The 57671-nt window shown below is 46.6% G+C and carries 49 protein-coding genes and 13 tRNA genes (2 of these 62 cut by a window edge); 43 read left to right on the forward strand and 19 right to left on the reverse strand.

Annotation, left to right across the window (positions count from 1 at the left end; genetic code table 11):
• Both BSZ04_RS09240 and BSZ04_RS09245 read left to right on the forward strand, forming a co-directional pair.
• Positions 1 to 335, forward strand: the 3' portion of a protein-coding gene (locus tag BSZ04_RS09240; protein ID WP_010444056.1) for a TetR/AcrR family transcriptional regulator. The gene continues 301 nt to the left of window position 1, outside the view; 335 of the gene's 636 nt are visible here — the last part of the coding sequence; the start codon falls outside the window, past its left edge; the stop codon is at positions 333 to 335.
• A 185-nt stretch (positions 336 to 520) separates the two neighbouring features.
• Positions 521 to 1477: an acetyltransferase gene (locus tag BSZ04_RS09245; protein WP_088880273.1), complete on the forward strand. Its 957-nt coding sequence runs from the start codon at positions 521 to 523 to the stop codon at positions 1475 to 1477.
• 88 nt (positions 1478 to 1565) lie between these two features.
• On the opposite strand, the gene BSZ04_RS09250 is transcribed toward BSZ04_RS09245, so the two are convergent.
• The 5 genes from BSZ04_RS09250 to BSZ04_RS09270 all read right to left on the reverse strand — a co-directional run bounded on the left by BSZ04_RS09250 (position 1566) and on the right by BSZ04_RS09270 (position 5986).
• On the reverse strand, positions 1566 to 2696 hold the full coding sequence (locus BSZ04_RS09250; protein WP_088880274.1) for a murein hydrolase activator EnvC family protein: 1131 nt from the start codon (positions 2694 to 2696) through the stop codon (positions 1566 to 1568).
• A gap of 47 nt (positions 2697 to 2743) precedes the next feature.
• A complete protein-coding gene (gene cysE, locus BSZ04_RS09255) occupies positions 2744 to 3565 on the reverse strand; it encodes a serine O-acetyltransferase (RefSeq protein WP_038884095.1) in 822 nt (273 codons plus the stop codon).
• Between the two features lie 92 nt (positions 3566 to 3657).
• Positions 3658 to 4695 carry an NAD(P)H-dependent glycerol-3-phosphate dehydrogenase gene (gene gpsA / locus BSZ04_RS09260; protein WP_010444049.1) on the reverse strand — a complete coding sequence of 346 codons (1038 nt, stop codon included), beginning with the start codon at positions 4693 to 4695 and terminating at the stop codon, positions 3658 to 3660.
• Positions 4696 to 4899: 204 nt separating this feature from the next.
• Positions 4900 to 5370 carry a protein-export chaperone SecB gene (gene secB, locus BSZ04_RS09265; protein WP_010444047.1) on the reverse strand — a complete coding sequence of 157 codons (471 nt, stop codon included), beginning with the start codon at positions 5368 to 5370 and terminating at the stop codon, positions 4900 to 4902.
• Positions 5371 to 5551: 181 nt separating this feature from the next.
• Positions 5552 to 5986 (reverse strand): rhodanese-like domain-containing protein, encoded by a 435-nt coding sequence (locus tag BSZ04_RS09270; RefSeq protein WP_010444044.1) that lies wholly within the window; start codon positions 5984 to 5986, stop codon positions 5552 to 5554.
• Positions 5987 to 6472: 486 nt separating this feature from the next.
• Here BSZ04_RS09270 and gpmM point away from each other — a divergent pair, with 486 nt between their 5' ends.
• Positions 6473 to 8005: a 2,3-bisphosphoglycerate-independent phosphoglycerate mutase gene (gpmM, locus tag BSZ04_RS09275; protein ID WP_088880275.1), complete on the forward strand. Its 1533-nt coding sequence runs from the start codon at positions 6473 to 6475 to the stop codon at positions 8003 to 8005.
• A 97-nt stretch (positions 8006 to 8102) separates the two neighbouring features.
• Here the strand turns inward: gpmM and BSZ04_RS09280 are convergent, their stop codons facing one another.
• The 5 genes from BSZ04_RS09280 to rsgA all read right to left on the reverse strand — a co-directional run bounded on the left by BSZ04_RS09280 (position 8103) and on the right by rsgA (position 14904).
• Entirely contained in the window at positions 8103 to 8990 is an 888-nt protein-coding gene (locus BSZ04_RS09280) for a DMT family transporter (protein ID WP_088880276.1), read from the reverse strand.
• A 120-nt stretch (positions 8991 to 9110) separates the two neighbouring features.
• On the reverse strand, positions 9111 to 10991 hold the full coding sequence (locus BSZ04_RS09285) for a methyl-accepting chemotaxis protein (protein ID WP_038884091.1): 1881 nt from the start codon (positions 10989 to 10991) through the stop codon (positions 9111 to 9113).
• Between the two features lie 284 nt (positions 10992 to 11275).
• Positions 11276 to 12691 (reverse strand): SLC13 family permease, encoded by a 1416-nt coding sequence (locus BSZ04_RS09290; RefSeq protein ID WP_010444034.1) that lies wholly within the window; start codon positions 12689 to 12691, stop codon positions 11276 to 11278.
• A gap of 174 nt (positions 12692 to 12865) precedes the next feature.
• On the reverse strand, positions 12866 to 13723 hold the full coding sequence (gene asd / locus BSZ04_RS09295) for an archaetidylserine decarboxylase (RefSeq protein ID WP_010444031.1): 858 nt from the start codon (positions 13721 to 13723) through the stop codon (positions 12866 to 12868).
• Positions 13724 to 13839: 116 nt separating this feature from the next.
• Positions 13840 to 14904: a small ribosomal subunit biogenesis GTPase RsgA gene (gene rsgA / locus BSZ04_RS09300; protein ID WP_038884089.1), complete on the reverse strand. Its 1065-nt coding sequence runs from the start codon at positions 14902 to 14904 to the stop codon at positions 13840 to 13842.
• A 129-nt stretch (positions 14905 to 15033) separates the two neighbouring features.
• Between rsgA and orn the strand changes: the two genes are divergently transcribed.
• From orn to BSZ04_RS09370, 14 genes are all read left to right on the forward strand, one after another.
• A complete protein-coding gene (gene orn / locus BSZ04_RS09305) occupies positions 15034 to 15579 on the forward strand; it encodes an oligoribonuclease (protein ID WP_038884088.1) in 546 nt (181 codons plus the stop codon).
• A 156-nt stretch (positions 15580 to 15735) separates the two neighbouring features.
• Positions 15736 to 15811, forward strand: a tRNA-Gly gene (locus tag BSZ04_RS09310).
• A gap of 54 nt (positions 15812 to 15865) precedes the next feature.
• A tRNA-Met gene (locus tag BSZ04_RS09315) sits at positions 15866 to 15942 on the forward strand.
• An 18-nt stretch (positions 15943 to 15960) separates the two neighbouring features.
• Positions 15961 to 16036 (forward strand) — tRNA-Gly (locus BSZ04_RS09320).
• Positions 16037 to 16075: 39 nt separating this feature from the next.
• A tRNA-Met gene (locus tag BSZ04_RS09325) sits at positions 16076 to 16152 on the forward strand.
• A 2-nt stretch (positions 16153 to 16154) separates the two neighbouring features.
• Positions 16155 to 16230, forward strand: a tRNA-Gly gene (locus tag BSZ04_RS09330).
• Between the two features lie 42 nt (positions 16231 to 16272).
• A tRNA-Met gene (locus BSZ04_RS09335) sits at positions 16273 to 16349 on the forward strand.
• 18 nt (positions 16350 to 16367) lie between these two features.
• Positions 16368 to 16443 (forward strand) — tRNA-Gly (locus tag BSZ04_RS09340).
• 42 nt (positions 16444 to 16485) lie between these two features.
• A tRNA-Met gene (locus BSZ04_RS09345) sits at positions 16486 to 16562 on the forward strand.
• A gap of 2 nt (positions 16563 to 16564) precedes the next feature.
• Positions 16565 to 16640, forward strand: a tRNA-Gly gene (locus BSZ04_RS09350).
• A gap of 35 nt (positions 16641 to 16675) precedes the next feature.
• Positions 16676 to 16751, forward strand: a tRNA-Gly gene (locus BSZ04_RS09355).
• A gap of 35 nt (positions 16752 to 16786) precedes the next feature.
• A tRNA-Gly gene (locus BSZ04_RS09360) sits at positions 16787 to 16862 on the forward strand.
• A gap of 35 nt (positions 16863 to 16897) precedes the next feature.
• Positions 16898 to 16973 (forward strand) — tRNA-Gly (locus tag BSZ04_RS09365).
• Between the two features lie 34 nt (positions 16974 to 17007).
• Positions 17008 to 17084 (forward strand) — tRNA-Met (locus BSZ04_RS09370).
• Positions 17085 to 17688: 604 nt separating this feature from the next.
• Here BSZ04_RS09370 and queG read toward each other — a convergent pair.
• Positions 17689 to 18816: a tRNA epoxyqueuosine(34) reductase QueG gene (gene queG / locus BSZ04_RS09375; RefSeq protein WP_029560884.1), complete on the reverse strand. Its 1128-nt coding sequence runs from the start codon at positions 18814 to 18816 to the stop codon at positions 17689 to 17691.
• Between the two features lie 295 nt (positions 18817 to 19111).
• Here queG and tsaE point away from each other — a divergent pair, with 295 nt between their 5' ends.
• The 8 genes from tsaE to hflC all read left to right on the forward strand — a co-directional run bounded on the left by tsaE (position 19112) and on the right by hflC (position 28306).
• Positions 19112 to 19576 (forward strand): tRNA (adenosine(37)-N6)-threonylcarbamoyltransferase complex ATPase subunit type 1 TsaE, encoded by a 465-nt coding sequence (gene tsaE / locus BSZ04_RS09380; protein WP_010444015.1) that lies wholly within the window; start codon positions 19112 to 19114, stop codon positions 19574 to 19576.
• Positions 19570 to 21297, forward strand: coding sequence for a LysM peptidoglycan-binding domain-containing protein (locus BSZ04_RS09385; RefSeq protein WP_045389457.1), 1728 nt, complete (start codon positions 19570 to 19572; stop codon positions 21295 to 21297). The genes tsaE and BSZ04_RS09385 overlap by 7 nt, the downstream gene beginning before the upstream one ends.
• 18 nt (positions 21298 to 21315) lie before the next feature.
• On the forward strand, positions 21316 to 23361 hold the full coding sequence (gene mutL, locus BSZ04_RS09390; RefSeq protein ID WP_088880277.1) for a DNA mismatch repair endonuclease MutL: 2046 nt from the start codon (positions 21316 to 21318) through the stop codon (positions 23359 to 23361).
• Complete coding sequence (gene miaA / locus BSZ04_RS09395) at positions 23358 to 24290, forward strand: tRNA (adenosine(37)-N6)-dimethylallyltransferase MiaA (RefSeq protein WP_010444012.1); 933 nt, start codon at positions 23358 to 23360, stop codon at positions 24288 to 24290. The genes mutL and miaA overlap by 4 nt, the downstream gene beginning before the upstream one ends.
• A 193-nt stretch (positions 24291 to 24483) precedes the next feature.
• The gene (gene hfq, locus BSZ04_RS09400; protein ID WP_005438329.1) at positions 24484 to 24747 is read left to right on the forward strand and encodes an RNA chaperone Hfq; all 264 of its coding nucleotides are present in this window, start codon (positions 24484 to 24486) and stop codon (positions 24745 to 24747) included.
• Between the two features lie 38 nt (positions 24748 to 24785).
• Complete coding sequence (gene hflX / locus BSZ04_RS09405; protein ID WP_010444006.1) at positions 24786 to 26075, forward strand: ribosome rescue GTPase HflX; 1290 nt, start codon at positions 24786 to 24788, stop codon at positions 26073 to 26075.
• Between the two features lie 45 nt (positions 26076 to 26120).
• The gene (gene hflK / locus BSZ04_RS09410; protein WP_010444004.1) at positions 26121 to 27323 is read left to right on the forward strand and encodes an FtsH protease activity modulator HflK; all 1203 of its coding nucleotides are present in this window, start codon (positions 26121 to 26123) and stop codon (positions 27321 to 27323) included.
• A gap of 2 nt (positions 27324 to 27325) precedes the next feature.
• Positions 27326 to 28306 carry a protease modulator HflC gene (gene hflC / locus BSZ04_RS09415; protein WP_071236479.1) on the forward strand — a complete coding sequence of 327 codons (981 nt, stop codon included), beginning with the start codon at positions 27326 to 27328 and terminating at the stop codon, positions 28304 to 28306.
• Between the two features lie 88 nt (positions 28307 to 28394).
• Here hflC and BSZ04_RS09420 read toward each other — a convergent pair whose 3' ends face one another.
• Positions 28395 to 28580, reverse strand: a complete 186-nt coding sequence (locus BSZ04_RS09420) for a DUF2065 domain-containing protein (protein ID WP_010444000.1) — start codon at positions 28578 to 28580, stop codon at positions 28395 to 28397.
• A gap of 173 nt (positions 28581 to 28753) precedes the next feature.
• On the opposite strand from BSZ04_RS09420, the gene BSZ04_RS09425 reads away from it, so the two are divergent.
• Together BSZ04_RS09425 and motX are read left to right on the forward strand one after the other, a co-directional pair.
• Complete coding sequence (locus tag BSZ04_RS09425) at positions 28754 to 30070, forward strand: adenylosuccinate synthase (RefSeq protein ID WP_010443999.1); 1317 nt, start codon at positions 28754 to 28756, stop codon at positions 30068 to 30070.
• 231 nt (positions 30071 to 30301) lie between these two features.
• Entirely contained in the window at positions 30302 to 30937 is a 636-nt protein-coding gene (gene motX, locus BSZ04_RS09430; RefSeq protein ID WP_038884079.1) for a flagellar protein MotX, read from the forward strand.
• A 105-nt stretch (positions 30938 to 31042) separates the two neighbouring features.
• Here motX and hmpA read toward each other — a convergent pair whose 3' ends face one another.
• The gene (gene hmpA, locus BSZ04_RS09435) at positions 31043 to 32227 is read right to left on the reverse strand and encodes an NO-inducible flavohemoprotein (RefSeq protein ID WP_038884078.1); all 1185 of its coding nucleotides are present in this window, start codon (positions 32225 to 32227) and stop codon (positions 31043 to 31045) included.
• A gap of 111 nt (positions 32228 to 32338) precedes the next feature.
• Between hmpA and nsrR the strand changes: the two genes are divergently transcribed.
• The 11 genes from nsrR (at position 32339) to BSZ04_RS09495 (ending at position 47492) form a co-directional block, all read left to right on the forward strand.
• Entirely contained in the window at positions 32339 to 32764 is a 426-nt protein-coding gene (gene nsrR / locus BSZ04_RS09440; RefSeq protein WP_088880278.1) for a nitric oxide-sensing transcriptional repressor NsrR, read from the forward strand.
• A gap of 117 nt (positions 32765 to 32881) precedes the next feature.
• The gene (gene rnr / locus BSZ04_RS09445; RefSeq protein WP_088880279.1) at positions 32882 to 35368 is read left to right on the forward strand and encodes a ribonuclease R; all 2487 of its coding nucleotides are present in this window, start codon (positions 32882 to 32884) and stop codon (positions 35366 to 35368) included.
• Between the two features lie 76 nt (positions 35369 to 35444).
• Positions 35445 to 36188 carry a 23S rRNA (guanosine(2251)-2'-O)-methyltransferase RlmB gene (gene rlmB, locus BSZ04_RS09450; RefSeq protein ID WP_010443989.1) on the forward strand — a complete coding sequence of 248 codons (744 nt, stop codon included), beginning with the start codon at positions 35445 to 35447 and terminating at the stop codon, positions 36186 to 36188.
• Positions 36189 to 36313: 125 nt separating this feature from the next.
• Positions 36314 to 37000 (forward strand): phosphoglycolate phosphatase, encoded by a 687-nt coding sequence (locus BSZ04_RS09455; RefSeq protein ID WP_088880280.1) that lies wholly within the window; start codon positions 36314 to 36316, stop codon positions 36998 to 37000.
• Between the two features lie 115 nt (positions 37001 to 37115).
• Positions 37116 to 38153 carry a tryptophan--tRNA ligase gene (trpS, locus tag BSZ04_RS09460; RefSeq protein WP_088880281.1) on the forward strand — a complete coding sequence of 346 codons (1038 nt, stop codon included), beginning with the start codon at positions 37116 to 37118 and terminating at the stop codon, positions 38151 to 38153.
• A gap of 373 nt (positions 38154 to 38526) precedes the next feature.
• The gene (locus BSZ04_RS09465) at positions 38527 to 41472 is read left to right on the forward strand and encodes an ExeM/NucH family extracellular endonuclease (RefSeq protein WP_088880282.1); all 2946 of its coding nucleotides are present in this window, start codon (positions 38527 to 38529) and stop codon (positions 41470 to 41472) included.
• Between the two features lie 189 nt (positions 41473 to 41661).
• Positions 41662 to 42240, forward strand: a complete 579-nt coding sequence (locus tag BSZ04_RS09470; protein ID WP_088880283.1) for an aminodeoxychorismate/anthranilate synthase component II — start codon at positions 41662 to 41664, stop codon at positions 42238 to 42240.
• A 370-nt stretch (positions 42241 to 42610) separates the two neighbouring features.
• Positions 42611 to 43822: an aspartate aminotransferase family protein gene (locus tag BSZ04_RS09480; RefSeq protein ID WP_088880285.1), complete on the forward strand. Its 1212-nt coding sequence runs from the start codon at positions 42611 to 42613 to the stop codon at positions 43820 to 43822.
• A 108-nt stretch (positions 43823 to 43930) separates the two neighbouring features.
• The gene (gene astA / locus BSZ04_RS09485) at positions 43931 to 44950 is read left to right on the forward strand and encodes an arginine N-succinyltransferase (RefSeq protein WP_010443978.1); all 1020 of its coding nucleotides are present in this window, start codon (positions 43931 to 43933) and stop codon (positions 44948 to 44950) included.
• 28 nt (positions 44951 to 44978) lie between these two features.
• Positions 44979 to 46436 carry a succinylglutamate-semialdehyde dehydrogenase gene (gene astD / locus BSZ04_RS09490; RefSeq protein ID WP_010443977.1) on the forward strand — a complete coding sequence of 486 codons (1458 nt, stop codon included), beginning with the start codon at positions 44979 to 44981 and terminating at the stop codon, positions 46434 to 46436.
• 264 nt (positions 46437 to 46700) lie between these two features.
• Positions 46701 to 47492, forward strand: a complete 792-nt coding sequence (locus BSZ04_RS09495) for a DUF1338 domain-containing protein (protein WP_088880286.1) — start codon at positions 46701 to 46703, stop codon at positions 47490 to 47492.
• A 182-nt stretch (positions 47493 to 47674) separates the two neighbouring features.
• On the opposite strand, the gene crp is transcribed toward BSZ04_RS09495, so the two are convergent.
• The 6 genes from crp to BSZ04_RS09525 form a co-directional block, all read right to left on the reverse strand.
• Positions 47675 to 48307 carry a cAMP-activated global transcriptional regulator CRP gene (gene crp, locus BSZ04_RS09500; protein WP_005381432.1) on the reverse strand — a complete coding sequence of 211 codons (633 nt, stop codon included), beginning with the start codon at positions 48305 to 48307 and terminating at the stop codon, positions 47675 to 47677.
• Between the two features lie 239 nt (positions 48308 to 48546).
• On the reverse strand, positions 48547 to 49416 hold the full coding sequence (locus tag BSZ04_RS09505) for a phosphoribulokinase (RefSeq protein WP_088880287.1): 870 nt from the start codon (positions 49414 to 49416) through the stop codon (positions 48547 to 48549).
• 127 nt (positions 49417 to 49543) lie between these two features.
• Positions 49544 to 49753 (reverse strand): YheU family protein, encoded by a 210-nt coding sequence (locus tag BSZ04_RS09510; RefSeq protein WP_010443970.1) that lies wholly within the window; start codon positions 49751 to 49753, stop codon positions 49544 to 49546.
• A gap of 62 nt (positions 49754 to 49815) precedes the next feature.
• Complete coding sequence (locus BSZ04_RS09515) at positions 49816 to 50823, reverse strand: hydrolase (RefSeq protein ID WP_010443968.1); 1008 nt, start codon at positions 50821 to 50823, stop codon at positions 49816 to 49818.
• Positions 50824 to 51037: 214 nt separating this feature from the next.
• On the reverse strand, positions 51038 to 51517 hold the full coding sequence (locus BSZ04_RS09520) for a TIGR02444 family protein (protein ID WP_010443967.1): 480 nt from the start codon (positions 51515 to 51517) through the stop codon (positions 51038 to 51040).
• Positions 51514 to 53433, reverse strand: coding sequence for an ABC transporter ATP-binding protein (locus BSZ04_RS09525; protein WP_088880288.1), 1920 nt, complete (start codon positions 53431 to 53433; stop codon positions 51514 to 51516). Before BSZ04_RS09525 ends, BSZ04_RS09520 begins: the two co-directional genes overlap by 4 nt.
• A gap of 177 nt (positions 53434 to 53610) precedes the next feature.
• Here BSZ04_RS09525 and kefG point away from each other — a divergent pair, with 177 nt between their 5' ends.
• The 5 genes from kefG to BSZ04_RS09555 form a co-directional block, all read left to right on the forward strand.
• Positions 53611 to 54198 (forward strand): glutathione-regulated potassium-efflux system ancillary protein KefG, encoded by a 588-nt coding sequence (gene kefG / locus BSZ04_RS09530; protein WP_088880289.1) that lies wholly within the window; start codon positions 53611 to 53613, stop codon positions 54196 to 54198.
• Positions 54182 to 55978, forward strand: coding sequence for a glutathione-regulated potassium-efflux system protein KefB (kefB, locus tag BSZ04_RS09535; protein WP_010443961.1), 1797 nt, complete (start codon positions 54182 to 54184; stop codon positions 55976 to 55978). The genes kefG and kefB overlap by 17 nt, the downstream gene beginning before the upstream one ends.
• Before the next feature lie 35 nt (positions 55979 to 56013).
• The gene (locus BSZ04_RS09540) at positions 56014 to 56214 is read left to right on the forward strand and encodes a YheV family putative zinc ribbon protein (RefSeq protein ID WP_010443959.1); all 201 of its coding nucleotides are present in this window, start codon (positions 56014 to 56016) and stop codon (positions 56212 to 56214) included.
• Between the two features lie 88 nt (positions 56215 to 56302).
• The gene (gene slyD, locus BSZ04_RS09545; RefSeq protein WP_005432768.1) at positions 56303 to 56878 is read left to right on the forward strand and encodes a peptidylprolyl isomerase; all 576 of its coding nucleotides are present in this window, start codon (positions 56303 to 56305) and stop codon (positions 56876 to 56878) included.
• Between the two features lie 130 nt (positions 56879 to 57008).
• Positions 57009 to 57671, forward strand: partial view of an isoaspartyl peptidase/L-asparaginase family protein gene (locus tag BSZ04_RS09555; protein ID WP_088880290.1) — the 5' portion only. It continues 279 nt past the right edge of the window; only the first 663 of its 942 coding nucleotides appear in the window; its start codon is at positions 57009 to 57011; its stop codon lies off the right edge, out of view.

The raw sequence follows: 57671 nt of genomic DNA on the forward strand, positions 1-57671 counted from the left end.
AAATTCTGTCTCGAGATGAGCAGTTACATGATGAATACATGGATGTTCAAGAGAAGCTGCAAGCAAACCTGATTGCGATCATGCAAGAGTTTGTGGCGTTAAAGCTGCTGAATGTTGACCAAGAACAGTTGAAGTCACTGGTATGCACGCTGCACCTTATTGCGTGTAGTTGGTTAGCTTACCAATCGGCAATGTCTCCAAAGACCGAAATCACCGAGCAAATGGTAAAACAGGGCATGCTGCAAATGCTTAACGTGGTTAAGCCTGTGGCGACCGAGCAGGGCATGGAACAACTACTGCTGCTTGAAGAAGCGGTGAGCCGACTGCACAGTTAATACTATTTTCCCTCCTTATTAAATCTAGAAAATGAGAGTATGGTTCTACGCTTAAAGTTTAGAGCGCAGCTCTCATTTTCAGCTCCCTCCTCGAGTTGACTTGCTGTGCTCATTTCGCACAATAGGATTCATGCACGCCCAAACCATCCGTTGGGTATGACTCTCGATACAGGAATTATCGACCAATGAACTACGACATTTTTAATGGCGATGCTGACGGCATCATCGCATTACTGCAACTGCGTTTAGCCGACCCAATCGATGCTGAGTTGGTGACGGGCGTTAAGCGCGACATCAAGCTGGTGGAAAAAGTGGAAGTGCAAGCGGGCGATGAGCTAACAGTGTTGGACATTTCAATGGAAAAGAACATGGCTGGTCTAGAGCAAGCTTTGGCTCAAGGCGCACACGTGTTTTATGCAGATCACCACAAAGCGGGAGAGATACCTCAGCATGGTAATTTGGATGCGCACATCGATCTTGATGCCAATATTTGTACTGCTTTGATAGTTGACCAATTATTAGGTGGTCGCTTCCATTTATGGGCAATCACCGCCGCTTATGGCGATAACTTGATTGCTAGAGCCGATGCGCTGGCAGATAAAGTTGGACTCAGTGCAGAGCAAAAGGCGCAGTTAAAAGAGCTGGGTACATTGATTAACTACAACGGCTACGGCTCTAAAGTTGATGACCTCCACTTTCATCCTGCCGATTTGTACCAAGCGTTGAAGCAATACGTGTCACCATTCGATGTGATTGCAGATAAAGCCTCACCTTACTACAAATTGCAATCGGCTTATCAGCAAGATATGGACGCGGCATTAGCGATTCCAGCAACTCATGAAAGCGCTAAGCTCAAGCTGTTTGAATTGCCAAACAACGCGGCATCACGCCGAATCAGTGGCGTTTATGGCAACTGGCTTGCAAACCAAAACCCAGACTCTGCGCATGCGGTATTAACTGAAAATACTGATGGCACTTACACGGTTTCTCTTCGCGCACCGTTGAATAACAAGCAAGGTGCCGTGGCTGTGTGTGGGCAGTTCCCAACTGGTGGCGGCCGAGAAGCTGCAGCGGGTATCAATGCGTTAAGTAAAGATGATGTCAGTGCCTTTATCGACGCAGTAGAGACTCATTACGCCTAGCGTTTTTCTAAATGTGAATACAACAAAGGAGCCGATTGGCTCCTTTGTATTTAATTATCGGTTTATAAACTGCAATGACAAACGGTAGTTATAAACGTTTTAACCAAGATTTTGGATTTTGCGCTTCGCTGTTCCGGCGGATTTCGAAGTAGAGTGAAGCTCTGTCTTGACCACCGGTATCCCCCGCGAGAGCTATCACTTCGCCAGCAGTAACCTTGTCGCCCTCTTTCTTAGTCAGAGCTTGGTTGTAGCCATATAGCGTCATGTCACCCTTGCCGTGGTCGAGAAGTACCACTAGACCGTAACCGCGTAGGTATTCGGCAAATACCACGGTACCTGAATAGACCGCTTTCACTTGCTGGCCGTAGCTGGCAGATAACACCATGCCTTTCCAGTTTACTTGACCTGTTTGCTTGGTACCGAAGCTATGCAAAACACGTCCTTTGAGAGGCCACGGTAGCTTGCCTCTTTGCTTAGCAATACCATCCATCGGGACGGCGTTGCGTTTGGCAGCCTTTGCTATTTCTGCTTTCAATCGGGTTTCGTTGCGTTGCAGTTCAGCCAAGTAACGCTTGTCGTCTTTGATGTTCTTTTGAATGTTCCCCAACGTTTTTTTTCGGTTGGATTGTGTTGAGGCTAATGACGCACGCTTTTGAGATTGTTGTTTCAACAAGTTCTCAATTTGCGTTTTTTCAAGCTCAAGCTGATTTCTATTGTGTGCCAACTCTTCTGTAATTTTGCTTATCGCATCAATGACTTCTGAACGAGCTTTAGCAAGGTGTTGGAAATACTGACTAATGCGGTCTTCTTCAATGCCTTCATTTAAAAGGTGACCATTAGCTTTAGCTCGTTCAGTGACATAGTAGGTTTGAATCAGCTGTTTGAGTTGTTCCTCTTGGGCTTGGCGTTGCGCTTCTTGCAGAGAAATCTTCTCTTCCAATTTATTGATATTTTGATCTGCTTTTGCGAGTTCCGATTTCGTTTGTTTAATATCTCGCTCAAGCTTTGATATACCAAGCTCTTGATCTTTTAACGACTTTTGTAAGTCATTCAGTTTTTTTTCTTGGGAGGTAAGTGACTGTTGTTGACGATTAATTTCGCTTTTTACGCCCTTTAACTCTTGCTGGCTCGCTGCAAAAGTTGAGCTGGAGAATGTGGCAGATAATGCGCAAGCTAAAATAACCGCAGAGCGGGTGACAACAGAATTACGTTCTTTCACTTGATTACAACCTACCACACTAACATTAAGAAAAAGTCGAGAGGTGTTTAAATACCGTCTCCATGAATAAAGCTCTGCGATTTGCCATTAAAGCCCTGATCCATGTCTAATGAAGGTTTGTCCGTTTTTGGACGACCGACAATTTTTGCGGGAACGCCTGCTACTGTTGTATGCGGTGGTACGGGTTGCAGCACGACAGAGCAAGAGCCGATTTTTGCGCCTTCGCCAACTTCAATGTTGCCAAGAATTTTTGCTCCAGCGCCGATCATTACGCCTTCGCGAATCTTCGGGTGACGGTCACCGCATTCTTTACCGGTACCACCTAGGGTGACATCTTGCAGAATAGATACGTCGTTTTCGACAACGGCCGTTTCACCAATCACAATGCCGGTCGCATGGTCTAGCATGATACCACTACCAATGCGCGCTGCAGGGTGAATATCCACCTGACATGCTACAGAAATCTGGTTTTGTAGATAAGTCGCAAGAGCGTGACGACCTTGCTTCCACAGCCAGTTTGCCACTCGGTAACCTTGTAGAGCGTGGTAGCCCTTTAGGTATAGTAATGGCATTGAGTACATTGAAACAGCTGGGTCGCGATTAACCGTGGCACAAATGTCACAAGCGGCACCATCGGTGATGGTAGGGTCTGCAGCAAATGCTTCTTCCACTACTTCCCGAACAGCCATGGCTGGCATAGACGCGGTGTTTAACTTGTTGGCTAAGATATAACTTAACGCCGCACACAAACTATCATGTTTGATGATGGTTGCGTGGTAGAAACTGGCCAGCATTGGCTCTTGTTCTGACATCTCACGGGCTTCAGATACGATCTTATTCCAAACTTTTTGTTTTTCGCAGTGCTTCATTCTCAATATCCTGAGTGGTTCTTCCTTGTCCCGACAGTGTTATTACGACTTTATTATCCTTCCTCTCCTGAGGAAAAAGGGGAGCTAGAGTGCTACTTTCCCTCTGATTTTTTGTCACGCGCAAGTAAATCTTGTGCTGCCAGGTGTGCATCTTTTCCTTGATACAATACTTGATAAATTTGGTCAACAATTGGCATCTCAACGCCCATACGTTGGGAAAGCATCCACACCTCTTTGGTGTTTCGGTAGCCTTCAACTACCTGACCGATTTCTTCCTGAGCGGTGTCGACATCCTTGCCTTGTCCCAATGCTAAACCAAAGCGACGGTTACGTGATTGGTTATCTGTACAAGTTAAGACTAGATCGCCCAGTCCTGCCATCCCCATAAAGGTTTCTGGTTGAGCGCCAAGCGCTGCGCCAAGGCGGCTCATTTCTGCTAAGCCTCGGGTGATCAATGCAGTACGAGCGTTGGCACCAAAGCCAATACCGTCGGACATGCCTGCACCAATCGCGATAACGTTTTTCACCGCGCCACCAAGTTGCATGCCGATAAAGTCGTTGTTTGCGTACACGCGGAAAGTTTTACTACAGTGGATTTTCTCTTGTAGGTCGGCAACAAAGCCAGCGTCGGGAGAAGCCACTGAGATAGCGGTTGGCATACCCATTGCGAGTTCTTTTGCAAAGGTAGGTCCCGATAAAACGGCTAGAGAGTAGTTTTCACCAATCACATCAAATGCGACTTCTTTTAGAAGGCGGCCGGTTTCTGGTTCTAGGCCTTTCGTTGCCCAACAAATACGAGAGTCTTCACGTAGGAATGGTTTAAGGCTGTTTAGCACAATTCCAAATACATGGCTTGGAACAACAACGAGTAGATCACGGCTTGCTTGAACCGCTTTCTCTAGATCGGATTCAACAATCAAGCTTTCAGGAAAGTCGATACCTGGTAAGAATTCATGGTTAGCGCGATCTGCCTCAAGACGAGCCATATGCTCTTGCTCATGACCCCAAAGGATCACATTTGCACCGTTACGAGCGAGAGAAATCGCTAGAGATGTTCCGTAAGAGCCAGCGCCAATCACTGTCATCGCAATGTCTTTACCGTAGGCATTGTTCGTATTTGCTTGTGTCATGCTACCGCCTGATCGTTGTTTTTTCTGAATGATAATACCAAATCAAGTAATTACCACCTGTAAATGGCGCCGATTCGCACCTAATTACAAGGCAGAAACAAAAAATGCACAATGCATCTTTCTGATGGACGCTTTGTGCATTTTGATTTCGCTTTTTACATTGTCCCACACCACGTTGCCGTCGTGCGTCAAGAACGGTTTAAATTACGCTTGAGCTTCGCCTTCGCCTTGCTGAGCTTGCTGCTGTAGGTAGTTCATGAATAGCGCATCGAAGTTAACTGGCGCTAGGTTCAGTTGAGGGAACGTACCTTTTACAACTAGGCTTGAGATAGTTTCACGAGCGTATGGGAATAGGATGTTAGGGCAGAATGCGCCTAGGCAATGAGCTAGTTGACCTGCTTCCATCTTGTCCGCAGTGAAGATACCACCTTGTTGAACTTCACATAGGAATGCTGTTTCTTCTTCGTTCTTCACTGTTACTGTTAGACGTAGGATTACTTCGTAAACGCCTTCACCTAGCTCACGGCTTTGAGTGTCTAGATCCAGTTTAACGTCTGGGTTCCACTCTTTTTGGAAGATAACTGGAGAGTTAGGTGCTTCGAAAGATACATCTTTTAGGAAGATACGTTGAATTGCGAAGTTTTGTTGTGCTTCTTGTGGTGCTGCTTCAGCCATTTTTAAATCCTTAAATAATCGTTTGTTGGGCCTAGATACCTCTAAACCCTTAAATATGTCTTGAGACTAACTGAGCAAATCTAATATGACTAGATGAAGCGCGTATTACGTGCAAGGCATCACAACTTAGTGCTTCAACTGCTTTCTATTTACTCAGTTTATACCTGTCAGGGCTTGAAGGTTATTTCTTACCACGTACTAGAGGTAGGTTTGCTTCACTCCACGCAATCAGGCCATTTTTCAGTAGGCTTACATTTTCAAAGCCAGCTTTCGCTAGTAGGTTTGCGCTTTCTTGAGCGGTTTGACCCGTTTTGCATACCACAATGATTGGGTCTGATTTACGGTTTTCAAGGCTACCGAAGTTACCAGCTTTGATGTCTGATGGTAAAATGTGAAGTGCGTCGGTGATATGACCCTGTTTGAACTCATCTTTAGAGCGGATATCCACTACTACACCGTTTTCACGGTTCATTAGGTGAGTCAGTTGGTTTACGTTCACTTCTTTATATGCAGCCGTCGCTGATTTCACGATGTTCATGATAAATGCGACAAGAAGGCCTACCCAAACCAAAGATAGAATCATGTTCTGTTGGAAAAAATCAATGTACTCTTGCATGTCTTGAGCTCTTGCACTGTTGGCGGAAAAATAAAGCAGGAGTATAGCGGGGATAGTCGTCTTAGGCGAGAGGGTTAAAATTTTCTAACGAATAATTGAGATCTAATCGCTTCCGGTGAGCTCTTCCAAACTTGTCATTCATGCAATCTTATTATCACTTCCTCCTATCAATTCAATCGGCGTAATTGACTTCACTTCTGGTCGAAAAGGCGCACAATGGGTCACAACAAAAAGTTTTTCACCAAAGTATTTCGGTGGTGGTACAAAGCGTCTTGAAAGTGACTATGCTTGTGGAACACGTTTGCTGACTAGGTCGGATTGCTTGCTAACTTGTAAGATAGCAACAATAAATCGCAAACATTATTTGATCTTAACCTACAGTTTTGGTTAAAAAGTGTAGTAAAATTACGCTAGTTTTGTTTCAAGGTTAGATGGAGCAACGAAGCTCTACACCGAAAGTTACTTAAATTTGATGAGGTCATCACTATGTCTGCTAAGAAGCCATTGGCTCTAGTTATCCTTGACGGTTACGGTTACCGTGAAGACACAGCAAGTAACGCAATTGCAAATGCTAAAACACCAGTAATGGATGCACTGATTGCGAACAACCCTAACACTCTAATCTCTGCTTCAGGTATGGACGTCGGTCTACCTGATGGCCAAATGGGTAACTCAGAAGTTGGTCATACCAACATCGGTGCAGGTCGCGTTGTATACCAAGATCTAACTCGTATCACTAAGTCTATCGCTGACGGTGAGTTCGCTGAGACAGCGGCACTAGTTGAAGCTATCGACTCTGCTGTAAAAGCTGAAAAAGCAGTACACATCATGGGTCTTATGTCTCCAGGTGGTGTTCACTCTCACGAAGACCATATCTACGCAGCAGTTGAAATGGCTGCAGCTCGTGGCGCTGAGAAAATCTACCTACACTGCTTCCTAGACGGCCGTGACACACCACCACGTAGTGCTGAAAACTCACTACAACGTTTCCAAGACCTATTTGCAAAACTAGGTAAAGGTCGTGTTGCTTCTCTAGTAGGTCGTTACTACGCAATGGACCGCGACAACAACTGGGATCGCGTTCAAGTTGCTTACGATCTTCTAACTCAAGCTAAAGCTGAGTTCACAGCTGAAACTGCAGTTGCAGGTCTAGAAGCGGCTTACGCTCGTGAAGAAAACGATGAGTTTGTTAAAGCAACGGCTATCAAAGCGGAAGGTCAAGAAGACGCAATCATGCAAGATGGCGACGCAGTTATCTTCATGAACTACCGTGCTGACCGTGCACGTCAAATCACTCGTGCATTCGTTCCTGCATTTGATGGCTTCGAGCGCGCAGTATTCCCAGCAATCAACTTCGTGATGCTGACTCAATACGCGGCTGACATCCCTCTAGCAATCGCATTCCCACCAGCGTCTCTAGAAAACACTTACGGTGAGTGGCTATCTAAACAAGGTCAAACTCAGCTACGTATCTCTGAAACAGAGAAATACGCGCACGTAACCTTCTTCTTCAACGGTGGTATTGAGAACGAATTCGAAGGCGAAGAGCGTCAACTTGTTGCTTCTCCAAAAGTAGCAACTTACGACATGCAGCCAGAAATGAGCTCTCCAGAACTAACTGAGAAGATGGTTGCGGCTATCAAGTCTGGTAAGTACGACACTATCATCTGTAACTACCCGAACGCAGATATGGTTGGTCACACTGGCGTTTACGAAGCGGCTGAGCAAGCTATCGAAGCGCTAGACGAAAGCGTTGGTAAAGTGGTTGAAGCAATCAAAGAAGTTGGCGGTCAAATGCTAATTACTGCGGACCACGGTAACGCAGAAATGATGATCGACCCAGCAACGGGCGGCGTTCACACTGCTCACACTAACCTACCAGTACCTCTGATCTACGTAGGTGACAAAGCGGTTGAGTTCAAAGAAGGCGGCAAACTGTCTGACCTTGCACCAACAATGCTTTCTCTTGCGGGTTTAGAAATCCCTGCAGAAATGTCTGGTGAAGTGCTAGTTAAGTAATTAACTGACGATTCAGAATGATAAAAGCCCGAGTTCGACTCGGGCTTTTTTATGTCTGTAATTCTGTGCTCGATCAGTTTTGAGCTATTGAGCTCGACTACTGCACAAGGATTCCAGTACCTATAACTGCTAAGGCAGCCCCTAGCCAAGCAAAGCGATTGGGGCGTTTCTTGGTGTAAACCCACAGTAGTGGCAGCAACATGATCGGCGTTGTTGAAGAAAGCAGAGCCACCATACCCACATTACCTTCACGCAGCGCGTACAGAATCAACGTCATACCAATCGCCATCGCTAAAAAGCCGTTTAATGCGGTGATGCCAAATACTTTCCAGGTGATGGTTTGCGTTGCACGTACAACTTTAACGCCAATCACCCAGAGTACGCAGTGTGCGATGAAAGCACTGATCATACGAATTGCAGAAGCGGCAACCGGCTCGACACTGGTTTGCATAACTGGTTTGGCAATAATGCCGCCAAGTGCCTGACACATTGCAGCAGTTAAACCCAGTCCAACACCAATCCAAACGTTGCCCTTGATTGTTTCCAGTGCATTGCTGGCTTGCCCGCGTCGGCCATAGAAAATTGCCATCACTACGCCGCTGAACACTAGGGCAGCACCAATAAGCTCTATCCCTGTCATGCTTTCGCTAAATAGGAAGTAGCCTAGGAGGGCGGAGAATACGGCGTGACAAGAAAACAGTAAACCTGCTTGGCGTGGTCCCATGCGGTTCAAGCAAGCGAACAGCGCTGTATCGCCAATAAAAATACCAATCAGACCGGATGCCATCATCGGTGTTACGTGTTCTGTTGAGACACTGAGCCAGCCACCCGTTATACAGGCCATCGTTGAGAGGATCACCGCGGTACAACCCATACGCCAACGGCTATAAGCAAACGCACCGAGGTGCTGAGCGGGAACAACAGAAATTAGGCTAGAAACAGCCCATAGGAAAGCGGCGCATAACGCCAGCCATTCATAACCCATGATTGCGAGACATCCTTGTTGAGCGGGGGAGAGGCTTTAATATGCACGAATCTATAAAGATCTAAAAGCGTATCTTTGTGGCAATAAAAAAGCAGCTCATTGAGCTGCTTTTGAGGGGGGTTACACTTTGAAGCGACTGATGTTCTCACGCATGGTATTGGCGGTGTCGAACATCTGGCGTGCGCCTTCGCTGCTCTTAAGTGATTGCTCGGCAATCATATCTGCATCGTCTTTAATGCCTTGCGTGTTGCGACTGATGTCTTCACTCACCGCGCGCTGCTCTTCAGCGGCGCTTGCGATTTGCATTGCCATGTCATTGATCTCAGTAATTGAGTTAGTAATGCTAGTCAAGCTGTCGTGTGCTTGTTGGGCATAGTCCACACTGGTGTCTGCCAAACTGGTGCTGGTTTGCATACTGTTTACTGCTAGCTTGGTATTACCTTGCAACGTCTCGATCATGGTGCGGATTTCTTCCGTTGAACCATGGGTGCGCTGGCTAAGTACGCGTACCTCATCAGCAACCACAGCAAAACCACGGCCTTGCTCACCGGCACGTGCAGCTTCAATGGCAGCGTTAAGTGCCAGTAAGTTTGTTTGTTCAGCAATACCTTGAATAGTAGATAGAATTTGGTTGATGCTCTGTGTGTTTGCCTCGAGTTCTGAAATCACGCTGGCGGCATCACTTACTTGTTCTGCTAGTTCTACAATGGCTTCACGGTTTTTCTGGATCACGTTCTGCCCATCTTGGCATGCAGATGCCGAGTTCTGAGAAGCACTTGCAGTGAGTTCTGCATGGCTTGCCACCTCTGCTGCGGTTGCTGACATTTCATGAATGGCGGTTGCAATCTGGTTGACGTCATTTTGCTGGTGTTCAACTCGACCAGCAGCCATTGCAGAGAGTTCATTTGCTTGGTTTGCTTGAGCTGAAAGCTGCTCACTATTTTCCACAATGCCTTTGAGCATGGTTTGCATCTGAGCAAGAAATTGGTTTACGTGTGTCGCCAGTTCTCCAATCTCATCCATACGTTCAATCTTGATGCGCTGAGTAAGGTCACCTTCCCCTTGAGAAAGTTCCTCTAAAGCCGTAGAGAGAGTTTGAAGTGGCTTGAGTAAGCGAGTGATGACGTAGGTGCTGATGGCTGCGATGATCAAGTAAAGAACGATAGAAGCGATAGCCGTAAACGTCACTTGCTCTGAGACAGAAGCATAAGCCATTTGCTTATCTTCAACGATACCTAATGACCAATCCGTGTTTGGTACTTTGGCGACGTAAATGAGCTTTTCCCCTTGGTTTGGCCAAGAGATGGTCGCTAACTGAGCGTCTTGACTCAGTTTATTCATGCTAGCGGCACTCAGTTCAGGGTTGAGCGTCGTTAAAGGTTTCTGGCTTAGCTTGGCGTCTTGGTAAGCAACGATGTTGTTTTTTCCATCGACTAAAAAGGCAAATCCATCATTATCCAATTGAATATTTAGGACTTCATCGATGATATCTGTCACCGCGAGATCGGCAGCTAACACACCTTGCTTGCCTTGGTTGAAGGCTTTGGCAAAGCTGACAACGATGCTGCCGTCAAAATCTTGATAAGGTTCTGTGATTATTAAGCCAGACTTTGCCATCGCATCTTTATACCAAGGGCGGGTTCGTGGGTCGTAATCAGCTGGCCACGATTCAGTTTTATCACCGTAAGCAATTGAACCATCAGAAAAGCCGGCATAAACCGAGAGAAATTGCCCAGCTCGCTTGGTTAACAGCATCTCTCTATCTGCGTCTGTCGAATCGAGAATGACATCTTCATTCGCTAGCATCATTTCACTACGAATCGCCAACCAATCACTGATGTATCGATTGGTTGATGCTGAGATGTTTTCCATCTCTCTGCTCAGTGTCGAGGTGGTTTCATCACGCAACTGATTTACGGAGACCCAAGCTTGAACGCCACTAACAATGGCAATAATGACTGCGATTGCAATCTGAATTTTAAGTTTTATGGAACTTCTCATTGTCTTACCTTCTCAATAGACAAAAAGATCGACATCACCGGTGGTGACAATAGGTTGCTTAAGACGATTCAGGTACAGATTAGTACTGAAAGGCTACGACTACTTTATCGACGCGATCTGGATAAACTTAAGATAAATAGGGGAATATTTATTCAACAGGTTGATTGTAAATGTATTTAATATTGATGGTTACTTCATTAATGATTGCTGTGATGTTGTATCCAAATTTAGTCATCCGCAATACTGACGGGCAACGCTACATCTTTAGCGTTGCCCCATTGATATCAAGTAAGAACAAGTACGGCGCCATAAACAAGAAGCAAACCGATCAAGCCAATGATGAGTCCAACTTTCGCCATGTCTTTGCTTTCGATTAAACCTGTCGAATAAGCCAATGAATTAGGTGGTGTTGATACAGGAAGAATCATACCCAGAGATGCGGAGAAGGCGACGACAACCAGCAATCCTTGTAACCCTCCAATAGAAGCTAAGCTTGGCATCGATACCCCAATTGCAGCCGCAATTGGCATGAGCAAGTTTGCTGTGGCTGTATTGGACATAAAGTTCGCCATTAACCAGCACACGATAGAAAGAGATACGACTACCGCAAATGGTGAAAGTGCTTCATAGTCAATGGCATGGGCAAGCGCTTCTGCCAAGCCTGTTTTGTCTAAAGCAATACCAATGGCGATACCACCGGCAACCAACCACAAGACATCCCAGTTAATAAGCTTAAGTTCTTCTTTGCCCATGATGCCCGTTAAGGTGAACACCGCGAGTGGGATAATGGCGACCACATATGTATTCATGCCGTGCACTTTGGTTGTCATCCATAACAGGATGGTCATCGCGAACGTGATATACACGACAATAGCGCGCCAACTCTTTTTAAACGTGCCGTCCAGACGTAACTTCATTTCTGGTTCACTAGAAGGAAACAGCTTTTGCAGTAGCAGCCAAGCTATGGTGAGTTGCACCAATACAAAAGGTAACCCCATTGTCATCCAAGAAAGGAAATCAATGGCGTTTTCTCCAGTTAAATATTGCAAGGCTATTGCATTGGGTGGTGTACCAATCGGTGTTGCGATGCCGCCTGTATTGGCGGCGATAGGAATGCATAGGACCAGCGCTTTTATCCCCAAATCACCTTTTGGTGCAGAAGCCACAATAGGGCCAAGTAACGCCAGCATCATAACGGTAGTCGCAGTGTTCGACATAAACATTGAGAACACGGCAGTGATCAGCATTAACCCCAACATGATGAACTTGGGTTGAGTGCCAAATGGTTTAAGCAAAACACGAGCAAGGTTGTTATCAAGTTCGTATTTGGAAGCCGCTATGGCGAGTGCGAATCCGCCCATGAAAAGGATGATGATGGGAGAAGAAAAGGCAGAGAAGATGTCTGTATACGCGATCAGTTCACCTAAATCGTGTCCCGGCGGTGGGTTACGAAATAGATGTAAGCCTTTGTCCGATATCATGATCAATTCAAGAGCGATGATAAGAATCGAAGTGGCAAATACGGGAACAGGCTCTAAAACCCAAAGCAGTGCCGCAAGAAGGAAAATTGCCAGTAGACGATGCTGAATTAAAGTGAGGTCATCAATAGGTATCGCATCTATAGGCATCATCAAAATGCCGAGTGGTACTAAAAAACACACCAGTAGCTTTACTAGCGTATTCATATTCATCTTTGGCATTAGTCGCCCCTTTCAACAATCATCCCTATCAGTAGGGTAATGGATCGTTCTTTAAGGGTCTTAGAGGCAGGTATGAGTTTGAAAAATAGAGATTAAGTTTTGAACAGAATTTTGCTTTTGGTCAATAAAAAGCCCCCGCGAGCGGAGGCTTTAAAATCAGTTTTTGCAATAAGCTTACTGCTGGTGAGCGTAAGGTGTGCCCATTACGGTTGGCTTACCATTTTCCATGCTTTCATCGAATGCGATAGCATCTTTAGCAAACAGGTTGATAACGGTTGAGCCAAGCTTGAAGCGGCCCATCTCTTCGCCTTTCTTCAAGATAACCGCTTTGTCACCTTCTGCAGGGTAATCCCACTTGTAGACTGAACTACCACGTGGTGGTGTGATGGTACCAGCCCACACTTGCTCGATACTACCTACGATGGTTGCGCCAACCAGCACTTGTGCCATTGGGCCGAATTCCGTATCGAAGATACACACAACGCGCTCGTTACGTGCGAACAGGTTAGGAACGTTCTCTGCCGTTAGCGGGTTCACCGAGAATAGGTCACCAGGTACGTAAATCATCTGACGTAGCGTGCCGTCACATGGCATGTGTACACGGTGGTAGTCACGAGGCGATAAGTACAAGGTAGCGAAAGAGCCGTCTTGGAACTCTTCTGCCAGTTTTGCATCGCCGCCTAGTAGCTCTTGTGCTGAGAAGTTGTGGCCTTTCGCTTGGATAAGCTGACCATCTTCAATCGGGCCAAATTGGCTTACGCATGCGTCCGCAGGGTGAGTGATTACTGCTTCGCCTTCTGCAATTGGACGAGCGCCTTCTTTTAGCTCTCGCACAAAGAATTCGTTGAAGGTTTTGAAGTGCTTAGGATCGGAGTGCTTCGCCTCATCCATGTTCACATTGTACTGTTTGATAAACCAGCGAATGATTGCTGTTGTTAGACCGCCAGCCTTAGCTGAAGCCAGTTTACCCACTAGGCGGGTCAGCCCGTGTTGTGGGATCCAGTACTGCAGTCCAACTTTAATCTTGTCCATCTTTAATTCCGATACTTCTGTTAGATTCTCGCTTTAGGGCGCGTGATGTTACTGAAATTTAATCTGCTTGTCAGTATTAGGTGATGATTTCTTACACAGTTGCAGTCTCAACTCAGCTACAGATCTGCTTTCTTGCTGCGTGAATACTGACGGTTAGCCTTGTTTTCACTCATGCTTTCTAAGATGCGATGGTAGTTTTCAAAGCGTACTTCACTCACTTCGCCTTTTTCGACGGCCTCACGCAAGATACAACCTGGATCGTCGTGGTGTTTGCAGTCGCGGAACTTACAACCGCCAAGATAAGGGCGGAATTCAACGAACGCCTTGGTCACTTCTTCTGCTTCTAAGTGCCACAAACCAAATTCACGTACCCCTGGAGAGTCAATCAGATCGCCACCAGTTGGGATGTGGTACAAGCGAGCTGCTGTAGTTGTATGCTGACCCAAACCAGAGTTCTCAGAGATCTCGCCTTCTTCCACTTCTTGCTCAAGTTCTGGCATCAGTGCGTTTACTAGGCTCGATTTACCTACGCCAGATTGACCAACGAAGATATTGATACGATCACGCAGTTGTTCTTCAAGTTCGGCAATACCTTCACCTGACTGCTTGCTCACAAACAGGACTTTGTAGCCAATACGTTTGTATTCTTCTAGCCACTCTTCGTACATTGCACGATCTTCATCTGAAAGTAGGTCGATCTTGTTGAGCACTAATAGCGGTGCGATGTTCAGTGTTTCTGATGCAACCAAGTAGCGGTCAATGATGTTGAGCGAAAGCTCTGGCAAAACCGAAGACACGATCACCATTTGGTCGATGTTAGCGGCGACAGGTTTCAAGCCATCGTAGTAGTCAGGACGAGTTAGCATCGATGTGCGAGGTTCTACGGCTTCAACCACGCCAGAAATACCTGCCATTGATTCAAGTCCTTCACGCCAAAGTACGCGATCGCCGGATACCAGTGATTCGATACCACGACGAAGGTTACAGCGCTGCACCTCACCTGTTTCTAGATCTTCGATGTCAGCGTGCTGACCGAAACGAGTGATGACGAGACCCTGTTTACTTGCGCCTAGCATGGTTTCATCCCATTGAATGGACTCTTCTTGCTTCTTTAGGCGTTTTTGTTGGTTGCTGCGTACGCGGCGCACCTGACCTTTGGTTAACTTTTTCTTTTTTGCCACAATCTTGTACTTAATGTGAGTTAACTCAGTTGACTGAGCACGCTTTCGGCTCAAACTCGTGAGTATCGTGTTTCAAGTATTTTCAGGTATAGTACCTCTTTTATCGATAAACAAATAGGCGGCGTAACCATGTCCTTTAGCGATCAAAACCTGATTTGGGTGGATTTAGAGATGACAGGCCTCGATCCTGAAACGCACAAAATCATCGAAATTGCCTCTATCGTCACGGATAGCGAGTTAAATATTTTAGCTGAAGGCCCAGTTCTAGCAGTACATCAGCCTGAAGAAGAACTGGCGAAGATGGATGATTGGTGCACCAATACGCACACTGCAAGTGGCTTGGTTGAACGTGTTCGTAACAGTGATGTCTCTGAACAAGATGCCGTTGCGCAGACCATCAAGTTTCTTGAGGAATGGGTGCCAAAGGGTGTTTCTCCAATTTGTGGTAATAGCATTGGTCAGGATCGTCGTTTCTTGTACAAGCATATGCCAGAGCTGGAAGAATACTTCCATTACCGCTATTTGGACGTGAGTACACTAAAAGAACTGACTCGCCGCTGGAAACCAGAAGTGTTAGACGGTTTTTCGAAGCAGGGCACGCATCTGGCACTGGATGATATCCGTGAGTCGATTGCCGAGCTAAAGTACTACCGCGAAACGATCTTTAAGATCTAACTGTTAAGGCTGCGATCCAAATTGTTGTAATTAATGAGCGTTTTGCTTGCTTTTTCATCTGTTAGTAAAAAAATAAAGTTTTTTTGAACGAAGGACTTGCATCACAAAAAAATGCTCTTATAATTCGCAGCCCTGAACGACGGAAACGTTGTTGATGCGACACTAGCTCAGTTGGTAGAGCGCAACCTTGCCAAGGTTGAGGTCACGAGTTCGAACCTCGTGTGTCGCTCCACTTTTCTTAAGTGGAAGAAAGGTTCTCATCATGCCTTAAATGGTGAACTACGGACGCGGGGTGGAGCAGCTTGGTAGCTCGTCGGGCTCATAACCCGAAGGTCGTCGGTTCAAATCCGGCCCCCGCAACCAATTCTCTTTCGAGAATATGCGACACTAGCTCAGTTGGTAGAGCGCAACCTTGCCAAGGTTGAGGTCACGAGTTCGAACCTCGTGTGTCGCTCCAATTTGATAGCTCTCATTGTGCTTAACAATGAAACACGGACGCGGGATGGAGCAGCTTGGTAGCTCGTCGGGCTCATAACCCGAAGGTCGTCGGTTCAAATCCGGCTCCCGCAACCAATGCGACACTAGCTCAGTTGGTAGAGCGCAACCTTGCCAAGGTTGAGGTCACGAGTTCGAACCTCGTGTGTCGCTCCAAATTAAAAGGTTCTCATCATACCTTAAATGGTGAACTACGGACGCGGGGTGGAGCAGCTTGGTAGCTCGTCGGGCTCATAACCCGAAGGTCGTCGGTTCAAATCCGGCCCCCGCAACCAATTCTCTTTCGAGAATATGCGACACTAGCTCAGTTGGTAGAGCGCAACCTTGCCAAGGTTGAGGTCACGAGTTCGAACCTCGTGTGTCGCTCCAAATTAAAAGGTTTTCATCATACCTTAAATGATGAACTATGGACGCGGGATGGAGCAGCTTGGTAGCTCGTCGGGCTCATAACCCGAAGGTCGTCGGTTCAAATCCGGCTCCCGCAACCAATGCGACACTAGCTCAGTTGGTAGAGCGCAACCTTGCCAAGGTTGAGGTCACGAGTTCGAACCTCGTGTGTCGCTCCAATTTGATAGCCTTCATTGTGCTTAACAATGACATTGCGACACTAGCTCAGTTGGTAGAGCGCAACCTTGCCAAGGTTGAGGTCACGAGTTCGAACCTCGTGTGTCGCTCCAGTTTGATAGCCCTCATTGTGCTTAACAATGACATTGCGACACTAGCTCAGTTGGTAGAGCGCAACCTTGCCAAGGTTGAGGTCACGAGTTCGAACCTCGTGTGTCGCTCCAATTTGATAGCCCTCATTGTGCTTAACAGTGACATTGCGACACTAGCTCAGTTGGTAGAGCGCAACCTTGCCAAGGTTGAGGTCACGAGTTCGAACCTCGTGTGTCGCTCCAGTTTCTATTATCGTATTAATCGATAATACATGGACGCGGGGTGGAGCAGCTTGGTAGCTCGTCGGGCTCATAACCCGAAGGTCGTCGGTTCAAATCCGGCCCCCGCAACCAATTTCCAAGCGATAGTTTTAGTAGTTTTTAAACCATCGATGGATGTAACTTTCATTATTTGAAGTGTTACAACCAGTCTCATCGCTCTTTTCATAATGCTGAGAAGCATCAATCCCTAAAAAACAAAACCTTAATCCGCATCAAATGATGTCGGACGATTTTGTTTGTGTTTTAAACATGATAAAAGTCGGCCGTCCAATGAATATCCTGATGCTCAAGGCACTTTTATATCTTTAATTAACAGAGTTATCCACATATCTTGTTCTGTGGATAAGTTGGTTGATAAAGTGTTTTCTGTTTGGGGTTTAAAGGTTGTAAAGAAAGATCTTTTCTAAATTCGACGGTGATAAAACTTTTTCTAAAATGGCTAAGTTGCTGTTATTTATAGATAAAAGTGGTTTTATTGCGGATCGGGTGCGTTAATTCTGGATCATTACTTTGTGTTTTTTTGATCCTAGTCATTTCTTTAAGCTGTGTTTAACTTTTTTTAATAGCTCAATTTCACAAGACTTAAATCTTTTTTTCCACATTTCAGAATTTGAGAACAAAATCATGATTTGCTGATGAAAAAAATGTTTTCAATCTCTTGCATATGAGCTACGCGCTAAGCGTCTCGTGGAAGACCTTTCTCTACAACTCTGATTAAACGCTTCTTCTTTGTATCGATAGAATCTGATTGGTTGGCAGGAATTTGGTTGAATTGCTGTTCTAGAGCCCATTCGATATGCTCATCCAGTAATTTGTTTTCACCTTGGCGAGCTTCTAAAGCCTCTATTATTAGTTGGCTGTATTCTGCATTACCAAGTGCGACAGAAATATTACGCAACCATTGCAGGTGCCCAATGCGACGAATCGCAGAACCCTCCATCTGTTTGAGGAATGTTGATTCATCCCAATTAAACATGGTCACAAGATCTGGCTCTTCAAAGCTCTCACGTCGGTGGAAGTCTTCTTGTTCGGTGATTTCGGCATATCGGTTCCAAGGACAAACTAACTGGCAGTCATCACACCCATAGATACGATTTCCCATTGGCTTGCGGAACTCTTCAGGGATCACGCCATCAAACTCAATGGTGAGATAAGAGATGCAACGCCGAGCATCCACAATTTTCTCATCAACGATTGCCTGTGTTGGGCATGAGGTGATGCATGCCTTACATTTGTCGCATTGGTCAACGCTCGGTTCATCAACTGGCAATGGCAAGTCGATAAGTAGTTCACCAAGGAAAAACCATGACCCACAGTCTTTGTCCAAAATGAGTGAGTGTTTACCAGTCCAGCCTAATCCTGCTTTCTGTGCCAATGGACGCTCAAGGATTGGGGCGGAATCGACGAAAGGTCGATAGCCAAATTGCCCAACTTCTTGTTCAATAAGTTTGCCAAGCTTATTAAGCTGCTTTCTCACCAATTTATGGTAATCACGCCCTAGTGCGTAGCGGCTGATGTAAGCATGGTTTGTGTTTGCCAAATTAGAGGCAAACCTCGCCTCTGGTGGAAGGTAGTCCATACGGACACTGATGACACGCACAGTCCCTGGCAACAGCTCATCTGGTCTAGCGCGCATCATGCCATGACGAGCCATCCAGTCCATTGAGCCGTGATAGCCAGCATCGAGCCATTTTTGCAGGGCAGCTTCATGTTCACTAAGATCAACATCGCAGATACCGACTTTCTGAAAGCCAAGCTCTTTACCCCAAATTTTTATTTGTTGTGCGAGTTGTTCGTAGTTCATGTTTACCACCAAGATAAAGGGGGGCGGATCTTACCGGATCTTATTCAATGGTGCTACCAGAAAGTCGAGTAGCCAGGAGCGAGAATGAATTTTGAAACAAAGTTATCAAAAGTTGATTTAGGCATGAGAAATTTTGCTTATGCATTCAATAGAATCAGTTAATTAGGTTTTGTCTTTTTGGCTGTTTTTTCGCATATATGACATTTGAGAGCTTGTCTCTCAAAACCAACACAGTTTACTATTCCTGTTCTTTTGATTTTTATATAGTCAACGATCATTAGTTAGAGAAGCATCAATGAGCACGAAACAATTTAATCTTAAAGATGAGCATGAAACGGTAGCACTTGGAACCGCATTGGCTCAGCTTTGTTCTCAACAAACCACCATTTATTTGCACGGTGATTTAGGTGCGGGTAAAACAACATTTAGCCGTGGTTTTGTCCGTGCTCTTGGCCATCAAGGTAATGTAAAAAGCCCGACATACACGTTGGTCGAGCCTTATCAGTTGGATAAGTGGCAAGTTTACCATTTTGATCTTTATCGTCTTGCTGATCCTGAAGAACTGGAATTCATGGGGATTCGAGACTATTTCACTGATGATGCAATTTGTTTAGTTGAATGGCCTGAAAAAGGACACGGGTTGCTACCTAAGCCAGATCTTGATATGAACATTCGTTATCAGGGTGAGCAACGTATCGCGGAGCTAACCGCAAACAATGAATATGGTGAGCAACTACTCAGTCAATTGGAGCTATGTTGAGTCTTTCAAAATTTAGAGCAGTGGCGATGTTAGTCGCCACTTTTCTCCTTATCATCCCTAATTTAGCCTTTGCTAACGTCGTTAAAAGTTTCCGAGTTTGGCCTTCTCCTGATGAGACTCGAGTCGTCATCGATTTAAGCGCGGAAGCTACCTATTCTTATTTCTCTCTCTCTGGGCCAGATCGCTTAGTGGTGGATCTCAAAAACACCTCAATGCAAGCTAAGTTGCCGGTTACTGTCACGGACAGTCCAGTATTAAAACGTGTCCGTAAAAGTAGCCCGCCAAATAAAGACACTTACCGTCTAGTTTTTGAGTTAAAGAAAAGTGTCAAAGCTGAGTTATTCAAACTCAAGCCTACACCTGGGGGGCAATACGGCCATCGCTTAGTTATTGATTTGTCACATGGCTCGAACAAGTCGACGACCACGAGTGCTTCAAAACCAAGTAAGCCAGCGTCACCGAGCAAAGATATGAGTACCGTGCATCGTGCACAAGAAATCCTTATTGCAATAGACCCAGGTCACGGTGGTGAAGATCCTGGCTCGATAGGTCCATCGCGTCGTAAGTATGAAAAAGACGCGGTATTGAGCATTGCTCGTAAGATTTCAGACCAATTGAATGCCGTTCCTGGTATCAAAACACGTATGACTCGTACCGGCGACTACTTTGTTAACCTCAACCGTCGTGTTGCAATTGCTCGTGAGAATGACGCTCATCTGTTGATCTCCATTCACGCTGACGCATTTACCTCACCTAAACCACGCGGTGGCTCGGTATTTGTGTTGAACACTCGCCGCGCGAACACTGAGATTTCTCGCTGGGTGGAAAATCATGAGAAACAATCAGAGTTGCTTGGTGGTTCAGGTACGGCTTTTGTTAGTAACTCCAGTGATCGCAATGTGAACCAAACCTTATTGGATCTTCAGTTCAGTCACTCTCAAAAGGAGGGCTATAAGTTAGCGACTGAGATTTTGGGCGAGATGGGCAAAGTTGCTCGTCTACATAACTCAAAACCAATTAATACCAGCCTTGCGGTATTACGTTCACCACAGATCCCATCAGTATTGGTTGAGACTGGTTTTATCTCTAACCCGACTGAAGAGAAGTTGCTATTCCAACGTTCTCATCAAGATAAGCTGGCGCGAGCGATCACTAAAGCCGTAGTGAAGTACTTGAAAGACAACCCACCAGAAGGGACGGTTTTCTCATCTTCAGCTAAGCCGACCGTTCATACTGTGAAACGTGGTGAGTCACTTTCTGTAATTGCGCAGAAATACGGCACGTCGACGAAAGCGATCATGAGTGAGAATAAGCTCAAGTCTAGTAGCTTGGCTGTTGGACAAAAACTAAAAATCCCGGGTATGGGAGCGGCTTCGATTGCTATTCCGAATAAGCCAAATACCGTTGAAACAAAGACGATCACCCACACTGTTAAATCAGGGGAGTTCCTCGGTAAGATCGCAAGTCACTACAAAGTGAAGATTGCAGATATTCGTAGGCAGAACAATCTCAAGTCAGATACCTTGTGGGTTGGTCAGAAACTGAAGATCACCGTTGCGGTAAAAGACAAACCAATCCGTAAGCACAAAGTTGCTCGTGGTGAATACCTAGGTAAGATTGCGTCGAAATACGGCGTGAGTGTATCCAGCATCCGCAAAGCGAATAACCTACGTTCTGATGAACTTGCCGTGGGACAGGTACTGATCATTCCAAACAAATAAGTGAGCTTATAACTCATCATGACCATTAAGATCTTGCCCGCTCGTCTGGCAAACCAAATCGCGGCAGGGGAAGTGGTGGAAAGACCCGCCTCTGTCGTGAAAGAACTGGTAGAAAACAGTCTCGACTCTGGCGCCACTCGAATTGATATTGATATTGAGAAAGGAGGCGCCAAGCTGATTCGCGTGCGCGATAACGGCAAGGGGATTGTGAAAGATGAGTTAGGTCTCGCGTTGAGTCGTCATGCCACCTCTAAGATCCACACATTGGACGATCTTGAAGCCATCATGAGTTTGGGTTTCCGTGGGGAGGCGCTAGCGAGTATCAGTTCGGTATCGCGCCTGACCATGACCTCTCGTCCAGCGGCACAAGAACAAGCGTGGAGCGCCTACTCGGAAGGGCGAGACATGAAGGTTAAGCTGCAACCGACTGCACACCCAATTGGTACCTCGGTTGAAGTCTTAGATCTGTTCTTTAATACGCCTGCGCGCCGCAAATTCCTCCGCACCGAGAAAACCGAATTTGCTCACATTGATGAATTGCTTAAGCGTATCGCTTTAAGCCGCTTTGATGTCACTATCAATGTTCGCCATAACGGCAAAATGATCCGCCAATATCGTGCGGCAAAGAATCAGCTTCAAACTGAAAAGCGCATCGCTGCGGTATGCGGTAATGCGTTTGTGCGCAATATGCTTCGCATCGAGCTTGAGCATCAAGGACTTAAGCTTCATGGCTGGATCACCACTCCGGAAGGGGCGAGGCAGCAGAGTGACTTACAATACTGCTACGTGAATGGTCGCATGATGCGTGACAAGTTGATCAATCACGCTATCCGTCAAAGCTATGAAACGAGTTTAAAGCCAGATCAATTCGCTGCGTATGTATTGTTTATTGAGCTTGATCCGCACCAAGTGGATGTTAACGTGCACCCTGCGAAGCATGAAGTGCGCTTCCATCAAGCACGTTTAGTGCACGATTTTATTTATCAAGCACTGGCGGATGCCCTTGCGCAAAGCTCTGTGATTGATAAACCGCACGTCAACGAGTCCGCGTTCCACCATGCAGATCCTGCCGAGCCGATAGAACCGTTTGAGACGATGACGTCTGCGCCTGAAGCAGCAAGTTCGCCCGAGCCAGTAAGTAAACCAGAGCAAACGGGTTCACCTGTACCTGAGCGAGTGTATCAAGCAATTGATAACACACCTGCCTATCCAGGGCGTTCAGACTATGAAGCGAAACCTCGCGATAGGGAATCAAGTAACGCTTCTATACGAGACGCGCGAGCGGCGGATTCTTTCAAGCGAACAGATTGGATTGAGTCAAAGCCAGCGCCTAAACCAACTTCAAGTAAAGAACAACGTCATGCCGAGCCTGCACCAAGTAAACAAGAAGTGCGTGCTTATCATGAGTTGCTTCAGACGCCTGATTTTGAGCCTCAAACAGAGTCCCCCAAAGCGCCAGTCAGCACATCGGCAGAAGTTGCTTTACCGCCTGTTACGGCACTAAGTAAAGCGCTGGCTGTGGTGGACGAACAGTTTGTCTTGATGAGCAGCGACAGCGGTGTAGCTTTGGTTGCGCTGCCAAGAGCTGAATTTTATCGAACCAAAGGTCAGCTCACACCAAGCGATGGAGCGTTAAAAGCTCAGCCACTGTTAGTTCCATTATCCGTTAAGTTGGAGCCGGAATTAGTTGAGCTTGCGCGCGATTATCAGCAAGACTTTGCGCAGTTGGGCATTCAATTGAAAGCTCGAAATGACAAAGCTTTGATGGTCATGGGTGTGCCATCACCACTGCGTCAACAAAACTTACAAAATTTGATACCAGATCTGTTATCTTACGCGCAAACTCGCGTGAGAGGAGAGGTGGCAACGGTTGAGCTGCTATCAGAGCTGATAGATTGGCTTGCTTTGCAGGTCACGACTGTTAAGAGCCACTATACTCTATCCGAAGCCATTCAAATTATTGCGGAACTTGAACAGCTAAGACATGGTCAATTGCCATTAGAAGATACGAAATTTGTGTCTGCTGTTGATTTCTCTGCCACGATTGCCAAATTAAGACCATGACAGACAAACTACCTTTGGCCCTCTTTTTGATGGGGCCAACAGCATCAGGTAAAACAGAGCTAGCGATTCGCCTGCGCCAGAAATATCCGGTTGAGATCATCAGCGTGGACTCAGCGTTGATCTACAAAGACATGAACATCGGTACTGCAAAGCCAGATGATCGTGAGCTAAGCCTAGCGCCGCATCGTCTTATCGATATTCTTGATCCCAGTGAAGCATACTCTGCGGCAGACTTTCGTCGTGATGCATTGCAGGCAATGGATGACATTGTTGCAGAAGGAAAAATTCCGCTGTTAGTCGGCGGCACCATGCTGTATTACAAAGCCTTACTTGAAGGCTTATCACCTCTTCCTGCTGCAAATCCTGAAATTCGTCAGCAAATTGAGCAAGAGGCATTGACTAAAGGTTGGTCGGTGTTGCACGATGAGCTGAAAGAGATTGATCCTGTATCAGCTGCGAGAATTCATCCAAACGATCCTCAACGCTTATCGAGGGCGTTGGAAGTATTCCGCATTTCAGGTAAAACTCTTACTGAGTTGACTCAAACAAAAGGTGATAGCTTGCCTTACCGAGTCAAACAGTTTGCAATAGCTCCCAAGGACAGGGCAGAACTTCACCGTCGAATTGAACTACGCTTCGAGAAGATGATGGAGGCAGGTTTTGAAGATGAGATGAAAGCGCTGTATGCGCGTGACGATCTTCATCCTGATCTTCCATCAATACGTTGTGTTGGTTACAGACAGATGTGGGAGTATTTAGACGGGGAGTGCTCTCGTGACGAAGCGATATTTCGTGGCGTCTGTGCAACTCGTCAATTGGCCAAGCGTCAAATCACCTGGTTACGCAGCTGGAATGATTTAACTTGGTTGGATAGCGACAACATTGAACAAGCACTCGAAACCATGTCAGAAGCAATAGCATCTGATTGAGATAGCTGTGTATAATGTGATCGTTTTTGCGTGATCGCACTCTCAAAGGATCTGTTATTGGCAGTTTTTATACTATGCTGCTAATTACTTAGGGTGCATTTTGATTCGTTTAGCTCAGATGCAAAAAGCAGTACCTTTTGCATTGCACCGCTAGCTAAATAATTACAACTACAAATTAAATAAGGAAAATAAAATGGCTAAGGGGCAATCTCTACAAGACCCATTCCTAAATGCGCTACGTCGTGAGCGTATCCCGGTATCTATCTACCTTGTGAACGGTATCAAACTACAAGGTCAGATCGAATCTTTCGATCAGTTCGTGATTCTATTGAAAAACACTGTAAATCAAATGGTGTACAAGCACGCAATCTCTACAGTTGTTCCGGCTCGTCCAGTGAGCCACCACAGTGGTGATCGTCCTCAGGGTGACCGCCCACAAGAGAAATCTGAAGATTAATTCTTCATTTAGTATTGTTAAAATAAGGAGTTGATTGCTTGTTTGACCGTTATGAATCCGGTGAGCGAGCCGTACTTGTTCATATCAACTTCACGCAAGAAGGTGAATGGGAAGATCTGGCTGAATTCGAAATGCTGGTTTCTTCCGCTGGGGTTGAGGCGCTACAAGTTGTAACTGGTAGTCGTCAATCCCCACACCCGAAATACTATGTCGGAGAGGGTAAGGCACAAGAAATTGCTACTACGGTGCAATTAACGGGTGCTGAAATTGTGATTTTTAATCACTCCCTCTCTCCTGCCCAAGAACGTAACCTCGAAGCACTGTGCAAATGTCGAGTCCTCGACCGCACTGGTCTCATCCTCGATATTTTTGCCCAACGAGCACGAACACACGAAGGTAAGCTGCAAGTAGAGCTAGCCCAGCTTCGTCATATTTCTACTCGTTTGATTCGTGGTTGGACGCACCTTGAAAGGCAGAAAGGCGGTATCGGTCTACGTGGGCCGGGTGAAACTCAGTTAGAAACTGACCGTCGATTATTGCGTGACAGAATCAAAGCCATCCTTCGCCGACTTGAAAAAGTAGCGAAGCAGCGTGAACAAGGGCGCCGTGCCCGAAACCGAGCAGAAATCCCAACGATTTCTCTTGTGGGTTACACCAACGCGGGTAAGTCGACACTCTTCAACCGTATAACAGAAGCTGGCGTTTATGCCGCAGATCAACTGTTTGCTACTCTTGATCCTACCTTACGTAAGATAGAGTTAGCAGATGTAGGGCCTGCAATACTTGCAGATACCGTTGGTTTTATCCGACATCTACCTCACGATTTGGTTGCTGCCTTCAAAGCAACCTTGCAAGAAACGCAAGAAGCTGACATTTTGTTACATGTTGTTGATGCCAGTGATGAGCGTTTTCGTGAGAATATTCAAGCTGTTCATGAAGTTTTAGAAGAGATCGACGCACATGAAGTGCCGACGCTCGTAGTAATGAACAAGATTGATAATCTAGAAGAGCAGAAACCACGTATAGAACGTGATGAGGAAGGTATACCTCGTGCGGTCTGGGTCTCTGCGATGGACGGATTGGGCATTGATCTCCTGTTTGATGCGCTGACAGAACGTTTGGCGTCGCAAATGGTTGAGCATCAGTTGCGAATTCCTCCACAGTATCAAGGACGATTCCGTAGTACATTCTTCCAAATGAAGTGTATTCAACGTGAGGAATATGACCAGGAAGGCAACTTGTTGATCGATATTCGAATGCAACAGGTAGATTGGTCTAGACTTGAAAAAAGAGAAGGGGCAGTTTTAGTCGACTTTATAGTCACTTAAAGGACTGCTACAGTATAACGTCATATCAAATGATGGAGCTTTCTAATGGCGTGGAATGAGCCTGGAAATAACAACGGCAACAATGGCCGCGATAATGACCCTTGGGGTAATAATAATCGTGGTGGCCAGCGTCCTGGTGGCCGAGACCAAGGTCCGCCAGATTTAGATGAAGTGTTCAGCAAACTGAGTCAAAAGCTGGGTGGTAAGTTTGGTAAAAAAGGCGGCGGTGGTTCTTCTATCGGCGGTGGCGGTGGCGCAATTGGCTTCGGCGTGATTGCAGTTATTGCGATTGCGGTGTGGTTCTTCGCTGGTTTTTACACCATCGGTGAAGCAGAGCGTGGTGTTGTGCTGCGTTTAGGTAAATACGACCGTATCGTAGACCCAGGTCTGAACTGGCGTCCTCGTTTTATTGATGAATACGAAGCGGTTAACGTGCAAGCGATTCGTTCGTTACGTGCATCTGGTCTAATGCTGACTAAAGATGAAAACGTAGTAACGGTAGCGATGGACGTTCAATACCGTGTTGCTGACCCATACAAATACCTGTACCGCGTAACTAATGCAGACGATAGCTTGCGTCAAGCAACAGATTCTGCACTACGTGCAGTAATTGGTGACTCACTAATGGATAGCATCCTAACAAGTGGTCGTCAGCAAATTCGTCAAAGCACTCAAGAGACACTAAACCAAATTATCGATAGCTACGATATGGGTATCGTGATTGTTGATGTGAACTTCCAGTCTGCGCGTCCGCCAGAGCAAGTTAAAGATGCGTTTGATGATGCAATCGCAGCGCGTGAGGATGAAGAGCGTTTCATCCGTGAAGCAGAAGCGTACAAGAACGAAATCTTGCCGAAGGCAACAGGTCGTGCTGAGCGTTTGAAGAAAGAAGCACAAGGTTACAACGAACGTGTAACCAACGAAGCTCTTGGTCAAGTGGCTCAGTTTGAAAAACTACTGCCTGAATACCAAGCTGCACCAGGTGTAACTCGTGATCGTCTGTACCTAGATGCGATGGAAGAAGTGTACTCCAGCACATCGAAAGTGCTGATTGACTCTGAATCAAGCGGTAATCTTCTATACCTTCCAATTGATAAATTGGCTGGTCAAGAAGGTCAAACAGACACCAAACGTAAATCGAAGTCGACTTCAACGTACGATCACATTCAATTAGAGTCTGAACGTGCTCAGCAAGACACTTCGAACACACAGTCTCGTTCAACTGGTTCACGTCAAGGGAGATACTAGAAATGCGTAAGTTAATGATCCCTGTATTGGTAATCGCACTGGCATTAATGCTGATGTCACTGTTTGTGATTCCTGAAGGTGAGCGTGGTATTGTGGTTCGATTCGGTCGTGTCTTGAAAGATAACAACGACATCACTCGTATTTACGAGCCGGGTCTGCATTTCAAAATGCCACTGTTTGATCGAGTTAAGCAGTTAGATGCGCGTATCCAAACAATGGATGGCCGTGCTGACCGTTTCGTAACGTCTGAGAAAAAAGACGTAATCATCGATACCTACGTGAAGTGGCGTATTGAAGATTTCGGTCGTTACTACCTAGCAACTGGCGGTGGTAACACACTGACAGCTGAAGCGCTTCTTGAGCGTAAGGTAACAGACGTGCTACGTGCAGAAATCGGTTCTCGTGAAATCAAGCAAATCGTATCTGGTCCACGCAATAATGACGTACTTCCAGAAGATGCAAACAGTGATGAAGTGAGTACTGAAGCTGCTCGTGAAGCATTGGAAATCGATGGTGAACGTGACCTAATCATGTCTGAAGTGTTGAAAGACACGCGCGATAGTGCAATGAAAGACTTGGGTGTTCGCATCGTTGATTTCCGTATGAAGAAGATCAACCTACCAGATGAGATCAGTGAATCTATCTACCGTCGTATGCGCGCAGAGCGTGAGTCGGTAGCGCGTAAGCACCGTTCTCAAGGTCGTGAAAAAGCAGAAGTAATCCGCGCGCAAGCTGAGCTTGAAGTGGCAACAATTCTTGCAGAAGCAGACAAAACAGCTCGTGTAACACGAGGTGAAGCGGATGCAGAAGCAGCGAAGATCTACGCGAATGCGTACAACAAAGATCCTGAGTTCTTCAGCTTCCTACGTTCTCTAAAAGCTTACGAAAAATCGTTCAGCTCTAAGAGTGACATCCTTGTTCTGGATCCGAAGAGTGAGTTCTTCCAATACATGAACAATGCGAAAGGCGCAGAAGCGAAATAAGCTAAGCGTTACAGCAAATTAAAAAGGCTCCGTGATGGAGCCTTTTTGGTATCTGTTGGATAAATATCGGATAGGCACCGCGAGTATGTTAACTCATCATGATGGCGATTACGGCGCCCGCTACTACTAAACAACCGCCAATGCGACGCAACTGGTTATCCGGTTGCTCACTTAACTGAGCGACCATGTTGCGCCAACCATTTGGGGCGATCAACGGTCCAATACCTTCAACGATCAATACTAGCCCTATCGCTAGCCAAATAGACTCTGACATCATGATCCCTAGTCGAATTCTGAAAAGTAAATATTATCAGTGATGTAGTGATTTCGAAATGAGTAAGATTGGCGAGTTTGCATTCTGGTATCCACTCTGTGAACAAAAAATGACTGCAAGAAGTGTGATTCGGTGCTAGAATCCATTTTTAACTAGCAATCAGACTTGGAAAGATGGGAAATAACGTAGTCGTTCTAGGCACCCAATGGGGTGACGAAGGTAAAGGTAAAATTGTAGACCTTTTAACTGAAGATGCAAAATACGTGGTACGCTACCAAGGCGGTCACAATGCAGGTCACACACTTGTAATTGACGGTGAAAAAACCGTTCTTCACTTAATTCCATCAGGTATCCTTCGCGATAACGTAAAATGCGTTATCGGTAACGGTGTTGTACTATCGCCTGAAGCTCTAATTAAAGAAATGAAACCTCTTGAAGAGCGCGGCATTCCAGTACGCGAACGTCTTTTCATTTCTGAAGCATGTCCTCTAATTCTTCCTTACCACGTTGCAATGGACCAAGCTCGCGAAATCGCTCGCGGTAAAAAAGCTATCGGTACTACTGGTCGTGGTATTGGTCCAGCATACGAAGATAAAGTTGCTCGTCGCGGTCTGCGCGTTGGCGATCTATTCGATATGGAATCTTTCGCTGAGAAACTAAAAGAAGTAATGGAATTCCATAACTTCCAACTAGTTAACTTCTACAAAGCTGAAGCAGTAAGCTACGAAGAAGTACTTGAGCAAGCGAAAGGTTACGCTGAACTACTAACTTCTATGGTTATCGACGTAACTGACGAACTAGACGCAGCACGTAAGCGCGGCGACAAGATCATGTTCGAAGGTGCACAAGGTACGCTACTTGATATCGACCACGGTACTTACCCATACGTAACTTCTTCTAACACAACTGCTGGTGGTGTTGCTGCAGGTTCTGGTTTCGGTCCTCGTCATATCGGTTACATCCTTGGTATCGCGAAAGCTTACTGTACTCGTGTTGGTGCAGGTCCATTCCCGACTGAGCTATACGACGGTCTAGACAAGCAAGATCCAGTAGGTAAACACCTAGGTGAAGTGGGTCACGAGTTCGGTGCGACAACAGGTCGTCTACGCCGTACTGGTTGGTTCGATGCTGTTGCTATGCGTCGTGCAATCCAAATCAACTCTGTATCTGGTTTCTGTCTAACTAAACTAGACGTACTAGATGGTCTAGAAGAGCTAAAAATCTGTACTGGTTACAAGATGGAAGATGGCTCTACGCTAGAAGTTTCTCCGATGGCTGCTGAAGCATTTGAAAAAGCGACGCCTATCTACGAAACAATGCCAGGTTGGTCTGAGAACACATTCGGTGCAAAATCAATCGATGAGCTACCACAAGCTGCTCTAGATTACATCAAGCGTATCGAAGAGCTAACTGGCGTGCCAGTAGACATCATCTCAACTGGTCCTGACCGTAACGAAACCATCATTAAGGTTCACCCATTCGAAGCTTAATCGATACTCGTTAGAGATTTTTAAAAACCGGCTATGATGGCCGGTTTTTTTATATTTGTGAATTAGAACCATTGGTGAAAAATCGTACTCGATATGGCAAGTTGTTGCCGTTAAGATTAGACAGGAGGCAAAATTTGCCTAAAGCTTAACTAACCTTTGCCGATAAGGTAATCAAGCAGAGGAGATCCTTGGCTGATCTTTGGTTTCTTAGATACCTTAAAGAGTACATATATGAAGTTACGAACAGTGGCTGCTTCACTGTTATTGATGCTGAGTGCAACATCGGCTAAGGCAAATGTTGCCGATGTAGGGGCGCCAGTTCCTATCTACACCGAAGCAGAATTGATTAAGCTTATTGAGCAGAATAAGCACCTAGAGCGCGTGCGCGCTGATAACTGCCAGCTAGTGGAAGATATCGTGGCACGTGCGACGCGCATTAACTTGCCGTCTTATGAATTCCTTTATGGCGATATGCTTGCGTGGGGCGTGTGTGTAGAGCAAGACGTAGAGCTTGGGCTTTACTACATGGAAAACGCAGCCCACCAAGGTTTACCTGCTGCGTTAGAGCAACTTGGCCGCTACTACTCTCGTGGAACTTTAGTCCAACAAGATAAAGAACGTGCGATCCCATACCTGCGTGAAGCCGCATCGATGGGCAACTTGAATGCGCGTATTCATCTTGCCGAACTATTACTGCGCGATTACGGTAGCCCGCTCGACTACGAAGATGCCTACCGTTGGTTGTATAACTCGGTGACTGCGGATAAGAGGCAACATAAGCGTATTGCGATGCTGAGAAATGGTCTTGAGCAACGTATGCCGCAAAACATTATTGCGCGAGCCAAGCGCCGCGACACCTTCTGGTAAATGTACTCTTAAAATACCAGTAACTTCATAAAGCTCTGCCAATAGATACAACAAAGCCCACATCATGTGGGCTTTGTTGTTTTTCCCGACGGTAATCGTGAACGATTAAACGACTTTGTGTGGACCGAAGCACTCGTAATGGAACTGCTCTTGCGCTACGCCAAGCTCAAGCAGTTGTTTCGCGACGTGCTGCATAAAGCCAACCGGGCCACAGAAGTAGACTTGTACGTTGTCTTGCTTAAGAGCAGCTTCAATTTCATTTAAGTTGACGAAACCCGTGAATTGGAAGTCTTCACCAATCTTATCTTCTGCTGTTGGTTGGTTGTACCAAACCAACGAGTTCATGTTTTCTTTTGCATTCACGATTTGGTTGACGTGCTGTTTGAATGCGTGCTGTTGGCCGTTTTCTGCTGCGTGAACCCATGTTACTGGCGCTTGGTGCTCAGAAAGGCTCTCAAGCATCGATAGAGTCGGAGTTAGACCAACGCCCGCTGACACCAAAACAACTGGTGTAGCCGCGTCCACATCCATAAAGAAATCACCTGCAGGTGCAGCAAGTTGTACCTTATCGCCGATGTTCAACTCATCGTGAAGGAAGTTCGATACTTTACCGCCTTGTTCGCGTTTTACCGAGATACGGTAAGTGTTCTCTTGAACCGCAGAGGATAGGCTGTATTGGCGAATCTCTTGGTTTTCGAACTTATCGCTGTTGATGTAGATACCTAGGTATTGGCCTGGTTTGTACTCAGAAACCACTTCACCATCGGTTGGTTTGAAAACAAAGCTACAGATGTTTTCACTTTCAAGCTGCTTGCCCACCAACTCAAATTCACGCAGCCCACGCCAACCACCTTGAAGTGCAGCATTCTCTTGGTAGATTTGCTCTTCACGTTGAATGAACACGTTCGCAAGTACGCCGTAAGCTTCTGCCCATGCATCAATCACTTCTTGGCCTGGTGAGAACAGCTCATCGATAGTCGCCAGTAGGTGTGTACCAACGATTTGGTACTGATCTTTAGTGATCATAAAGCTGGTGTGCTTGTGGGCGATCTTCTCTACTGCACCAAGCAGGGCTGGTAGGTTATCGATGTTGGCTGCGTAAGCACAGATTGCATTAAATAGAGCTTCACGTTGGTCACCGTTACGCTGATTGCTCATGTTGAAAATGTCTTTCAACTCAGGGTTATGGGTGAACATACGATCATAAAAGTGTGCGGTTAACTTTGGACCAGTTTCTGCAAGCAGTGGTGCGGTTGCTTTTACGATATCAATGGTTTGATTGCTGAGCATAATGACTTCCTATTTAAAGTTGTATTTATAATGCATGTTTAAAGTTGTATCTCAAATGTATCTTTCGATCAAGAAAAGATTTACACTTTTGCTACTAGAGAGGATAGCAATATGCAGTTAACCAGCTTTACCGATTACGCGCTAAGAACCCTGATTTACTTGGCTTCACTGCCTAAAGATGAGCTGACAAACATTACTGAAGTGACTGATTTATTTGGTGTATCACGGAACCATATGGTGAAGGTGATCAATCGCCTTGGGCAGCTTGGTTATGTGCACACCGTTCGCGGGAAAAATGGCGGTATTCGTTTATTGAAGGCTCCAGAAGATATTACTGTGGGGGGAGTAGTGCGCGATTTAGAGCCGTTAGACTTGGTGAATTGTTCCGTGGAATTTTGTCACATCACGCCAGCATGCCGCCTAAAAGAAAAGCTCGCCAAAGCGAAAATGGCTTTTCTTGCGGAATTGGATGACTGCACGATTGAAGAACTATTGAGTGATAATTCGGAACTGCTAATCTTACTCGCTCGTCCATAGTGTTGTTTACGCCTTTAAAATCCTCTTACTAAGACTCTTTTTTAAAGCAATTTCTGTAGCTTATCGAGAGACTCGGATATACTAGCTCTATACCTTCCTTGCTAGATAGGCGTGCCTATGTCAGACAACATTCCAAACGATCCTTTCGCAGATCGTGAATCCAAAAATTACGAAAATCCAATCCCAAGCCGAGAGTTCATTCTTGAGTTTCTAGAAGAAGCGGGCGTGCCGATGAATCGCAATGATTTGTTCGAAGCGCTGCAACTTGAAGGTGAAGAGCAGTACGAAGGTTTGCGCCGTCGATTGCGTGCAATGGAGCGTGATGGTCAGCTCGTGTTTACGCGCCGTCAGTGCTACGCGTTGCCAGAAAAGCTAGAGATGGTGAAAGGTTACGTAATTGGCCACAAAGATGGTCATGGTTGGGTTCGTCCAGAAGGCAGTGTTGGCAAGGATAATGACATTGTGCTGCCACATCACCAGATGAAACACATCATCCATGGTGACTACGTATTGGTGCAACCAACCGACAACAGTAAACGTGGTCGTCGTGAAGGGCGTCTTGTGCGCGTTTTAGAAGAGCGCAACACGCAGATCGTGGGTCGTTTCTTCCTTGAATACGGTTACTCATACGTTGTCCCTGATGACTCGCGCATCAGCCAAGACATCCTAATCCCAAATGAGCACAAAGCGGGTGCCCGTATGGGTAATGTGGTTGTGATTGAGATCACCGACCGTGGCTCTCGCTCACGTGGCATGATGGGTAAAGTGGTTGAAGTGCTTGGCGAAAACATGGCGCCAGGTATGGAAACGCAAATTGCAATCCGCACCCACCAGATTCCACACGACTGGCCAGAAGCGGTGGATAAGCAAATCGAAAATCTGGGCGAAGAAGTTCCAGAAGAAGCGAAAGTGGGTCGGGTCGACCTGCGTGACTTACCGTTGGTGACCATCGATGGTGAAGACGCTCGTGACTTTGATGACGCCGTTTACTGTGAGAAGAAAAAGAGCGGCGGTTGGCGCTTATGGGTCGCGATTGCTGACGTAAGTTACTATGTACGTACAGACACTGCGCTGGATAAAGAAGCCATCAACCGTGGTAACTCGGTGTACTTCCCATCGCAAGTTGTGCCAATGCTACCTGAAGTGCTATCAAATGGTTTGTGTTCACTTAACCCGCAAGTTGATCGCTTGTGTATGGTATGTGAGATGACCATCTCTGACACCGGTAAGCTATCTGGTTACAAGCACTACGAAGCCGTGATGAACTCGCACGCTCGTCTGACTTACAACAAAGTGGGCGCGATTCTAGAAGGGGATGAAGAACTACGCATGCGTTATCACGCTGTCGTTCCTCACCTTGAAGAGCTGCACGCGATGTACAAAGTACTTAAAGAAGCGCGTGATAACCGTGGTGCGATAGAATTTGAAACCGTTGAAGCTAAGTTCATCTTCAACGCAGATCGTAAGATTGAAAGCATCGAGCCGGTGGTTCGTAACGACGCACACAAGATCATCGAAGAATGTATGATCTTAGCGAACATCGCTTCAGCGTCTTACGTTGAGAAAGCGAAAGAGCCAGCGTTGTACCGTGTTCACGAATCTCCGGGTGAACTGCGCCTGCAAGGTTTCCGTGATTTCCTCGGTGAGCTAGGTCTGGATCTGAAAGGTGGTCTAGAGCCATCACCAACCGACTATGCAGACTTAGTAAAACAAATCGCAGAGCGTCAGGACAAAGAACTGATTCAAACCATGCTGCTGCGCTCAATGAAGCAAGCGGTATACAACGCAGACAATGCCGGTCACTTTGGTCTAGCTCTGAAACGTTACGCGCACTTCACGTCGCCAATTCGCCGCTACCCTGACTTGCTGCTTCACCGCGCAATCAAATATCTGATTGCTAAAGAAGAAGGTCGTAACCAAGATCGTTGGACGCCAACTGGTGGCTACCACTACTCGTTTGACGACATGGACTTCTACGGTGAGCAGTGTTCGATGACAGAGCGCCGTGCAGACGACGCAACTCGTGAAGTGGCTGATTGGTTGAAGTGTGAATACATGCAAGACCACGTTGGCGACGAGCTGGATGGTGTTATTGCCAACGTGACCAGTTTTGGTTTCTTTGTTCGTCTGACTGAGCTACATATTGATGGTTTGGTGCACATTTCAACGCTCGCGAACGACTACTACCAATTTGATCCGATTGGTCAAAGACTTATCGGTGAAAGCTTCGGTAACATCTATCGCCTAGGCGATGCGGTGAAAGTGAAAGTGCTTGCGGTTAACTTAAATGACAAGCAAATTGACTTTGAATTAATCGAAACAAGCCGTAAGCTACGTGGCAAAGGTAAGACTGCGAAGAAACGCGCAGCGGATGCCAAACGCAAAGCGAAAGAGAAAAAACGTGCAGCAACGAAAGGCGGCACGCGTGCGATACCTGCGATTGAGCCCACTAAGCGACCAGAGCCTGCAGAAGCAGATAAGCCTCGTAAAGGTGGAGCGAAACGAGGCGACACTGAAGGCGTGAAAAAGCCAAAGAAAGCACGTAAGAAAAAGCCACACAGTAAGTCGAAGAAGAGCAAGCGTACCAACAGCGACGCTCAGTAGGCTGAATCGCCAATCTATTCTGGATACAGAGAGGTAGGTTGGCGTAGGCAATACGACCAGAACAACAGGTTAAATAATGAGTAACGAATTTATCTACGGCATTCACGCAGTGAAAGCGGTATTGGAACGTGAACCAGAACGTTTTATCGAAGCATACGTCCTAAAAGGCCGTCAAGACGATCGCCTAATGCCAATCTTGAATGATCTTCAGGTCTGTGGTGTTTCGATTCAACAAATGACACGTAAAACTTTAGATGACAAAGCGCATGGTGCTAACCACCAAGGCATCATTGCTCGTGTTAAAGCTGCGAAACAGCTTAATGAAAATGACATTGATGGCATCCTAGCGCAGCACGAATCACCGCTACTATTGGTGTTGGATGGCGTGACGGATCCGCATAACCTAGGTGCTTGTCTACGTAATGCCGACGCAGCTGGCGCAGCGGCGATCATCGTACCGAAAGATCGTTCTGCACCGATGAACGCAACCGTAAGCAAAGTGGCTTGTGGCGCAGCGGAAGTCGTGCCATTGATCCGAGTGACCAACTTGGCTCGTACTATGCGTACACTGCAAGAGCAAGGCATCTGGTTTGTTGGTACGGCGGGCGAAGCAACACACGACATCTACCAAGCAAAACTAACGGGTCCTCTTGCTATCGTAATGGGTGCAGAAGGTGACGGTATGCGTCGTCTGACTCGCGAAACCTGTGATGATTTGATTAAGATCCCAATGGCAGGTAGCGTTTCAAGCTTGAACGTATCTGTGGCATCTGGCATCTGTTTGTTTGAAGCGGTTCGTCAGCGTATTGCTGCAAAGTAATTGCTAGACAAATTTCTAATAAACAAATAGTTACTGCAAAGTCAGACATAATGATAAAAACAAAGGATGGGGTGCCATCCTTTGTCGTTTTCACCGATTTATAAATAAAAATCTTCAGGGAAGTTATGACTCAACAAGACATTAAATTCATCGCCTTCGATCTTGATGGTACGTTGCTTGATAGCGTGCCGGATTTAGCGGTTGCGGCAGACCAAGCCGTTCAAGCGCTGGGCTTTCCGTCTGTTTCAGAAGAGCAGGTTCGTGACTACGTCGGTAACGGTGCAGACGTGTTGATCGGTCGTTCATTAAGCCAAAGTTTAACCATCAATCCAGAGCTGAGCGAAGAGCTTCGTGCTAAAGCGCGTGTACTGTTTGATGATTACTATGAGCAAAGCGGTCATAAACTAAGCCACCTTTACCCAACGGTAAAAGAGACACTAGCAGAACTACATAAAGCGGGCTTTGTTATGGCGTTGGTGACTAACAAACCTTCAAAGTTTGTGCCTGACGTTTTGGAAAAGCACGACATCGCAAAATACTTTGTTGATGTTCTTGGCGGTGATGCATTCCCAGAGAAAAAGCCAAACCCAGTCGCACTGAACTGGTTGATGGAAAAACACCAAGTTCAGCCAAGTGAAATGCTGATGGTTGGTGACTCGAAGAACGATATCTTGGCGGCGAAGAATGCAGGTTGTGCCTCATTTGGCTTAACTTACGGTTATAACCACGGCGAGCCAATTTCGTCGTCAAACCCAGATTTCGTCGCTGACAGTTTGGCAGAATTATTGGATGTCGTAGCGGTTTCTGCATAACGGCTGCAAAAGAGCTTCCAAAATACTCGTTAATGAGTACACTGAGTAAGCCGTGCGCCTATCGCTGCACGGTTTTTTCATTTAATTAGATTAAGAAGTCAAAGGAATCATTCTAATGAGCAAACCCATTGTATTGAGTGGTGTTCAACCTTCAGGTGAACTAAGTATCGGTAACTACTTGGGTGCTCTACGTCAATGGCAGCAGATGCAAGACGATTATGATTGCCAATACTGTGTGGTAGACCTTCACGCGATTACGGTTCGTCAAGATCCTAAAGCTTTGCATGAAGCGACTCTAGACGCACTGGCGATCTGTCTGGCAGTTGGTGTTGACCCGAAGAAGAGCACGCTATTTGTTCAGTCACACGTACCAGAGCATGCTCAACTTGGTTGGCTTCTTAACTGTTACACCCAAATGGGTGAACTGGGTCGTATGACTCAGTTTAAAGACAAATCTGCACGTTACTCAAACGACAGCTCAAGCCAGTTTGGTGATGTAAATGTTGGTCTGTTTGACTACCCAGTACTGATGGCGGCAGACATCCTTCTGTATGGCGCACACCAAGTGCCAGTAGGTAGCGACCAGAAGCAACACCTCGAGTTAGCGCGTGATATTGCTAACCGCTTTAACAACATCTACTCACCAGAGCAGCCAATCTTCCAAGTACCAGAGCCTTACATTCCAACGGTAAACGCGCGTGTAATGAGCCTTCAAGACGCTACCAAGAAGATGTCTAAGTCAGATGACAACCGTAAGAACGTTATCACGCTGCTGGAAGAGCCTAAGTCGATCATTAAGAAGATCAACAAAGCGCAAACAGACACAGAAACGCCACCGCGTATCGCTCACGATTGGGACAACAAGGCAGGTATCTCTAACCTAATGGGTCTGTACTCTGCGGCAACAGGCATGAGCTTTGAAGAGATTGAAGCGAAATACCAAGGCGTTGAAATGTACGGTCCATTCAAGAAAGACGTTGGTGAAGCCTTGGTTGCTATGCTTGAGCCAATTCAGGCTGAATACCACCGCATCCGCGCTGACCGTACTTACATGAACGAAGTGATGAAGCAAGGCGCTGAAAAAGCGTCAGCTCGCGCGGCTGAAACGTTGAAGAAAGCGTACGAAGCAGTAGGTTTTGTCGCTCGCCCATAGGCAAAACTCGAATACAAAAAAGCTCCACCATTGGTGGAGCTTTTTTTATGTCTGTTTACTAATGAGCAGAAATAAACCTGTCTTTAGTTTTAAAGTAATGAGCTTTTTATCTTAATTATCCATATAACATGCGAGAGAAACTAAAACTGAGCAACAACTCTAACTTTAACTTCTAACATCTTTAGTTATTGTATTTGTTACAGAAACTGTTTAAAGGATCTGCCCTGGCATAATTTCGACTATCCGCTTGTGACATATTTCACGGCTTTTGCTGGTATTTCTTATTTATTTCATAAATAAACCTGATAGTAGGCACAAATGGTGGGCTCTGCTCAGGGCTTAGTTTGCATTTAAATAAATATCAGGTACGACAATGGATACGTTAATCAAACCCTCTTTACTTGCACTGACGATTGCCAGCGCACTTAGTGCCAACGCTAATGCTGAAATTATTCTTTCCCAGTATGTTGAAGGCGGTTCATACAATAAAGCCGTTGAAATCGCGAACACGGGCGATGCGGCGGTAACGCTAACAGGCTATGAACTGGCAAAATCATCAAACGGTGGCGGTACTTGGGACAGCACAGTCGACTTAAGCCAAGTGACGCTACAAGCTAACCAAGTGTATGTACTGGCTCATGGTGACGCGAGCGATGCGATTAAAGCGGTAGCGGATCATACTGATAAAAGCGTAGCGAACTTTAATGGCGATGACCCGATCGCGTTGCTTAAAAATGGTGAAGTGCACGACATCATCGGTGTGATGGGTGACGTAGATTTTGGTAAAGACACCACATTGATTCGTAACAGTGATGCGTTAAACCCTTCTGCTACTTATGATGCATCACAATGGACGGCGTTCGAAAAAGACAATATTGATGGTCTTGGTGAGCTAAACGCGACTGAGCCACCGGCACCATTCGCTTGTGAAGTAGACGGTCAACAACCGAGCTTTACTACTATTCAAGATATTCAAGGTGAAGGTTCGACGTCTCCATTTATTGATGGCTACCCGTACATCACAGAAGAAGACCACTTTGTTACTGGTGTCGTCACGGCAGTAACAACAGGCTTGACCAAAGGCTTCTACCTACAAGCGCTAGAGAACGACAACAACGATAAGACCTCGGAAGGCTTATTTATCCATACTGATGCTGCTGATACCAACCTAAAAGCAGGCGATGTTGTTTGTGTGAAGGGTAAGGTTCAAGAGTACTACAGCAATACTCAGCTTGCTTCTGATGCCAATAGCTATGTGAAGACGGGTACTTCGGATATCGATCTTGTTACCGATCTCATCATCAAAGAAGGCGAGACTCTACGTGACGCGCTAGAGCGTCATGAAGGCATGCAAGTTGAGTTGAAATCAGCGAGCGACTTGTTCGTGACTCGTAACTTCTCTTACGACTATGATTCACGTCGTAACAACATGATGCTTTCGCATGAAGCGCCTCTATTTAAACCGACTCAACTGCATGCTGCAGAAAGTGATGCAGCGGTTGAACTTGCAAAAGACAATGCTGCAAACCGCGTATACCTAGAATCTGATGGTAAAGCGCCAAGCGGTCAAATCCCTTACTACCCAGATTTTGCTAAAGATGCAGACCAAGATGGCTCTTCTGAGCAGCATATTCGCCTTGGTTCGAGAGTAGAAGGTCTACAGGGCGTGGTAGCTTATAGCTACAATGAATACCGCCTGATTGCGACTAATGAAGTCGATAACACCAACTTCGTCACTTCAGGTGAAGGTTTCGATGTGGCTCGTAAAGATGCCCCTGCGATTGCGGATTCAGACTTGCGTATTGCAAGCTTCAACGTACTGAACTACTTCACGTCGGTAGCTGATAGTGGTCATGAAAACCCAACTGGACAAAACCGTGGTGCGACTAACCTAGACGAGTTCCTGATCCAACAAGCGAAAATCGTTGCGGCGATGAACAAGATGGACGCTGACATCATTGGTTTGATGGAAGTCGAGAACAACGGCTTTGGTGATAGCAGTGCTGTGAAGAACTTGGTGGATGCATTGAATGCTGAAATCGAAGATACAGAAGATCATTACACTTACGTTGAAATCGCGGATCAAGATAAATACCAAGACGAGTACTTTGGTAGTGATGCGATCATGGTGGCGATCCTATACCGTGCTAACGCGGTGACGCCAAAAGAAGCGGCGAAAGTGATTGTGACGCCAGAGCAACACATCGAAGAAAACACTATTACGCGTAATGACGGTGCAGAAGGTAACCCAGCTTACGACAAGTACCAGCGTCATAGCTTGCTACAAACCTTCACGGTGAAAGAGACAGGTAAAGATCTATCTGTTGTTGTTAACCACTTCAAATCGAAAGGTTCTGAATGTATTGAAGAGTGGATCGCAGGCGTAGAAGACTCTGAGCCAGCGGATCTGCAAGGTAACTGTAACAACTTCCGTGTTTCTGCTGCTAACGTTGTGGGTGACGCTCTGAAAGGCATTGAAGGTGACGTGCTAGTGATGGGTGACCTGAACGCGTACGGCATGGAAGATCCTCTGCTTACACTGACTGATTACTCGAAAGAGAAATACGGCCGTGATATCTACACTGCAGCTTACACAACCATTGGTGGTGGTGAACTTCAAGTAGAGAAGACCAAAATTGAAAAAGGCTACGGTTACCACAACCTGAATACCGTGCTGCATGGTGCTGATACTTTCTCATACACTTACTCTGGTGAGCTAGGTAACCTAGACCACGCATTAGCAAGCAACAGCTTGGCGCAAAAAGTGGTGGCGATTGAAGACTGGCACATCAACTCACTAGAAAGTAACTTGTTTGAATACAGCAGCAAGTACACAGGTGATATGCCGAAGTACAAAGATGCATTCTCAGCGTCTGACCATGATCCAGTGATCATCGCGATTGATTTCCCAGATACGGACATCACACTACCAAGTTCAGGTGACAACCTGGCTGTAGAAGTACGTCTGCCGCCAAACGCAGTGGTAGGTGATATCGTGACGGTAAGTCTAACGAAAGCAGCTCAAGCAGCATCATCAACGTCAGATGAAGGTGGCTACACAGCAAGTGCAACGTTGACACAAACAGACATTGATGCTCGCAGTGCAAATGTGGAATTCGATCAAGCACCAGCAGAAGGTCAGTACGTTCTAGAAGAGAAAGTGACAGACTCTACGGGTAACACGGTCAAGTTCAGCGATTCTCGCGATGTTACGCTAGAGCCATCGAGCACTAACCCATCAGACGATGATGATGGCGGTTCATTTGGCTTCGGTGCGCTACTTGCGCTGCTAGGTCTAGGTTTATTCCGTCGTCGCTAAGCGGATTTATTTCCTGACAAACGGTTCCTAAATAGCTGTAAAGACCAAAGGCCAGCCTATGCTGGCCTTTTTATTCAGCAAAAACTTGCCTTTCTTGCTTGGTATAGCAAAATACCGCCCTTGATTGTCACTAACGTGGCGATTCACTACGTAAGCATTGCCAAAACGGATTGGAGCAACCGACCTTTTATGTTGTTGATCATCGATAACTACGACTCTTTTACCTACAACCTTTACCAATACTTCTGCGAACTTGGTGCAGACGTAAAGGTGGTGCGTAACGATGAAATCGACATCCAAGGCATTGAAGCACTCAACCCAACCCATTTGGTGATCTCTCCAGGGCCATGTACCCCCAACGAAGCGGGTATCTCTCTACAAGCCATTGAACACTTTGCTGGTAAGTTGCCTATTTTAGGTGTTTGTCTTGGCCATCAGGCGATTGCTCAGGTGTTTGGTGGGGAAGTGGTACGTGCTCGACAAGTGATGCACGGCAAGACATCACCGATTCGTCACAATGGTCGTAGTGTGTTTAAAAACCTCAACAATCCATTGACGGTAACCCGCTACCACTCTCTTGTGGTGAAAAATGGCACTTTGCCAGATGTGTTTGAATTGACCGCGTGGACTGAACTACCTGATGGAGCCATGGATGAAATCATGGGTTATCAGCATAAAACGCTGCCAATTGATGCGGTACAGTTTCACCCTGAGTCGATTAAGACAGAACAAGGTCATGAGCTACTTGAGAACTTTCTAGCGCGCTAAATGATCTGATCGCGATCACTTTTCTTAACAAATTCTTCATATTTTTCGCCTTGGAATGGGAATGCAAAACTATGCGTTCTGCTAATTAGGCGAGTCCTATTCATTTTTCTCATTTCTTTCTGAACCTTGCCATGCAAGGTTTTTATAAAAAATTGCTTCTCTATTTTCGTTTCTTGGTGCATAAATAAGCATAGATAGTGAGTATGAGGTGCTGCGCTGGTATGCGAAAAGAATAAATCACTATTGAAATGGTTAATCAAATGTAAATACAATGCCGTAATAGCTTAAATGCAAAACATTATTTGCTGGCAAAGAGTGCCGGTTAAATTCGCTTATCTGCTAGGCATGCGGTATCAAGAAGGAATGTGCAATGACAACGGAAAACAAAGTAGAGCGCGGTTTATTCGATGAGGTAATGGTACCTTGCTATAACCCGATGGAAATGATCCCTGTAAAAGGTGAAGGTTCACGCATTTGGGATCAGGACGGAAATGAATACATCGACTTTGCTGGTGGTATTGCGGTGAGCTGTCTTGGTCATTGTCACCCAGTTATGGTGAACGCATTGAATGAGCAAGGTAACAAGCTTTGGCACCTAAGTAATGTTATGACTAACGAGCCTGCACTGCGACTGGCGAAGAAGCTAACAGAAGTCAGCTTTGCTGAGCGTGTGTTCTTTGCTAACTCTGGTGCAGAAGCGAATGAAGCAGCGCTGAAGCTGGCACGTCGTTACGCAGCAGATGTTCATGGCGCAGATAAGTCGGAAATCATTGCATTTAAACAAGGTTTCCATGGTCGTACTTTCTTCACTGTAACGGTGGGCGGTCAAGCGGCTTACTCAGATGGTTTTGGTCCTAAGCCAGGCGATGTGACACATCTTCCTTACAATGATATCGAAGCGTTACAAGCACACATGTCTGATCGTACTTGTGCGGTAATGATGGAGCCTCTGCAAGGTGAGGGCGGCATCATTCCACCAACACCTGAGTTCGCTCAAGCGGTTCGTGAACTGTGTGACAAACACAACGCACTACTGATTTTCGATGAAGTCCAAACTGGTAACGGTCGTACTGGTCACTTCTATGCATACCAAGGTCTAGGCATCACGCCAGACATCCTAAGCACAGCGAAATCACTGGGTGGTGGTTTCCCTATTGGTGCCATGCTAACGACGGCAAAACTGGCTGAGCACATGAAAGTGGGCACGCACGGTTCAACTTACGGTGGTAACCCACTAGCGTGTGCGGTTGCAGAAGCGGTTGTTGATGAAGTGGCAAAACCAGAAGTACTGGCTGGCGTACTAGAGCGTGAAGTGATGTTCCGTGAAGGTCTGGAGAAGATCAACGCGAAGTACAACATCTTCTCTGAAGTGCGCGGTAAAGGTCTACTGCTTGGTGCAGCACTGAATGAAGAGTGGCAAGGCCGTGCGCGTGACGTACTGGTTGCTGCAGGTAAGCAAGGTCTCATGGTATTGGTTGCGGGTGCCAATGTCGTACGTTTCACACCATCACTCGTTATCACACAACAAGAAATCGAAGAAGGTTTGGCTAAGCTGGATAAAGCGATCGCAACGCTGGTTTAAGCGCGATCTCCGTTTATCGTCAACCTAGAAACCCCCATCAAGGATCTCTGATGGGGGTATTGTTCCTACAATATAGTTAGGATCTTCTTGCATCTGGAGGGAGTATTGATGCTAGTAGTTCGCCCTATCGCAATGTCGGATTATGACGCGCTGCACACGTGTGCGGTTGAGTCAGGTCATGGATTTACATCTCTACCGGTTAACGAAGAACTGTTAACCAATCGAATCAAACACTCAGAATACAGTTTTGGCAAACCTGACGTGAAGGAAGCCGGTGATGAAGGCTACCTAATGGTGGGCTTTGAATCTGAAACTGGAGAAGTCGCAGGCACCACAGGTATCGAAGCTTCAATCGGCTGGGATGTGCCTTTTTATTCTTACCACATTAGTAAAGTGGTGCACTCGTCACCAAAGCTTGGCGTAAATAACGTGGTTAAGCTGCTGACGTTTGGTAATAACTACACGGGTAACAGCGAAATCTGCACCTTGTTCCTACGTGAGAAATTCCGTGGTGGCTTGAATGGGCGTCTGATGTCCAAGTGTCGTTTCTTAATGATGGCAGAGCACCCAGAGCGTTTCTCGGAAACCATCTTTGCTGAAATGCGTGGCGTGTCAGATGAGAACGGTAACTCACCATTCTGGCAGTGGCTTCAAGAGCATTTCTTCTCTATCGATTTCACTCTGGCAGATTACCTAACGGGTATCGGCAAGAAAGGCTTTATCGCTGACTTGATGCCGAAGTTGCCAATATACATCAACCTGCTGAGCCCAGAAGCGCAAGCCGTGATTGGTCAAGTGCATGACAACACGCGCCCTGCTTTGAAGCTACTAGAGAACGAAGGCTTCACCAACCGTGGTTACGTCGACATCTTCGATGGTGGTCCAACGGTGGAGTGTGACCTACGCAATATCGAATCGGTACGCCACTCATTCCGCGCACAAGTCAAAATCTCGGAGCATACCAGCACACAAGATTTCTTGATGTGTAACTCATCATTCGAGAACTTCCGCGCTGCGGCAGCGAAAGCGGCGTATGACGCAGAAACGCAAAGCGTAGTGCTAGCCCCAGAATTGGCGGATGCACTCTTGGTTGAGGAAGGAGATTTTGTTCGCCTTCTTCCGCAGTAACTGACGACAGAATTTAAGGATAGAAACAATGACACATTGGATTGCAGGTGAATGGGTACAAGGTCAGGGTGAAGCATTTACGTCTCTGTCGCCTTACAACCAAGAAGTGATCTGGCAAGGTAACGGCGCGACAGCAGAGCAGGTTAACCAAGCGGTATCTGCGGCGCGTGAAGCGTTCGTTGATTGGAAGAAGCGCCCATTTGCAGAGCGTGAAGCGATCGTGTTGGCTTTTGCAGAGAAAGTAAAAGAGAACAGCGAAAAAATCGCTGAAGTGATTGCTAAAGAAACCGGCAAGCCGATTTGGGAAACGCGCACTGAAGCGGCAGCGATGGCGGGTAAAATCGCGATCTCTATTCGTGCTTACCACGACCGTACTGGTGAAGCGACGCGTGAAGCTGCAGGCAACCAAATTGTATTGCGTCATCGCCCATTGGGTGTAATGGCGGTCTTCGGTCCTTACAACTTCCCGGGGCACTTACCAAATGGTCACATCGTGCCAGCACTACTGGCAGGTAACACCGTGGTCTTCAAACCGTCTGAGCAAACGCCATGGACGGGTGAACTCGCTATGAAGTTGTGGGAAGAGGTTGGTCTACCAAAAGGTGTGATTAACCTAGTTCAAGGCGCGAAAGAGACTGGTATTGCGCTGGCTGATGCGAAAGGCATTGATGGCGTGCTGTTTACTGGTAGTGCAAACACAGGTCATGTTCTGCATCGTCAATTTGCTGGTCAGCCGGGTAAGATGCTGGCGCTTGAAATGGGTGGCAACAACCCGATGGTTATCTCGGATAACTACGGCGACCTAGACGCAACGGTTTACACCATCATCCAATCTGCCTTTATCAGCGCAGGGCAACGCTGTACCTGTGCTCGTCGTCTGTACATTCCATTTGGCGACAAGGGTGATGCAGTGATTACTAAGCTGGTGGAAGCGACACGCAATATTCGCGTAGACCAACCATTTGCAGAGCCTGCGCCATTCATGGGACCGCAAATTTCGCTTGCGGCAGCCAAGTTTATTCTCGATGCACAAGCGAACTTGCAAGCACTTGGTGGTGAAAGCTTGATCGAAGCGAAAGCGGGTGAGGCGGCGTTTGTTTCTCCGGGTATCATCGATGTGACGAACATTGCTGAGTTGCCAGATGAAGAGTACTTCGGTCCACTTCTGCAAGTCGTGCGCTACGAAGGGCTAGAGAAAGCGGTAGAGCTGGCGAACGATACGCGCTTTGGTCTATCGGCAGGTCTGGTCTCAACCGACGACCAAGAGTGGGAATACTTTGTTGACCACATTCGTGCCGGCATCGTGAACCGCAACCGTCAGTTAACAGGTGCAAGCGGTGATGCGCCATTTGGTGGTCCGGGTGCGTCGGGTAACCTACGCCCTAGTGCTTACTACGCAGCAGACTACTGTGCGTACCCAATGGCATCAATGGAGGGACAAGAGACGGTCTTGCCTGCAACATTGAGCCCAGGTGTAAGCCTGTAATAGAGAAATACGAAGCGGTGACAAAGTATCGCCGCTTCTACCTGCCAGAGCTATTTACCAAGTTAGGATTTCGGTAAGCGCGCTGGCAAACGCCAAAGGCGAGCTAAAGACTCTCCAGCGCGTGTTGACTGACTGGCACTTATGCCGCACATACCGTCACAGGTTGATGACCGCTCGTTCGTGATTCTGGACAGCTTTAGGGCTGTGAACGAGTGGTCAACTTCCTCTTACCCCTAACTCTACATTTCATAACAAGGAGTCGTTATGACGCCCGATGTGTTATTTGAATCGCTATGGCAAGACTACATTCAACGTCTTTGTCCTTCTGCTGCTAAAGTTCATCAACTGCTTCAAGAAGATGAGCCTCTGATTAATGACCATATTGCGCTACGTACGTTTAATGTCGCTCCCCTAGGCATTGAAACGCTGGCGAAGCCATTCTTGGCAGTGGGTTATAAAGCCTGTGGTGATTACGTATTTGAAAGCAAAAAGCTGGTGGCAAAACATTTTGAGCACCCAGATCCGAAGCAGCCAAAAGTCTTCATCAGTGAATTGAAAGTGGATGAGTGCTCACCAGAGCTACAAGCCATCGTTCATAAACTGGTAGAGCAGGTTGATGCTTCTAAACTGACAGGCAGTGACTTCTTGTACGGCGGACGTTTGTGGGACCTTAGCTATGCTGACTTCCAAATCTTAGCGAAAGAGAGTGAGTACGCTTCTTGGCTTGCTGCGCACGGTTACGGAGCTAACCACTTCACAGTGAGTGTGAATCAGCTCAATCAGCACCAAGAAGTGAAGCAGGTAAACGACCACCTACGCACAGCTGGTTTCACTATTAACGAGAATGGCGGTGAAGTAAAAGGCACGCCAGAGGTGCTACTAGAGCAATCGTCGACCATGGCAGACAAAGTGCCAGTGACCTTTGCTGAAGGCGTTGAGGTGATTCCTGGTGGCTTCTATGAGTTTGCTAAACGCTACCCAATGGATAACGGTGAGTTGTACCCAGGGTTTGTGGCAGCATCGGCAGATAAGATCTTCGAGAGTACCAACGGTTAATAGATATGAGGCGAGAGCGCTTTGAGAGGGTTTTTACTTGGAATCTGAGAGGGCTTCATCTCAAAGGATGAAGTCCGTTGTGAAGTGCAATGCTCTCGACTCTCAATGTCTAACTCCCAAAAAAGAAAAAGCCACCAAACTTACATTTGGTGGCTTTTAAATTTTTTAAACGTTAATCGAGATTAACGAGTCCCGTAAACAACGATAGTCTTACCGTGCGCAGAAATTAGGTTCTGCTCTTCTAGCATCTTCAAGATACGACCTACTGTCTCACGAGAACAGCCAACGATTTGACCGATTTCTTGACGAGTGATCTTGATTTGCATGCCGTCTGGGTGCGTCATCGCATCTGGCTGTTTAGCAAGGTTCAGAAGAGTCTGAGCGATACGACCAGTTACGTCTAGGAACGCTAGGTCACCCACTTTTTGGCTAGTAACTTGTAGACGACGAGCCATTTGCGCAGAAAGGCGCATTAGGATGTCTGGGTTAACTTGGATAAGTTGACGGAATTTCTTGAAAGAAATCTCTGCCACTTCACAAGGAGATTTAGCGCGAACCCAAGCTGTACGCTCTTGGTCTTCTTCGAATAGACCAAGCTCACCAATGAAGTCGCCTTGGTTTAGGTAAGAAAGGATCATTTCCTTACCTTCTTCGTCTTTGATAAGAACCGCAACAGAACCTTTAACGATGTAGTACAAAGTCTCTGCTTTTTCGCCCGCGTGAATTAGCGTGCTCTTTGATGGGTACTTATGAATATGACAGTGTGAAAGAAACCACTCTAATGTTGGGTCGGTTTGAGGTTTACCTAGAACCATAATATCTCACTTCCTCTGCAGGGTACGCTTGCGCTATCCATATTTTAGCTAAGCCTGAATTGGCTTACTAGAATAAGAGCACTTTTTATATGCTGCAAGCTCTCTTGTGTTTCGGTTAGAAATAGTATCCTTTTTCGGAAACGATTTCTTGATTTTAATCGTGCCATGATTGAGATTTTGTAAGCAAAACTGTGCACATGATCACGGTATGAAAAGTAAACACTCAATTAACGAGGTTTTTAACCAATTTTCCCAGTTTCGATGAGTTGCTGCAGAATCGGCCTCACTATGAGCTCCATTGCAAAGCTCATCTTACCGCCCGGCACCACAATGGTGTTATGACGAGACATGAATGATCCATCAATCATCGCCAGCAAATACGGGAAGTCGACATTCTTGATTCCGCGTAGGCGGATCACCACGAAACTCTCATCCAAACTCGGGATGCCTTTCGCGTTAAGTGGGTTGGAAGTATCAACCGTTGGTACACGCTGAAAGTTGATATGTGTACGAGAAAATTGCGGGGTAATGTAGTTCAGGTAATCGTCCATCGAGCGTACGATCGAATCCATTACCGCTTCTCTTGAGTGGCCACGATCGCGCGTGTCACGAACGAACTTTTGAATCCATTCCAAGTTCACGATTGGCACCATGCCAATTAGAAAGTCAACGTGACGCGCCACGTTGACGTCACCATCTACGACACCACCGTGTAAACCTTCATAGAACAGTACGTTGCTGTCTTCAGGTAAGTCTTGCCATGGTGTGAAAGTGCCAGGCATTTGATTGTAGGGTACCGCCTCATCAAAGGTATGCAGATAGCGACGCACACTGCCAGAGCCTTCTTCACCATACTTTCGGAAAAACTCTTCTAACCCTGGGAAGTCATTGGCTTGCGGACCGAAGTAGCTGATGTGTCGACCTTGTTCACGAGCCTTACGGATCTCGACATCCATCTCCGGACGAGTAAAACGGTGGAAGCTGTCTCCTTCAACCCATGCAGGCTTAACGTTCATCATATTGAACATCTTACGGAAGGCTTCTGAGGTCGTGGTTGTGCCAGCTCCAGAGGAGCCAGTAACCGCGATGATTGGGTGTTTAGCTGACATGACAAACCTTGTCGAAAATTACTTACCTGTAAAGTGCAACACGCGGATGTTGCACGGTCGATAACCCACTATAGCACGTAACAAGCCCGTGTCATCGAGTGGGATACGGTAAAATGTGAGGGCGTTATTATTTTGCTCTAAGTTGAATATCAACCGTTTCATGGAGCTCGGAGAAGACAATCGTTGCCTCCCCCTTCTCGAGCTGAGTTCTAACTTGGTCAATTTTATCTTGTAATGATACTTCTACCGCACCGTAATCCGTCCCTTCACGCAGTACAAATTCGCGGATCAAGTTTTCTAATGTCTCTGGCGCAATGTCTTGCCATGGAATGATCATAAATACCTCAAACGTTTATGATGATGGTGTACTACTTGCCTCGGTTGATACTCGTGAATAGTTTACTGTGTTTGTTGTTTGGATACAGTAGAAAGGTATTCAGCAGCGATACTTTCATAATAAGCTGGCAGGGCTTCCTCTAACCAAAATTTTGGCTTAAGCGCTGTACCAGTAAGAAAGCCGACGTGGCCGCCATTTTCGTAAAGTCGGTAATCAATGTTGTCTGGCAGAACAAATTTTGGGATTACCGCTTCAGTCATAAAAGGGTCATCTTTAGCATGGATGATCAGTGTTGGTAGGGTGATCTGCTGCAGTTTGCTCAAGCCTGAACATTGGTCGTAGTAGTCTTGTGCATCTTTGAATCCGTGTAGAGGTGCGGTGACGAGATCATCGAATTCATACAGACGAGTAACACGTTTGATCGAACTGTAAGACAGCGCAAGTTCCCCTTGTATCAAGTCATGCTTTTGTAGCGCATTACGTTTAAGTGAAGAGAGTAAATAGCGTTTGTAGACCTTGGAAAAACCTTGCTCTATGCGGTTGGCGCATGCTGATAAATCCAGCGGGGCAGAAACGATTGTTGCTGCACTTAAAATCGGGTCGTCTTTGTATTGGGCTAAGTAGTTCGCCAACATGTTACCGCCAAGGGAAATGCCGACTGCAACTTTAGGGGTGTTGGGAAACTGCTGATTGAGCTGCTCGAGAAAGAAACGAGCGTCAGTCACTTCACCGGAGTGATAGGCGCGGGCTTTTTTGTTTGGCTTACCGCTGCAACCGCGGAAGTGCATCATCACCGATAACCAGCCCGATTTGGAAAAAGCATTCATTAAGCCGTTAGCGTAAGGGCTATAAAAGCATCCTTCAAGGCCATGAAACAGAACAAAAATGGGTTTGTTACGGGCAATTTCAGTGTCTTGTTGTTCTGACCATGCTAAGTCTAGAAAATCGTCATCAGGGGTATCGAGAGTTTGCCACACAGGGGTAAACAACGCTTTTTTACGAATAAAGCGCGGCAAAAGCGTTTGAAGGTGTGGGTTTTTAATTCCAGCTGCTGCGAAAAATTGGGTCATACTTAGTACCAATCAATTTAAGTATTATCGTTATTCACGCCACTTTGGTCTCTGTGCTTACGCGAATAGGGTTTGATGGAGCTTTGCCATGAACTAAGCAGAGATTTTGTGCAATCCTTACCGCTAGTCTGAGAGATTGGTTCTGCTTAGAGCTTCAATGCCAACAAACGTATACTCTTATTTATATAAGTCTAAGTATAGATTTATTATAGATTTATGGATGATGAATATTCGGAACTGGAAGCGAAAATGCTTGTTGAAGGTGTTCTGCGCCCAGCTTTCGACAGTATCTTAATGTTAGTGGTTCACCGTCATTTGTCACTAGTATGAGTGAATTAATGCAGTCAACCAGATCAGACTGTTGTTGCTTTTCAAGCTGTAACTCAAACTGTAATGCCTCACGATAAAGTGCATCATTTACTTGAAGTTTGAGGTGTCGTCGTAGTTCGCGATAGGAGTGGAGTAATGTTTCACTGCGGATTAGGCAGTCTTGAACAAGAGGCCAATCTTGCTCTTGAAAGATGAACTGCTGCTCATCGAGCCATCTGAGCAGCAGCAGTAGATTCACATTACCGTGATAGTTATTTTGCAACGACAAGCACGCTTCTTTCACTTCTCGTACACCATAAAATTGCAGACTGAACTGCCAAAGGTGTTCAAGGGTTAAGGTGTATTCAGCGTGCTCTGTTGTCATTGATTAAACTCTAATTCCATCTGCTCGAGGGTTTCTTGAGCAGACATCCATTCCATCTCTACATCTTCAAGCTCTGCTTTGCTAGAAGCTTGAAGGGCCAATACTTCATTAAGTTTAGCTTTGTTTTCCGCTTCATACAGAGAGTTGTCTGATAATTGCTCTTCAGCTGAAGCTAACGCTTCACCTAACTTATCCATTTTGTTTTCTAACTGTGTCAGCGTTTTGCGAATTGGAGCGGTCTGTTTACGAAACTCTGCTTCACGTCGCTTTTGCTCTTTTTTCGCCGCAGCACTATTCGCTGTGTCTCTCTCAGGCTGTGCCGCTTGTGCTTCTTTACGTTCAGCTCTTTGTTGTTCAGTCAGCCACTTATAGTAATCGTTGAGGTCACCATCGAATGGTGCCACTTGACGGTCGTGTACTAGGTACAAGTCATCCGTTGTTGCTCGCAGTAGGTAACGGTCGTGCGAAACAATCACCATTGCACCTTCAAAGGTCTGTAGTGCCATGGTCAATGCTTGGCGCATGTCCAAGTCTAGGTGGTTGGTTGGTTCGTCGAGTAGCAATAGGTTAGGTTTTTGCCAGACCACTAATGCCAATACCAAACGTGCTTTTTCACCACCAGAAAACGGAGCGACTTTCTCAAGTGCTTTATCACCTTGAAAACCAAAGCTACCTAAGTAATCACGTAGTTGTTGCTCAGTCTGGTCTGGAGCGATTTGCATCATGTGCTGTAGTGGTGTTTCTTCTGGATGCAGCGTTTCTAATTGGTGCTGAGCGAAGTAACCGATCTTCACACCTTGCGAGTAAGTCAGATCGCCACCTTGTGCTTTTAGCTCACCAGACAACAGTTTGATCAAGGTTGATTTACCTGCACCGTTACGGCCAAGTAGACCAATGCGACTGCCCGGGACAAGGTTAAGGCGGATCTTCTCTAGGATCAGGTTGTCACCGTAGCCTGCCGATACTTCATCCATCATCATGATTGGGTTTGGCAGTGCTGCTGGCTCGCGGAACTGGAAGCTAAATGGGTTATCGAACTGCGCTGGCAGCACTTTTTCCATACGCTCCAGAGCTTTAATTCGGCTTTGTGCTTGGCGAGCTTTCGATGCTTTGTAACGGAAGCGGTCGATGTAGCTTTGCATGTGTGACATCTGTTTCTGTTGCTTCTCGAACATCGCTTGTTGCAGCACCATTTTTTGTGCGCGTTGGTTTTCGAATGACGAGTAGTTACCCGTGTATTCATTCAGCTGTTGATTTTCGATGTGAATGATACGACCAACGATTGGGTCTAAGAAGTCACGGTCGTGCGAGATAAGAATCAGTGTGCCTGGGTAGTTTTGTAACCAGCGCTCTAGCCACATGACCGCGTCCAAATCCAAGTGGTTGGTTGGCTCGTCGAGTAGCAGTAGATCAGAACGACACAACAGCGCTTGAGCCAAGTTAAGACGCATACGCCAACCACCCGAGAACTGAGTCAGGTTCCAGCTCATTTGCTCTTGGCTAAAGCCCAGACCATCAAGCAGTTCGGCAGCACGTGCGCGAATGCTGTAACCGCCAATGGTTTCAATCTTGCCGTGGATCTCTGCAACCAGCGTACCGTTGTCTTTTTCTTCAGCAATGGCTAACTGCTGTTCCAAACCACGAAACTCGCGATCACCATCAATGACGTATTCAATGGCACTGCGTTCAAGAGCAGGGGTTTCTTGTGCTACCCACGCTAGTTCCCAGTGCTGAGGTTGACTGAATGAGCCCGCATCAATCGCCAGTTCATCTTTCAGTAGCGCGAATAGGGTCGATTTACCACAGCCGTTCTTACCAACCAGACCCACTTTATCGCCTGGATGAATGGTTGCGGATGCTTGGTCTAAAAGAGGTTTACCGCCACGCAGTAACTGAATATCAGAGAAGGTAATCATAGAGTTTTAATTCACTTTGCGCCGCGCGCGTTTCTTGGTCGTTTATCTCGCGGTGAATAGTAGGGCTATTGGCAGGAAAAGTCGATCTCTGCGCTTTAATTGCATTATGCTATACAAAAAAGTATAACAAACTGATAACGATAATTTTCCCTGAGAAATCAATACAAGGATGACCATTTGGCTGTTGCTACGCCCATTCCTCCGAGGGTTCTGGTGATTTATGCTCATCCAGAGCCACAAAATTCCATTGCCAATCAAGTGATGATTAAAAAAATCGAATCACTGGGTCATGTCACCGTGCACGATCTTTATGGCGCGTACCCTGATTTCTTTATTGATGTGAACTACGAACACGATCTGCTGATGACGCATGATGTGATCGTTTTTCATCATCCTCTCTATATGTATTCCTGTCCCGCACTGTTGAAAGAGTGGATGGATCGTGTGTTGGGTAAAGGCTTTGCGTTCGGTGATGGTAGCGCATTAGCGGGTAAGTACTGGCGCAGTGTGATCACTACTGGCGGTAAAGAGGATGCGTTTAGCCCGGTGGGGTACAACAAATACCCGTTGGAACAAATCCTCCAGCCGTTTGAACTGACCGCCGCTTTGTGTCAGATGCATTGGATTGAGCCTTTAGTGCTGTACTGGTCGCGCAATGTTTCGGACATCGAACGTTATCAGCATGCTGAACAATATCGTCAATGGCTGAACAATCCCCTGAGAGAGTGGGATGAGCAAGGAGGTCTACATGGCGATAACCAGTGAGTTTCTTCAAAGTAGTGTGGTATTTCTTTCTGCAGCTGTTATTGCGGTGCCGATTGCCCAGCGGCTGGGTCTGGGCTCTGTGCTTGGTTACCTGATTGCCGGCGTTCTAATTGGTCCTTGGGGGCTGGGGTTGATCAGTGATGTGGACGCGATTCTCCACTTCGCCGAACTCGGGGTGGTGTTGCTGCTGTTCTTAATTGGTTTGGAACTGAACCCTAAAAAGTTATGGCAGATGCGCGGACCTATCCTCGGTCTGGGTGGCGCTCAAGTTATTGTCACCACGGCGGTGATCGGCAGCATCGTCAGCCTATTTGGTTTGAGTATGCAAGTGAGCTTAGTGATCGGCATGGGCTTGGCACTCTCGTCCACGGCGATTGCACTAAAAGTGATAGAAGAGCAGGGGCAAGCTGGCACGGAAACCGGACAATCAGGTTTTGCAGTGCTGCTGTTCCAAGATATTGCCGTCATCCCGATGCTTGCCATGTTGCCCTTACTCGCTGGTGGTCAAAGCGGTGGTGATTGGTTAGATGCTATTTGGGTGCTGGCGAGCGTTGCAGCACTGCTGGTTGGTGGTCACTTTTTGCTGCGTCCTCTGTTCCGTTTTGTGGTGATGAGTGGTGTGCGTGAACTCTTCACCGTTGCCGCCCTCCTAGTCGTACTTGGCATTTCTGTTGCGATGCAAAAGCTGGGGCTTTCGATGGCGCTCGGTACTTTCTTAGCGGGTGTGCTGCTGGCAGAAAGTGAATACCGTCATGAACTAGAAATTGCGATTGAACCGTTTAAAGGTCTGCTGCTTGGCTTGTTCTTTATTGCAGTGGGCATGGCAGTGAATCTTGGTTTATTAGCCTTGCAACCGTTCGCAATTATTGGTGCCGTGATTGCTCTCGTGGTGGTCAAAGGTTTGGTGCTGTATGTCTTAGCTCGCACCGCTCGAGTCCGTGCTAAGTCGCGCAGTCGTATGGCGGCGATTTTGAGCCAAGGTGGTGAGTTCGCGTTTGTGATTTTCACCGCGGCAAGCCAAGAAGGTATCTTAACCAAAGAGCAAGTTGCCTTTTTGTTGGTGGTGGTGAGTTTGTCGATGGTGACTACGCCGCTGTTGCTCATGGGGCAGAAGAAGTGGTTTGCTCACACGCTTAACCAAGAAGAGGAGAGCGTGACGACCAATGTGGTGGATCGTCGACCACGAGTGATCATCGCTGGCTTTGGTCGTTTTGGTCAGATTGTCGGACGCTTGATGTACGCCAATAAGATCAAGGTAACGGTATTAGAAAGTGACGCGAGCCAAATTCACTTGCTGCGTAAATACGGCTATAAGGTGTTTTATGGTGATGCGACTCAGATTGATTTGTTACGTGCCGCGGGGGCTGATAAAGCGGAAGCCTTGGTGATCTGTACCGACTCACCTGATGAGGTGATGGCGATTGTCGACATTTGCCGTGCACATTTCCCGAAATTGAAGATCCTTGCCCGTGCCCGTAGCCGCGTAGAAGCGTATCAGTTGATGAACCATGGCGTGCAAAATTACTCGCGAGAAACCTTTTTGGGCGCATTAGATCTAGGTCGCCAAGCGCTCGTAGAATTGGGTATGCATCCGTATCAAGCAAAACGGGCAGAAGCACATTTTCGCAAGCTAGATAATGCTATGCTCAAAGACTTATTGCCTCAGCATAATGAGGATAAAGAGCTCGCTCAACGCTCGAAAGAAGCCCGTAAGGAACTAGAAGAAATCTTTGGTCGTGAAATGGAAAGTGACCAACAGTCGCCAAATCATTGGAAGTAGTACCCGCACAGCATCTAGCGGGAAAAGGAACAAAAGTGAAAGCCAAGAAACGTTTTATCGCGGGAGCTAGCTGCCCGCAATGCAGTCAGCAAGATACCTTACGCTGGTGGATTGAGAACAACATCGAGCTGGTCGAGTGTGTCGACTGCGATTATACCGAGCAGCGTAAACCGCAATCTGTAGAAAAAAATAAACACTCGGAACAAGAAATGATCGGGATTTTTAAGCCTGAATAATTGAACTTCGTTAATTGATCCCCATAATACTACCATCTCGGTACTTAACCCCATTCTGGTTAGGTCAATTAATCTCCCTGGAGTTAGTATGAAAATTGAAAAGAACGTTGTTGCAAGCCTTGCATACAAAGTAATGTTGGAAGACGGTGTTGTTGTTGATCAGTCAACTTCTGAAGCACCTCTTGATTACCTACATGGTCACAACAACCTAATCACTGGTCTTGAGAAAGAACTAGAAGGTAAAGTGGCTGGCGACAAGTTCTCTGTAACTGTAGCTCCTGAAGATGCATACGGCGACCACAACGACGCACTAGTGCAACGTGTTCCTGCAGATGTGTTCCAAGGCGTTGACCAAATCGAAGTTGGCATGCGTTTCCTAGCAGATACTGACCAAGGTCCAATCCCTGTAGAAGTAACTGAAGTAGATGGCGACGAAGTTGTTGTAGACGGCAACCACATGCTAGCTGGTCAAACACTAACTTTCGAAGTAGAAGTTATGGCTACTCGTGAAGCGACAGCTGAAGAGATCGAACACGGTCACATCCACCAAGGTGGCGGCTGCTGTGGCGGTCACGACCACGATCACGAAGGCGGCTGCTGTGGTGGCGAAGAAAAAGCTGACGACCACGAATGTTGTGGCGGCGGCGGTTGCGGTTCTCACTAATCGCACGCTCTTCACTAGATAACGCTATCTAGTAAAGCTTTAAAAAGCGCAAGTTGAGGTTTCAACTTGCGCTTTTTGTTTATCTGGGGTGTAGTGCCAATCATACAAGGAATAACAGTTGGACAAAGCGATGACGAAACCTTTCTCGATTGCCATTCATGGCGGTGCAGGCACTATCTTGCGTGAACAGATGAGTGACGAACTGCAACAATCCATCTTGGCGGATTTAGAAGCTGCGGTAAAAGCGGGGCATCAAATCCTAGCAACAGGTGGTGAAGCCATAGATGCGGTCGTGGCGGCAGTGAAAGTGCTGGAAGACTCTCCTAATTTTAATGCGGGTAAAGGCTCAGTACTGACCCATAACGAGATGGTCGAAATGGATGCCTCTGTGATGGATGGTCGATACCAAGCCGCAGGGGCAGTCGCTGGGGTGCGTCATATCAGAAACCCCATTGAACTCGCTCGTGACGTGATGCGAAACAGCAACCATGTATTGCTGGTGGGCGAGGGCGCAGAGAAGTTTGCTTTTGAACAAGGTTATGAGTACACCGAGCAGGATTACTTCTTTACCGATCGCCGCTATGAGCAGTTGCTGTCTATGCGTGAAAAAGGATTATTTGCGCTTTCAGAATCTCGCTACCCAGATGATCGCAAGCACGGAACGGTTGGTGCAGTGGCATTAGATCAACAAGGTAACTTAGCCGCAGCGACCAGCACAGGTGGCGTGACCAACAAGAAATATGGTCGAGTAGGAGATTCTGCTCTGATTGGTTGCGGCACGGTGGCAGAGAAT

The organism is Vibrio rotiferianus (genome assembly GCF_002214395.1).
Taxonomy (GTDB): domain Bacteria; phylum Pseudomonadota; class Gammaproteobacteria; order Enterobacterales; family Vibrionaceae; genus Vibrio; species Vibrio rotiferianus.

Bases quoted from the DNA above. Each gene is read 5' to 3' on its own strand.
- BSZ04_RS09245 (WP_088880273.1), top strand. From the start codon at position 521: ATGAACTACGACATTTTTAATGGCGATGCTGACGGCATCATCGCATTA.
- cysE (WP_038884095.1), bottom strand. From the start codon at position 3,565: ATGAAGCACTGCGAAAAACAAAAAGTTTGGAATAAGATCGTATCTGAA.
- gpsA (WP_010444049.1), bottom strand. From the start codon at position 4,695: ATGACACAAGCAAATACGAACAATGCCTACGGTAAAGACATTGCGATG.
- secB (WP_010444047.1), bottom strand. From the start codon at position 5,370: ATGGCTGAAGCAGCACCACAAGAAGCACAACAAAACTTCGCAATTCAA.
- BSZ04_RS09270 (WP_010444044.1), bottom strand. From the start codon at position 5,986: ATGCAAGAGTACATTGATTTTTTCCAACAGAACATGATTCTATCTTTG.
- gpmM (WP_088880275.1), top strand. From the start codon at position 6,473: ATGTCTGCTAAGAAGCCATTGGCTCTAGTTATCCTTGACGGTTACGGT.
- BSZ04_RS09280 (WP_088880276.1), bottom strand. From the start codon at position 8,990: ATGGGTTATGAATGGCTGGCGTTATGCGCCGCTTTCCTATGGGCTGTT.
- BSZ04_RS09285 (WP_038884091.1), bottom strand. From the start codon at position 10,991: ATGAGAAGTTCCATAAAACTTAAAATTCAGATTGCAATCGCAGTCATT.
- BSZ04_RS09290 (WP_010444034.1), bottom strand. From the start codon at position 12,691: ATGCCAAAGATGAATATGAATACGCTAGTAAAGCTACTGGTGTGTTTT.
- asd (WP_010444031.1), bottom strand. From the start codon at position 13,723: ATGGACAAGATTAAAGTTGGACTGCAGTACTGGATCCCACAACACGGG.
- orn (WP_038884088.1), top strand. From the start codon at position 15,034: ATGTCCTTTAGCGATCAAAACCTGATTTGGGTGGATTTAGAGATGACA.
- queG (WP_029560884.1), bottom strand. From the start codon at position 18,816: ATGAACTACGAACAACTCGCACAACAAATAAAAATTTGGGGTAAAGAG.
- tsaE (WP_010444015.1), top strand. From the start codon at position 19,112: ATGAGCACGAAACAATTTAATCTTAAAGATGAGCATGAAACGGTAGCA.
- BSZ04_RS09385 (WP_045389457.1), top strand. From the start codon at position 19,570: ATGTTGAGTCTTTCAAAATTTAGAGCAGTGGCGATGTTAGTCGCCACT.
- mutL (WP_088880277.1), top strand. From the start codon at position 21,316: ATGACCATTAAGATCTTGCCCGCTCGTCTGGCAAACCAAATCGCGGCA.
- miaA (WP_010444012.1), top strand. From the start codon at position 23,358: ATGACAGACAAACTACCTTTGGCCCTCTTTTTGATGGGGCCAACAGCA.
- hfq (WP_005438329.1), top strand. From the start codon at position 24,484: ATGGCTAAGGGGCAATCTCTACAAGACCCATTCCTAAATGCGCTACGT.
- hflK (WP_010444004.1), top strand. From the start codon at position 26,121: ATGGCGTGGAATGAGCCTGGAAATAACAACGGCAACAATGGCCGCGAT.
- hflC (WP_071236479.1), top strand. From the start codon at position 27,326: ATGCGTAAGTTAATGATCCCTGTATTGGTAATCGCACTGGCATTAATG.
- BSZ04_RS09420 (WP_010444000.1), bottom strand. From the start codon at position 28,580: ATGTCAGAGTCTATTTGGCTAGCGATAGGGCTAGTATTGATCGTTGAA.
- BSZ04_RS09425 (WP_010443999.1), top strand. From the start codon at position 28,754: ATGGGAAATAACGTAGTCGTTCTAGGCACCCAATGGGGTGACGAAGGT.
- motX (WP_038884079.1), top strand. From the start codon at position 30,302: ATGAAGTTACGAACAGTGGCTGCTTCACTGTTATTGATGCTGAGTGCA.
- hmpA (WP_038884078.1), bottom strand. From the start codon at position 32,227: ATGCTCAGCAATCAAACCATTGATATCGTAAAAGCAACCGCACCACTG.
- nsrR (WP_088880278.1), top strand. From the start codon at position 32,339: ATGCAGTTAACCAGCTTTACCGATTACGCGCTAAGAACCCTGATTTAC.
- rnr (WP_088880279.1), top strand. From the start codon at position 32,882: ATGTCAGACAACATTCCAAACGATCCTTTCGCAGATCGTGAATCCAAA.
- rlmB (WP_010443989.1), top strand. From the start codon at position 35,445: ATGAGTAACGAATTTATCTACGGCATTCACGCAGTGAAAGCGGTATTG.
- BSZ04_RS09455 (WP_088880280.1), top strand. From the start codon at position 36,314: ATGACTCAACAAGACATTAAATTCATCGCCTTCGATCTTGATGGTACG.
- trpS (WP_088880281.1), top strand. From the start codon at position 37,116: ATGAGCAAACCCATTGTATTGAGTGGTGTTCAACCTTCAGGTGAACTA.
- BSZ04_RS09465 (WP_088880282.1), top strand. From the start codon at position 38,527: ATGGATACGTTAATCAAACCCTCTTTACTTGCACTGACGATTGCCAGC.
- BSZ04_RS09470 (WP_088880283.1), top strand. From the start codon at position 41,662: ATGTTGTTGATCATCGATAACTACGACTCTTTTACCTACAACCTTTAC.
- BSZ04_RS09480 (WP_088880285.1), top strand. From the start codon at position 42,611: ATGACAACGGAAAACAAAGTAGAGCGCGGTTTATTCGATGAGGTAATG.
- astA (WP_010443978.1), top strand. From the start codon at position 43,931: ATGCTAGTAGTTCGCCCTATCGCAATGTCGGATTATGACGCGCTGCAC.
- astD (WP_010443977.1), top strand. From the start codon at position 44,979: ATGACACATTGGATTGCAGGTGAATGGGTACAAGGTCAGGGTGAAGCA.
- BSZ04_RS09495 (WP_088880286.1), top strand. From the start codon at position 46,701: ATGACGCCCGATGTGTTATTTGAATCGCTATGGCAAGACTACATTCAA.
- crp (WP_005381432.1), bottom strand. From the start codon at position 48,307: ATGGTTCTAGGTAAACCTCAAACCGACCCAACATTAGAGTGGTTTCTT.
- BSZ04_RS09505 (WP_088880287.1), bottom strand. From the start codon at position 49,416: ATGTCAGCTAAACACCCAATCATCGCGGTTACTGGCTCCTCTGGAGCT.
- BSZ04_RS09510 (WP_010443970.1), bottom strand. From the start codon at position 49,753: ATGATCATTCCATGGCAAGACATTGCGCCAGAGACATTAGAAAACTTG.
- BSZ04_RS09515 (WP_010443968.1), bottom strand. From the start codon at position 50,823: ATGACCCAATTTTTCGCAGCAGCTGGAATTAAAAACCCACACCTTCAA.
- BSZ04_RS09520 (WP_010443967.1), bottom strand. From the start codon at position 51,517: ATGACAACAGAGCACGCTGAATACACCTTAACCCTTGAACACCTTTGG.
- BSZ04_RS09525 (WP_088880288.1), bottom strand. From the start codon at position 53,433: ATGATTACCTTCTCTGATATTCAGTTACTGCGTGGCGGTAAACCTCTT.
- kefB (WP_010443961.1), top strand. From the start codon at position 54,182: ATGGCGATAACCAGTGAGTTTCTTCAAAGTAGTGTGGTATTTCTTTCT.
- slyD (WP_005432768.1), top strand. From the start codon at position 56,303: ATGAAAATTGAAAAGAACGTTGTTGCAAGCCTTGCATACAAAGTAATG.